At 70.4% G+C, this 55,621-nt stretch carries 56 protein-coding genes and 2 rRNA genes (1 of these 58 running past the window's edge); 37 read left to right on the top strand and 21 right to left on the bottom strand.

What is annotated here, in order from left to right:
* Nucleotides 1-101 precede the first annotated feature (101 nt).
* Entirely contained in the window at nt 102-872 is a 771-nt protein-coding gene (locus tag HC362_RS17860; RefSeq protein WP_243084922.1) for a response regulator transcription factor, read from the bottom strand.
* Between the two features lie 365 nt (nt 873-1,237).
* Here HC362_RS17860 and HC362_RS17855 point away from each other — a divergent pair, with 365 nt between their 5' ends.
* From HC362_RS17855 to HC362_RS17805, 11 genes are all read left to right on the top strand, one after another.
* Complete coding sequence (locus HC362_RS17855; RefSeq protein WP_243084921.1) at nt 1,238-2,242, top strand: alpha/beta fold hydrolase; 1,005 nt, start codon at nt 1,238-1,240, stop codon at nt 2,240-2,242.
* A 12-nt stretch (nt 2,243-2,254) separates the two neighbouring features.
* Nucleotides 2,255-2,521 carry a MoaD/ThiS family protein gene (locus tag HC362_RS17850; protein WP_209266776.1) on the top strand — a complete coding sequence of 89 codons (267 nt, stop codon included), beginning with the start codon at nt 2,255-2,257 and terminating at the stop codon, nt 2,519-2,521.
* Nucleotides 2,518-3,813 (top strand): hypothetical protein, encoded by a 1,296-nt coding sequence (locus HC362_RS17845; RefSeq protein WP_243084920.1) that lies wholly within the window; start codon nt 2,518-2,520, stop codon nt 3,811-3,813. Before HC362_RS17850 ends, HC362_RS17845 begins: the two co-directional genes overlap by 4 nt.
* A gap of 134 nt (nt 3,814-3,947) precedes the next feature.
* Nucleotides 3,948-4,664, top strand: a complete 717-nt coding sequence (locus HC362_RS17840; RefSeq protein WP_243084919.1) for a DUF2993 domain-containing protein — start codon at nt 3,948-3,950, stop codon at nt 4,662-4,664.
* Nucleotides 4,665-5,268: 604 nt separating this feature from the next.
* Nucleotides 5,269-6,105, top strand: a complete 837-nt coding sequence (locus HC362_RS17835) for a sulfurtransferase (RefSeq protein WP_243084918.1) — start codon at nt 5,269-5,271, stop codon at nt 6,103-6,105.
* A gap of 50 nt (nt 6,106-6,155) precedes the next feature.
* Entirely contained in the window at nt 6,156-6,443 is a 288-nt protein-coding gene (locus tag HC362_RS17830) for a DUF1416 domain-containing protein (RefSeq protein WP_209266780.1), read from the top strand.
* A 77-nt stretch (nt 6,444-6,520) separates the two neighbouring features.
* Nucleotides 6,521-6,889 carry a DsrE family protein gene (locus tag HC362_RS17825; RefSeq protein ID WP_243084917.1) on the top strand — a complete coding sequence of 123 codons (369 nt, stop codon included), beginning with the start codon at nt 6,521-6,523 and terminating at the stop codon, nt 6,887-6,889.
* A gap of 293 nt (nt 6,890-7,182) precedes the next feature.
* Nucleotides 7,183-7,758: an FABP family protein gene (locus HC362_RS17820; RefSeq protein ID WP_243084916.1), complete on the top strand. Its 576-nt coding sequence runs from the start codon at nt 7,183-7,185 to the stop codon at nt 7,756-7,758.
* A gap of 388 nt (nt 7,759-8,146) precedes the next feature.
* Nucleotides 8,147-9,001 carry an LAETG motif-containing sortase-dependent surface protein gene (locus HC362_RS17815; protein WP_243084915.1) on the top strand — a complete coding sequence of 285 codons (855 nt, stop codon included), beginning with the start codon at nt 8,147-8,149 and terminating at the stop codon, nt 8,999-9,001.
* A 76-nt stretch (nt 9,002-9,077) separates the two neighbouring features.
* Nucleotides 9,078-9,614 (top strand): transcriptional repressor, encoded by a 537-nt coding sequence (locus tag HC362_RS17810; RefSeq protein ID WP_243084914.1) that lies wholly within the window; start codon nt 9,078-9,080, stop codon nt 9,612-9,614.
* Nucleotides 9,615-9,633: 19 nt separating this feature from the next.
* Nucleotides 9,634-10,647 carry a glycine cleavage T C-terminal barrel domain-containing protein gene (locus tag HC362_RS17805; protein WP_243084913.1) on the top strand — a complete coding sequence of 338 codons (1,014 nt, stop codon included), beginning with the start codon at nt 9,634-9,636 and terminating at the stop codon, nt 10,645-10,647.
* A gap of 34 nt (nt 10,648-10,681) precedes the next feature.
* Here HC362_RS17805 and dtd read toward each other — a convergent pair whose 3' ends face one another.
* Entirely contained in the window at nt 10,682-11,107 is a 426-nt protein-coding gene (gene dtd / locus HC362_RS17800; RefSeq protein ID WP_243084912.1) for a D-aminoacyl-tRNA deacylase, read from the bottom strand.
* Nucleotides 11,108-11,259: 152 nt separating this feature from the next.
* Between dtd and HC362_RS17795 the strand changes: the two genes are divergently transcribed.
* From HC362_RS17795 to HC362_RS17785, 3 genes are all read left to right on the top strand, one after another.
* Nucleotides 11,260-11,811, top strand: a complete 552-nt coding sequence (locus HC362_RS17795) for an ABC transporter substrate-binding protein (protein WP_243084911.1) — start codon at nt 11,260-11,262, stop codon at nt 11,809-11,811.
* 183 nt (nt 11,812-11,994) lie between these two features.
* Complete coding sequence (locus HC362_RS17790) at nt 11,995-12,945, top strand: asparaginase (RefSeq protein WP_243084910.1); 951 nt, start codon at nt 11,995-11,997, stop codon at nt 12,943-12,945.
* Nucleotides 12,946-13,008: 63 nt separating this feature from the next.
* Complete coding sequence (locus HC362_RS17785) at nt 13,009-14,280, top strand: GNAT family N-acetyltransferase (protein WP_243084909.1); 1,272 nt, start codon at nt 13,009-13,011, stop codon at nt 14,278-14,280.
* A gap of 138 nt (nt 14,281-14,418) precedes the next feature.
* Here HC362_RS17785 and HC362_RS17780 read toward each other — a convergent pair whose 3' ends face one another.
* Nucleotides 14,419-14,601: a hypothetical protein gene (locus HC362_RS17780; RefSeq protein ID WP_209266790.1), complete on the bottom strand. Its 183-nt coding sequence runs from the start codon at nt 14,599-14,601 to the stop codon at nt 14,419-14,421.
* Nucleotides 14,602-14,846: 245 nt separating this feature from the next.
* Between HC362_RS17780 and HC362_RS17775 the strand changes: the two genes are divergently transcribed.
* The 4 genes from HC362_RS17775 (at nt 14,847) to HC362_RS17760 (ending at nt 18,339) form a co-directional block, all read left to right on the top strand.
* On the top strand, nt 14,847-15,713 hold the full coding sequence (locus HC362_RS17775; RefSeq protein ID WP_243084908.1) for a winged helix-turn-helix domain-containing protein: 867 nt from the start codon (nt 14,847-14,849) through the stop codon (nt 15,711-15,713).
* Between the two features lie 131 nt (nt 15,714-15,844).
* Entirely contained in the window at nt 15,845-17,020 is a 1,176-nt protein-coding gene (locus HC362_RS17770) for an aminoglycoside phosphotransferase family protein (protein ID WP_243084907.1), read from the top strand.
* Nucleotides 17,021-17,134: 114 nt separating this feature from the next.
* Complete coding sequence (locus tag HC362_RS17765; protein ID WP_243084906.1) at nt 17,135-17,860, top strand: HAD-IA family hydrolase; 726 nt, start codon at nt 17,135-17,137, stop codon at nt 17,858-17,860.
* A gap of 59 nt (nt 17,861-17,919) precedes the next feature.
* Nucleotides 17,920-18,339 (top strand): ankyrin repeat domain-containing protein, encoded by a 420-nt coding sequence (locus HC362_RS17760; protein WP_279240116.1) that lies wholly within the window; start codon nt 17,920-17,922, stop codon nt 18,337-18,339.
* Nucleotides 18,340-18,384: 45 nt separating this feature from the next.
* Here the strand turns inward: HC362_RS17760 and HC362_RS17750 are convergent, their stop codons facing one another.
* From HC362_RS17750 to abc-f, 3 genes are all read right to left on the bottom strand, one after another.
* Nucleotides 18,385-19,143: a class I SAM-dependent methyltransferase gene (locus HC362_RS17750; protein WP_243084905.1), complete on the bottom strand. Its 759-nt coding sequence runs from the start codon at nt 19,141-19,143 to the stop codon at nt 18,385-18,387.
* A gap of 79 nt (nt 19,144-19,222) precedes the next feature.
* The gene (locus HC362_RS17745) at nt 19,223-20,107 is read right to left on the bottom strand and encodes a virginiamycin B lyase (protein ID WP_243088675.1); all 885 of its coding nucleotides are present in this window, start codon (nt 20,105-20,107) and stop codon (nt 19,223-19,225) included.
* 107 nt (nt 20,108-20,214) lie between these two features.
* The gene (abc-f, locus tag HC362_RS17740) at nt 20,215-21,876 is read right to left on the bottom strand and encodes a ribosomal protection-like ABC-F family protein (protein ID WP_243084904.1); all 1,662 of its coding nucleotides are present in this window, start codon (nt 21,874-21,876) and stop codon (nt 20,215-20,217) included.
* A gap of 241 nt (nt 21,877-22,117) precedes the next feature.
* On the opposite strand from abc-f, the gene HC362_RS17735 reads away from it, so the two are divergent.
* Nucleotides 22,118-22,900 (top strand): TetR/AcrR family transcriptional regulator, encoded by a 783-nt coding sequence (locus HC362_RS17735; RefSeq protein ID WP_243084903.1) that lies wholly within the window; start codon nt 22,118-22,120, stop codon nt 22,898-22,900.
* A gap of 23 nt (nt 22,901-22,923) precedes the next feature.
* On the opposite strand, the gene HC362_RS17730 is transcribed toward HC362_RS17735, so the two are convergent.
* From HC362_RS17730 to HC362_RS17720, 3 genes are all read right to left on the bottom strand, one after another.
* On the bottom strand, nt 22,924-23,688 hold the full coding sequence (locus HC362_RS17730) for a glucose 1-dehydrogenase (RefSeq protein ID WP_243084902.1): 765 nt from the start codon (nt 23,686-23,688) through the stop codon (nt 22,924-22,926).
* Between the two features lie 120 nt (nt 23,689-23,808).
* Nucleotides 23,809-24,705, bottom strand: a complete 897-nt coding sequence (locus tag HC362_RS17725) for a helix-turn-helix transcriptional regulator (protein WP_243084901.1) — start codon at nt 24,703-24,705, stop codon at nt 23,809-23,811.
* A 9-nt stretch (nt 24,706-24,714) separates the two neighbouring features.
* Nucleotides 24,715-25,836, bottom strand: a complete 1,122-nt coding sequence (locus HC362_RS17720) for an alkene reductase (protein ID WP_243084900.1) — start codon at nt 25,834-25,836, stop codon at nt 24,715-24,717.
* Nucleotides 25,837-25,938: 102 nt separating this feature from the next.
* Here HC362_RS17720 and HC362_RS17715 point away from each other — a divergent pair, with 102 nt between their 5' ends.
* A complete protein-coding gene (locus tag HC362_RS17715) occupies nt 25,939-26,313 on the top strand; it encodes a MerR family transcriptional regulator (protein WP_243084899.1) in 375 nt (124 codons plus the stop codon).
* 76 nt (nt 26,314-26,389) lie between these two features.
* Here the strand turns inward: HC362_RS17715 and HC362_RS17710 are convergent, their stop codons facing one another.
* Nucleotides 26,390-27,328 carry an NAD(P)-binding domain-containing protein gene (locus HC362_RS17710; protein WP_279240115.1) on the bottom strand — a complete coding sequence of 313 codons (939 nt, stop codon included), beginning with the start codon at nt 27,326-27,328 and terminating at the stop codon, nt 26,390-26,392.
* Nucleotides 27,329-27,398: 70 nt separating this feature from the next.
* Here HC362_RS17710 and HC362_RS17705 point away from each other — a divergent pair, with 70 nt between their 5' ends.
* From HC362_RS17705 to HC362_RS17690, 4 genes are all read left to right on the top strand, one after another.
* Entirely contained in the window at nt 27,399-27,761 is a 363-nt protein-coding gene (locus tag HC362_RS17705; RefSeq protein WP_243084898.1) for a helix-turn-helix domain-containing protein, read from the top strand.
* Nucleotides 27,762-27,968: 207 nt separating this feature from the next.
* Nucleotides 27,969-28,397: a helix-turn-helix transcriptional regulator gene (locus HC362_RS17700; protein ID WP_243084897.1), complete on the top strand. Its 429-nt coding sequence runs from the start codon at nt 27,969-27,971 to the stop codon at nt 28,395-28,397.
* 123 nt (nt 28,398-28,520) lie between these two features.
* On the top strand, nt 28,521-29,174 hold the full coding sequence (locus tag HC362_RS17695) for a hypothetical protein (RefSeq protein ID WP_243084896.1): 654 nt from the start codon (nt 28,521-28,523) through the stop codon (nt 29,172-29,174).
* A 277-nt stretch (nt 29,175-29,451) separates the two neighbouring features.
* Nucleotides 29,452-29,799: a DUF2516 family protein gene (locus HC362_RS17690; RefSeq protein ID WP_243088671.1), complete on the top strand. Its 348-nt coding sequence runs from the start codon at nt 29,452-29,454 to the stop codon at nt 29,797-29,799.
* Nucleotides 29,800-29,841: 42 nt separating this feature from the next.
* On the opposite strand, the gene HC362_RS17685 is transcribed toward HC362_RS17690, so the two are convergent.
* Nucleotides 29,842-31,431 carry a SpoIIE family protein phosphatase gene (locus tag HC362_RS17685; protein ID WP_243084895.1) on the bottom strand — a complete coding sequence of 530 codons (1,590 nt, stop codon included), beginning with the start codon at nt 31,429-31,431 and terminating at the stop codon, nt 29,842-29,844.
* 397 nt (nt 31,432-31,828) lie between these two features.
* Nucleotides 31,829-32,995, bottom strand: a complete 1,167-nt coding sequence (locus tag HC362_RS17680; protein ID WP_243084894.1) for a C40 family peptidase — start codon at nt 32,993-32,995, stop codon at nt 31,829-31,831.
* Between the two features lie 375 nt (nt 32,996-33,370).
* Here HC362_RS17680 and pstS point away from each other — a divergent pair, with 375 nt between their 5' ends.
* The 4 genes from pstS to pstB all read left to right on the top strand — a co-directional run bounded on the left by pstS (nt 33,371) and on the right by pstB (nt 37,576).
* A complete protein-coding gene (gene pstS / locus HC362_RS17675) occupies nt 33,371-34,495 on the top strand; it encodes a phosphate ABC transporter substrate-binding protein PstS (protein WP_243084893.1) in 1,125 nt (374 codons plus the stop codon).
* A 225-nt stretch (nt 34,496-34,720) separates the two neighbouring features.
* Entirely contained in the window at nt 34,721-35,716 is a 996-nt protein-coding gene (pstC, locus tag HC362_RS17670) for a phosphate ABC transporter permease subunit PstC (RefSeq protein ID WP_209266805.1), read from the top strand.
* Entirely contained in the window at nt 35,713-36,786 is a 1,074-nt protein-coding gene (gene pstA / locus HC362_RS17665) for a phosphate ABC transporter permease PstA (RefSeq protein ID WP_243084892.1), read from the top strand. Before pstC ends, pstA begins: the two co-directional genes overlap by 4 nt.
* Before the next feature lie 13 nt (nt 36,787-36,799).
* Nucleotides 36,800-37,576, top strand: coding sequence for a phosphate ABC transporter ATP-binding protein PstB (gene pstB, locus HC362_RS17660; protein WP_209266807.1), 777 nt, complete (start codon nt 36,800-36,802; stop codon nt 37,574-37,576).
* 208 nt (nt 37,577-37,784) lie between these two features.
* On the opposite strand, the gene HC362_RS17655 is transcribed toward pstB, so the two are convergent.
* Together HC362_RS17655 and HC362_RS17650 are read right to left on the bottom strand one after the other, a co-directional pair.
* Complete coding sequence (locus HC362_RS17655; protein ID WP_243084891.1) at nt 37,785-38,780, bottom strand: inorganic phosphate transporter; 996 nt, start codon at nt 38,778-38,780, stop codon at nt 37,785-37,787.
* Between the two features lie 6 nt (nt 38,781-38,786).
* Nucleotides 38,787-39,407 carry a DUF47 family protein gene (locus HC362_RS17650; protein WP_026004259.1) on the bottom strand — a complete coding sequence of 207 codons (621 nt, stop codon included), beginning with the start codon at nt 39,405-39,407 and terminating at the stop codon, nt 38,787-38,789.
* A 208-nt stretch (nt 39,408-39,615) separates the two neighbouring features.
* On the opposite strand from HC362_RS17650, the gene HC362_RS17645 reads away from it, so the two are divergent.
* The gene (locus HC362_RS17645) at nt 39,616-39,984 is read left to right on the top strand and encodes a metal-sensitive transcriptional regulator (protein WP_243084890.1); all 369 of its coding nucleotides are present in this window, start codon (nt 39,616-39,618) and stop codon (nt 39,982-39,984) included.
* Between the two features lie 42 nt (nt 39,985-40,026).
* On the opposite strand, the gene HC362_RS17640 is transcribed toward HC362_RS17645, so the two are convergent.
* Together HC362_RS17640 and HC362_RS17635 are read right to left on the bottom strand one after the other, a co-directional pair.
* Nucleotides 40,027-40,185, bottom strand: coding sequence for a hypothetical protein (locus HC362_RS17640; RefSeq protein ID WP_243084889.1), 159 nt, complete (start codon nt 40,183-40,185; stop codon nt 40,027-40,029).
* A 232-nt stretch (nt 40,186-40,417) separates the two neighbouring features.
* A complete protein-coding gene (locus HC362_RS17635; protein WP_347568454.1) occupies nt 40,418-41,254 on the bottom strand; it encodes a hypothetical protein in 837 nt (278 codons plus the stop codon).
* 241 nt (nt 41,255-41,495) lie between these two features.
* On the opposite strand from HC362_RS17635, the gene HC362_RS17630 reads away from it, so the two are divergent.
* Nucleotides 41,496-41,666, top strand: coding sequence for a hypothetical protein (locus tag HC362_RS17630; RefSeq protein WP_243084887.1), 171 nt, complete (start codon nt 41,496-41,498; stop codon nt 41,664-41,666).
* A 147-nt stretch (nt 41,667-41,813) separates the two neighbouring features.
* Here HC362_RS17630 and HC362_RS17625 read toward each other — a convergent pair whose 3' ends face one another.
* Entirely contained in the window at nt 41,814-42,533 is a 720-nt protein-coding gene (locus HC362_RS17625) for a phosphatase PAP2 family protein (protein ID WP_243084886.1), read from the bottom strand.
* A gap of 242 nt (nt 42,534-42,775) precedes the next feature.
* The gene (locus HC362_RS17620) at nt 42,776-43,756 is read right to left on the bottom strand and encodes a bifunctional lytic transglycosylase/C40 family peptidase (protein ID WP_279240114.1); all 981 of its coding nucleotides are present in this window, start codon (nt 43,754-43,756) and stop codon (nt 42,776-42,778) included.
* A gap of 376 nt (nt 43,757-44,132) precedes the next feature.
* On the opposite strand from HC362_RS17620, the gene HC362_RS17615 reads away from it, so the two are divergent.
* Nucleotides 44,133-44,441 carry a hypothetical protein gene (locus HC362_RS17615; RefSeq protein WP_016472248.1) on the top strand — a complete coding sequence of 103 codons (309 nt, stop codon included), beginning with the start codon at nt 44,133-44,135 and terminating at the stop codon, nt 44,439-44,441.
* 106 nt (nt 44,442-44,547) lie between these two features.
* Nucleotides 44,548-45,198, top strand: a complete 651-nt coding sequence (locus HC362_RS17610; RefSeq protein WP_243084884.1) for a class I SAM-dependent methyltransferase — start codon at nt 44,548-44,550, stop codon at nt 45,196-45,198.
* Between the two features lie 540 nt (nt 45,199-45,738).
* Here the strand turns inward: HC362_RS17610 and HC362_RS17605 are convergent.
* Nucleotides 45,739-46,038, bottom strand: a complete 300-nt coding sequence (locus HC362_RS17605) for a YiaA/YiaB family inner membrane protein (RefSeq protein WP_243084883.1) — start codon at nt 46,036-46,038, stop codon at nt 45,739-45,741.
* A gap of 455 nt (nt 46,039-46,493) precedes the next feature.
* Here HC362_RS17605 and HC362_RS17600 point away from each other — a divergent pair, with 455 nt between their 5' ends.
* The 5 genes from HC362_RS17600 (at nt 46,494) to HC362_RS17580 (ending at nt 53,268) form a co-directional block, all read left to right on the top strand.
* Nucleotides 46,494-47,216: a hypothetical protein gene (locus HC362_RS17600; RefSeq protein ID WP_243084882.1), complete on the top strand. Its 723-nt coding sequence runs from the start codon at nt 46,494-46,496 to the stop codon at nt 47,214-47,216.
* On the top strand, nt 47,206-48,552 hold the full coding sequence (locus tag HC362_RS17595) for a hypothetical protein (protein WP_243084881.1): 1,347 nt from the start codon (nt 47,206-47,208) through the stop codon (nt 48,550-48,552). Before HC362_RS17600 ends, HC362_RS17595 begins: the two co-directional genes overlap by 11 nt.
* Entirely contained in the window at nt 48,549-50,114 is a 1,566-nt protein-coding gene (locus tag HC362_RS17590; protein WP_243084880.1) for an SCO6880 family protein, read from the top strand. The genes HC362_RS17595 and HC362_RS17590 overlap by 4 nt, the downstream gene beginning before the upstream one ends.
* A gap of 84 nt (nt 50,115-50,198) precedes the next feature.
* Complete coding sequence (locus HC362_RS17585; protein ID WP_243084879.1) at nt 50,199-51,653, top strand: ATP-binding protein; 1,455 nt, start codon at nt 50,199-50,201, stop codon at nt 51,651-51,653.
* A gap of 52 nt (nt 51,654-51,705) precedes the next feature.
* Nucleotides 51,706-53,268, top strand: coding sequence for a hypothetical protein (locus HC362_RS17580; RefSeq protein WP_243084878.1), 1,563 nt, complete (start codon nt 51,706-51,708; stop codon nt 53,266-53,268).
* A 110-nt stretch (nt 53,269-53,378) separates the two neighbouring features.
* On the opposite strand, the gene rrf is transcribed toward HC362_RS17580, so the two are convergent.
* Nucleotides 53,379-53,495 (bottom strand): 5S ribosomal RNA (gene rrf, locus HC362_RS17575).
* Nucleotides 53,496-53,555: 60 nt separating this feature from the next.
* Nucleotides 53,556-55,621: ribosomal RNA gene (locus tag HC362_RS17570) — 23S ribosomal RNA — on the bottom strand (it continues 1,055 nt past the right edge of the window).

Raw genomic sequence — 55,621 nt, 5'->3', positions numbered from 1 at the left:
TTCCCCGCCGCGACGGCGATCAGCCGAAGCGTACGTACCCGGCGGTGCCGAACCCACCCGCAGTGCGGGTCGCTCGGCACCGCCGGACAGGTACGCCGTGGTCAGTCGCCGTTGCGGCGGGAAGTCCCGGCGGCCTCTCGCGTGACACGCTCCGCCTCATCCGCGACGGACTCGGCCGAGCCCTCGCTCTTCTCGGCCGCCTTCTCGGGAGCGACGAAGCGGTAGCCCACATTGCGGACGGTCCCGATCAGCGCCTCGTGCTCGGGCCCGAGCTTCGCGCGCAGCCGCCGCACATGGACATCCACGGTGCGGGTGCCGCCGAAGTAGTCGTACCCCCACACCTCCTGGAGGAGCTGGGCGCGGGTGAAGACCCGCCCCGGATGCTGCGCGAGGAACTTCAGCAGCTCGAACTCCTTGAAGGTCAGATCCAGGATGCGGCCCTTCAGCTTGGCGCTGTAGGTCGCCTCGTCGACCGAGAGATCACCGTTGCGGATCTCCATCGGGCTGTCGTCCGCGGCGATCTGCTGGCGGCCGGTGGCCAGCCGCAGCCGGGCCTCCACCTCGGCAGGCCCCGCGGTCTCCAGCAGGACGTCGTCCACGCCCCACTCCGCCGTGACGGCGGCGAGCCCGCCCTCCGTGACGATCAGCATCAGCGGACAGCCGGGCCCGGTCGAGCGCAGCAGCTGGCACAGCGACCTGACCTGCGGCAGGTCGCGGCGCCCGTCGACGAGGATCACATCGGCGGACGGCGCGTCCACCAGCGCGGGCCCCTCGGCGGGGGCGACCCGCACGTTGTGCAGGAGCAGCCCCAGCGCGGGCAGCACCTCGGAGGAGGGCTGGAGTGCGTTGGTGAGAAGAAGCAGTGAACTCATGCGATGACACCCCTCTGCGCGGGGGCCCACGTGCCACGTGGTTGGTGCGCTTTCGAACGGCCTCGGTTCCGGTCTCGGTTCTGCACGGTTCGCTTGCCCATGACGTCGAGTTCCCTCCTGGCGCCCCGCGTCCCGGGCGCCACCCGGGACGTGGCCCGGGGGAATATGGCGGCACTGCTTCGTACGGCACTGCCCGAGGGCCGGGCCGCGGCCTGTCCCACCGGCCCCGACCCCCAGAAAGCACAAAAGGACCCGGGGGCGACGCTGCCCGGATCCTGCTTGCAGAGCAGAATACCCGGACGAGGGACCGAGCGGCATGTGATGTCGCTCGCGATCACCAGCAGACCGTTACGGAGAGTTTCCCTATGGGTGCGGTTCGCACCGTGTTGCGGGCGGCGGACGGGGTCCGCATCGAGGCCGAGTACGAGCCGTACGCGGGCGGGGCCGGCGGAGCCACCGGCGCCGACGCGGCCGGGGACCCGGGCGTGATCGTGGTGGCGCACGGCTTCACCGGCTCCCTCGACCGGCCCGCGCTGCGCCGCGCGGCCACCGCCTTCACCCGGTACGCGGCCGTCGTGACCTTCTCCTTCCGGGGCCACGGCCGCTCGGGCGGGCGCTCGACCGTGGGTGACCGGGAGGTGCTGGACCTGGCGGCCGCCGTGGCGTGGGCCCGTACGTTCGGACACCGCCGGGTGGCGACCGTCGGCTTCTCGATGGGCGGCTCCGTCGTGCTGCGGCACGGGGCGCTGCACCGCGCCGAGCCCGGCGCCGAGCGCGGCACCGGGCACTCAGCCGGTCACCCAGCGTCAACCTCCGATCCGGTGATGCACAGGGGGCGCACAGTCGCGCGCACGCCCGCCCGGGGCGGCGCACGGGAGGGAGGAGACGCGCGGAGTGACGCGTACGCCGACGCCGTGGTCGCCGTCAGCGCACCCGCGCGCTGGTACTACCGGGGCACGGCGCCGATGCGGCGGCTGCACTGGGCCATCCAGCACCCCCTCGGACGCCTGGTCTCGCGCTACGGGCTCCGCACCCGCGTCCACCACCGGGACTGGGACCCGGTCCCCCTCTCCCCCGTGGCCGCGGCCCCGCTGATCGCCCCCGTACCGCTGCTGGTCGTACACGGCGACCAGGACCCCTACTTCCCGGTCGACCATCCCCTCGCGCTCGCCGAGGCGGCGGACCCGGAAGCGTCCGAGCTGTGGCTGCTGCCCGGTTTCGGCCACGCGGAGAACTCCGCCGACGCCGAACTGCTGGACCGGATCGGCGACTGGGCGGCGACCCGGCTACAAGCACCGGCCGCGAGGGCCCATCATGTAAGCCGCACACCGGATCACCTACAGGACGCCACCGAGGGCACGGACGGCTGAGAGGGACCCACCATGGCCAGCGGCACGATCCGCTACTGGGCGGCGGCGAAGGCCGCGGCAGGCACCGCCGAGGAGCCGTACGACGCCGGCACCCTCGCGGACGCGCTACGGCGCGCCCGCGAGCGGCACGCCGAGCGGCCCGAGTTCGCACGCGTACTGCTGCGCTGCTCCTTCCTGGTGGACGGCGACCCGGTCGGCACCCGCACCCACGAGACCGTTCAGCTCAGCGAGGGCGGCACCGTCGAGGTCCTCCCCCCGTTCGCCGGAGGGGCCCGATGAACGACGGCCGGCACGAGGAGCCCTACGGGGCGCACCGGGGCGCGTATGACGGCTCCTACGCGTATGACGGCTCTTACCCGGCGGGCCAGGACGGGACGTATGACGCGTCGTACGACGCGGTGTACGACGCGGCGTACAACGCCTCGTATGACCCGGTGTCCCCGGCGTACGACGTCACCTATGAAGTGACCCGGGCCGACGCGCCTCCGCCGCCCCACCTCCCGCAGCCGCCGCAGCTGTCGCAGGGGGCCTCCTGGGACGGCGTACTGCCGCACGAGGCGCCACCGGCGCACCAGCCGCTGCCCGAACCCACCGGCTCGCCCTGGCCCGGGGCGCCCGGACCCCTCCCACCGGAAGACCGCTCGGAACCACTGCCGATGCCTCAGCCCCAAGCCCAGCCACAGCCGCAACCGCAGCCGCAACCGGGGCCCCAGCCTCAGCCGCAGCCCTACGGTGTGCAGGCGCCCGCCCCGGCCCCGGCCCCGGCCCCGCAGCCGCAGCCCGGCCCCGGCCCGGAGGCCGTCGGTGTGCCCTCGGCGCCGTCGGGGGCGCGGCAGCGCACCGGGTCGCCGATCATCGCACCGGGGTTCCAGCCCGCAGCCGTCACCACGGTGCTGGCGGCGCTGCTCGCGGTCACCGCGCCGCTGGGGCAGGGCGCGCTCGCCGGCGCCCTCGTACTGCTCCAGGCGCTGACGGCGGCGGGCTGGTACCGGCTCAACGGAATGTGGCCGGCCCGGCAGGGCATCGCGCTGGCGTTCGTGGCGGGGCTCTCGGCCGACGCCGGGCTGCTGCTGACCGACGGCTCGGCGAACGCGCCCACGGTGCTGCTCGGCGCGGCAGGGGTCTGGTGCGTGCTCTCGCTCGTGCTGCAGTTGCGCAACAACTCCAGCCCCGACGAGCGCCTGTACGCGCTCACCGCGGGCTTCGCCGCCATCGGTCTGACCGTGCTGGCCGCCGGTCTGCTCCCCACCGAGCCCGACGCCGTGACGGTGGGCGCCGCGGCCGTCGCGGTGGGAACGCTCGCACGCGTCGTTCCGCTGCCCGGCCCGGTCTCGGTGCTGTTCGCGCTCGCCGCGGCGGCGGGGGCCGGAGCCGCGACGGGCCAGCTCACAGGGGTGGACACGGTGACGGGCGTGCTGACCGGCCTGGGCGCGGGCGTCTGCGCGCTGCTGGGGCTGCGGGTGGCCAGTTACGACTGGCCCTCCCGGTTCGTGCACATGACGGCGGGCGTCGCGCTCCCCCTCACCCTGGCCACTCCGGCGCTGTATCTGCTGGGCCGCACCCTGCTGTAACAACGCCCCACCGGCCTCGTCCGTCACACCAGCCCCTGGCCTGATACCGCTCCTTGCGGGTTACGCTCGCAGCTAGCCGGCCGACTTGGCCGACCGGCTCGTGGCCAGCCGACTCCTGGGGGGATACGGACGCGATGCGCGCACTTCGCATACTGCTTGTGATCCTGGTGGTACTCGCCGGGCTCTTCGTGGCGGCCGACCGCGTCGCGGTGAACCTCGCGGAGGACGAGGTGGCGAAGAAGCTGAAGGGCCAACTCGGTTCCGCCTCGTCCGGCGAACCGTCCGTGTCCATCGAGGGCTTCCCCTTCCTGACCCAGGTGCTCGCCAAGGACCTGGACAAGGTGAAGGTCGAGGTCGAGGGCGTCACCGCCACCACCAGCGACCGCCAGGTGCGGCTGAGCAAGGTGAGCATGGAGGCCCGGGACGTGAAGCTGTCGAACAACTTCGGCTCCGCGGTCGCCGAGCGGGCCACCGGCACCGTGCATCTGTCCTACGCCGATCTGACCAAGGCGGCGGACGACGGCGTGCGGGTCAGCTACGGCGGTAAGAGCACTTCCGGCAAGGACCAGGTGAAGGTCAGCGCCGCTGTGGCCCTGCCGATGGTGGGCCGCACCCTGGAGCGGAGCGTCTACAGCACCGTCAGTGTGACGGGCGGCAACACGGTGCGGCTGCACGCCGACGAGGTTCCCGGCTCGAAGATCCCCGGCGTCGAGGAAGCGATCCGCAAGAAGATCGACTTCGACCGCACGATCGACCGGCTGCCCGAGGGGCTGAAGCTGGAGAAGGTCGAGACCACGAAGGACGGGGTGGACGTCTCCATGTCCGGCACGGATGTCCATCTGGCCGGCTGAGCAGAGGCTGCCCCTCGCTGCGCGTCGCAGGCTGCGGGTACGTCGTGGCTGGTCGCGCAGTTCCCCGCGCCCCTGACGGGGCGCGTGCCGCCCTCCCCTGCGCTGGCAAGCGCAGCCCACGTCGCCGGGTACGCAGGCGCGAGACCTTGCGTCCGGTATCCGAGACGAACGGCGACCGAGGCGCGTCACCCCGGCCCCTCTCCCCGCGATCACTCCCACATAGCGGACGAACCCGTCTCACATCGCGGATCGGCGGTGACACAGGCCCGCCCTCGTCCTTACGATCGACCGCATGAAGCGACAGGCGGACCTCACGAAGCGCCGGGCAGTGGACCTGTGCCGCATCGCCGCCATGCTCTGTCGCGGCTCCCGCTGACCCGCTGACCGTCCGCGCGTTCCGCCGACGCACAGCGCCTCCGGCGCCGCCCCCGCAGCGCGCCGCAGAGCAGTTCCGCATACGACTCCGCGCGCACCGCCGCGCGCACGGCGCACGGCCGCACAAATCGTGCACCCGGCCCACAACGGCGCCGCCCGCGCCGCCGCGTACGCGTACCCCTGTTCGCCCGCCTCCGCCGCATCCACCCACCTCACGAGGAGAGACAGCATGAGCCGCAGCGACGTTCTGGTCGACGCCGACTGGGTCGAGGCCCACATCGACGACCCGAAGGTGGTGATCGTCGAGGTCGACGAGGACACCTCGGCCTACGACAAGAACCACATCAAGAACGCGATCCGCATCGACTGGAAGCAGGACCTCCAGGACCCGGTGCGCCGCGACTTCGTGGATCAGGAAGGCTTCGAGAAGCTGCTGTCCGCCAAGGGCATCGCAGGCGACGACACCGTCGTGCTCTACGGCGGCAACAACAACTGGTTCGCCGCCTACGCCTACTGGTACTTCAAGCTCTACGGCCACCAGGACGTCAAGCTCCTCGACGGCGGCCGCAAGAAGTGGGAGCTGGACTCCCGCGACCTGGTCGCCGAGGTGCCCGAGCGCCCGGCCACCACGTACAAGGCCAAGCCGCAGGACACCTCCATCCGCGCCTTCCGCGACGAGGTCGTCGACGCGATCGGCAGCAAGAACCTGGTGGACGTGCGCTCTCCCGACGAGTTCAGCGGCAAGCTGCTGGCCCCGGCCCACCTGCCGCAGGAGCAGTCGCAGCGCCCGGGCCACGTGCCCAGCGCCCGCAACATCCCCTGGTCGAAGTCGGCCAACGACGACGGCACCTTCAAGTCCGACGACGACCTCAAGGAGCTGTACCAGGCCGAGGGCGTCGACCTGGGCAAGGACACCATCGCCTACTGCCGCATCGGTGAGCGCTCCGCGCACACCTGGTTCGTGCTCCACGAGCTGCTGGGCCAGGAGAACGTCAAGAACTACGACGGTTCCTGGACCGAGTACGGCTCGCTCGTCGGCGTCCCCGTCGAGCTCGGCTCCAACTGACCCTCGCGGCCACCGCGGGCCCTCCCCTCCCTCCCGAAAGGACCCCTCTCATGTGCGGAGCACAGACCGGCGGCCCCGACGCCTCCACCATCAAGCCCGGTGAGACCACCATCCAGGGCAGTGTGACCCGTGACGGGGAGCCCGTCACCGGTTACGTGCGGCTGCTGGACTCGACCGGTGAGTTCACCGCGGAGGTTCCGACCTCCGCCACCGGCCAGTTCCGCTTCTACGCGGCCGAGGGCACCTGGACGGTCCGCGCGCTGGTGCCCGGCGGCACCGCCGACCGGACCGTTGTGGCCCAGGACGGCGGGCTCGCCGAGGTCACCATCGCGGTCTGACCCGGCTCTTCCCCGGGGGCTCCGTCCCTGGGTCCCGGCGGCGGGGCCCACGGGCGGAGCCCCCATATGCTTGACGTATGACATCCCGGAACAAGCTCGTCATCAAGGTCACCGCGGGCGCGGACGCGCCCGAGAGGTGTTCGCAGGCCTTCACGGTGGCCTCCGTCGCGGCGGCCAGCGGCACCGAGGTGAGCCTGTGGCTGACCGGCGAGTCCGCCTGGTTCGCCCTCCCGGGGCGCGCCGCGGAGTTCGAGCTGCCGCACGCGGCGCCGCTGCCCGATCTGATGGCAGCGGTCCAGGCGGGCGGCCGTATCACCTTGTGCACCCAGTGCGCGGCCCGCAGGGGCATCGAGGAGAAGGACGTCATCGAAGGGGTCCGTATCGCGGGCGCTCAGCTGTTCGTGAGCGAGATCATGCCCGAGGGCGTGCAGGCCCTCGTCTACTGACGTGCAGGCCCTCGTCTGCCGAGTCGTCTGCCGGGGCGTCCGCTGAGGCCGCGGGCCGAGGGCTCCGCCGAGAGACCCCTCACAGGCGTTCCCGGCGACCACGACTAGACTCGGTCGCGTCACCGAACACCGCGCAAGGAGACCCACCCCGTGCTTGAGGCATTCTTCACCGCCCTGATGGTCCTGGTCTGCGTCGGCACCGTGGCCTTCGCGGGGCTGACCTTCAAGAAGCTCTACCAGGGCCAGCGCTGAGCGCTCGCCACCCCCGCCACAGCTAGGGATCGACCAGCTCCATGATCGAGATTCCGTCCGACCTCCACCCGGACCTCGTCCCCCTCGCCTTCCTCCTCGGCAACTGGACCGGGGCCGGCGTGGCCGCGCTCGACGACCAGCAGGGTGAGGAGAGCAAGTGCAATTTCGGGCAGGAGCTCACCTTCACCCACGACGGACGTGACTTCCTGGAGTACATCTCGCACTCCTGGGAGCTGGACGCTGAGGGGAAGAAGGTCCGACCCCTGGAGACGGAGACGGGCTACTGGCGGATCGACAAGGACCGCAAGATCGAGGTCGTGATGATCCGCGATCAGGGCATCGCGGAGGTCTGGTACGGCGAGCTGGCCGAGAAGAAGCCCCAGATCGATCTGGCGACCGACGCGGTGGCCCGCACCGCCGCAGCGGGCGAGTACAGCGGTGGCAAGCGGCTGTACGGCTATGTGAACGGCGACCTGATGTGGGTGGGCGAGAAGGCCACGCCCCAGGTGCCGCTGCGGCCTTATATGTCGGCGCATCTGAAGAAGGTCGTCGACCCCAAGGAATGGGCCAAGGACGTCGTGGATCTTCCCGACGACGGAATCGCCTTTTTCCGCTGACCTTTTCCGGGCCTGCCGTCGGCGAACCGCTGCCCGGCTCGTTGATTGTTGTTTGCTGAACTTCCGCCCACCGACGGGGAAACTGACAAGTCGTCGGACGTCTCGGCGGTGTCACGATTGTGAAAGCTGTGAAATAGCACCTCGTTCACGGCGGGGTTCGGGAACTCTCTTTCGACCCCGCGCGCGTGGCACAACCCCAGGTCACAGCCTATGCGAATACGTAGGGTCGATTGCCGGTCGCCCTGCGTCGACGAGCTAATGCGTTCCTCCGAGTGATAAGAATGGCGTTAATCCATTCACCGGCGCGAGTGCCGGCGAGGCCGAGCCGCGCGTTTCCCGCGCCCGCTCGCCGCTGCGCTCGGCTGCCCAACGGGGAAAAGGCACTTCTGTGAATCGTTCTCGCATTACTTCCGCCGCCGCCACCGCTGCGCTGCTCGGCGGACTCGGTGTCGCCCAACTGGCCACCGCAGCAGGCGCGTTCGCGTACGACAGCGGCGCCGACCTCCACTCCGGTGCCGCGACCGGCTTCCTCTACAACCGGAGCACCGGCGAGGTCAAGGACGGCTTCTCGATCACGGTGGGCAACACCGGCCCCGAAGCCACCCGGGCCACCCTCACCGTCACGGGGGTCAAGAACGTCCACTTCGACACCCGTAAGAACGGCAACAAGCCGTCCTTCAAGCGTGACCTCGAAGGGGGCAAGGCGTACAACCACAACCTCACCGTCAAGTCCCTCAGCGACAAGCAGGTCGTCGTCTCGTTCGACCTGAAGGCGGACAACGACGAGGCCGAGGTCGTCAACATCCCGGGCTTCATCTCCGGTGAGAAGCAGACGCTGCGCACCAGCATCAAGGGCGACAAGCCGGACCCGGACACCAGCAACAACACCAAGACCATGAACTACTCGGTCAACGCTCCGGACTGGAACCCCGACAAGCCCAAGCCGACCGAGAAGCCCACCCAGAAGCCGACCGAGAAGCCCTCCGACAAGCCGTCGAAGCCCTCGGAGCCCACGCAGAAGCCCACCAGCAAGCCGTCCAAGCCCAGTGACGACGCCTCCGACGCCAACACCCCGGCGCCGGCGGGCGGCTCGGACAAGGGCGACAGCGGCAAGGGCGGCGACCTCGCCGAGACCGGCAGCAGCTCCAACACGCCGCTGCTCGTCGGCGGTGCCGGTGCGCTCGTCGTGATCGGTGGCCTGGCCGTCTTCGCCGCCAAGCGGAAGAAGGCCGGTCAGAACTGACCCCTTCTTCTTCCAGTAGCGCGGGTCCGGGTGCCACGGGGGCACCCGGACCCGCGCCGCTTCTACACTGGACCCCGTGGCTACCACCGACTGGCAGAGCGACCTCAGGGCGCGCGGGTACCGGCTCACTCCGCAGCGCCAGCTCGTGCTGGAGGCCGTGGACAAGCTGGAGCACTCGACCCCCGACGACATCCTCGCCGAGGTCCGCCGCACGGCCGGCAGCGTCAACATCTCGACGGTCTACCGCACGCTGGAGCTCCTGGAGGAGCTGGGCCTGGTCTCCCACGCGCACCTCGGGCACGGCGCGCCCACCTACCACCTGGCCGACCGGCATCACCATATGCACCTGGTCTGCCGGGACTGCACCGACGTCATCGAGGCCGATCTGTCCGTCGCCGAGCCCTTCACCAGGGCCCTGCGGGAACGCTTCGGCTTCGAGACGGACATGAAGCACTTCGCGATCTTCGGGCAGTGCGAGAAGTGCGGCGCGGAGTCCGGCGGGGCCGCCCATGACGACCGGGCAGCCGGTGCCGACCGGGCAGCCGGTGCCGAGGGGGATGGCGAAGGCGGCGGGAGCGGACCGGCCGCCGGCAAGCCACGGGGTGCCACGTAGCCCGTCGTAGGCTGGGCGTATGTCCTCCAGCAGTTCGAGCAACAGCGCCCCCGCTCCCGCCCCCAGCCCGCTGCTGACCCTGCCCGGCGCGGTGGCGGCCGAAGCCCCCGACGCGGGCGTGGCGGCCCACTACGGCGACCTGTTCAAGGAGCAGCGCGCCCTCGCCGACGGGACCGGATTCGTGGACCTGTCACACCGCGGCGTGGTCACCGTCTCCGGCGAGGACCGGCTCTCCTGGCTGCACCTGCTGCTGACCCAGCACGTGGAACAGCTCCCGCCCGGGCAGGCCACCGACGCGCTGATCCTCTCCGCGAACGGGCACATCGAACAGGCGCTGCAACTCGTCGATGACGGGACGACGGTGTGGATGCACACCGAACCCGGCAAGCAGGGCGAGCTGATCGCCTACCTGGAGAGCATGCGGTTCTTCTACCGCGTCGAGATCGCCGACCGGACACCGGACGTGGCCGTCGTCCACCTGCCCGCAGGCTCCATCGCCGAGGTGCCGGAAAGCGCCCTGGCCGTACGGGAGACCTCGTTCGGGCGGGACCTGTTCCTGCCGCGCGGCGAGCTGACCGGCTTCGCCGCCGCTCACGGGCCGGCCGTCGGGGTACTCGCCTACGAGGCGCTGCGCGTCGAGGCGCGGCGGCCCCGGCTGGGCATGGAGACCGACCACCGGACCATCCCCCACGAGGTGGGCTGGATCGGCTCGGCCGTGCACCTGGAGAAGGGCTGCTACCGCGGCCAGGAGACGGTGGCGCGCGTCCACAACCTGGGGAAACCGCCCCGGCGGCTGGTCTTTCTGCACCTGGACGGGAGCGAGGTGCGCCTCCCGGTGCACGGCGACGCCGTACGGCTCGCTGCCCAGGGTCTGGAAGGGCGGCAGATCGGGTTCGTCACCACCTCGGCCCGCCACCACGAGCTGGGGCCGATCGCGCTGGCGCTGGTGAAGCGGAACGTCGATCCGGACGCCGAGCTGATCGTCGGCCCGGACGCCACCGCCGCCGCGCAGGAAGTGGTCGTCGCTCCCTGAGACGCGCTGAGGCCCCTTGACCACGTGGCGGCCCTCACACCTCCAGCAGCACGGTGAAGGGGCCGTCGTTCGTCAGGGACACCTTCATATCGGCGCCGAAGACGCCCGTCGCCACGGTGGCGCCCAGCGCCCGCAGCTGCGCGACCACCTCGTCGACCATGGGCTCGGCGACATCACCGGGCGCGGCACCGTTCCAGGTGGGCCGCCGCCCCTTGCGCGCGTCACCGTAGAGAGTGAACTGGCTGATCACCAGCAGCGGCGCTCCGATGTCCGAACACGACTTCTCCTCGTGCAGAATCCGCACGGACCACAGCTTGCGCGCGAGCTGCGCCGCCTTCTCCTTCGTGTCGTCGTGCGTGACTCCGACCAGCACGCACAGGCCTTCGCCGACTATCTGACCAACGGTCTCGCCGTCCACGGTGACGTGCGCGCCGTCCACTCTCTGCACCACTGCTCGCATGACCGCCATGATGCCGTGCCGCCGTTCGGCGGGCGCACGGCCACCGTCCGGCGGGTGAGGAGCGGTGCGCGCAAGGGGCACAGAGTGGCACGATGCGCACACGCGGTGCGTTCAGCAAGTACCGCGCAATGGGGATGAGGGGACACAAGCCCATGAGCACAACCGGAGCGGGCCGGTCCCGGACGCCGCGACAGTCCGGGGCCCTGGAGGCCCTGCGTGAGCCGGAGCAGCCGGATCTGCACGCGCTGTGCCTGCGCGAACTGCGGGTCCTGCGGCGCTCGGCTCAGCAGGACGAGGCGGATCTGAGCTATGTACGCAGACTGCTCCAGGGGCGTATCGACATCCTCCGTGCCGAACTGGCCCGGCGCAGTTCGCCGGGGTCACCGCTGCTCGACCTGCTGCCGCAGATCCTCGCCGACGACCCGCCCAGCCACCGCTCCTCGGCGCGGCATGTGACACTCGCCGCACCGCGCAGCGAGGAGTACCGCACGCTGGCCGAGGAGATGCTGGCCGAGGTGGAGCTGAGCGACCTCGAGGCCCGTACGGACGGCGAGCTGCACGACGCGATGGCCCGGCTCGTCCGCTACGAGCAACAGGTCTCGCGCCGCCGCCAGTCCCTCCAGCACACGGCCGACGAGTGCAGCTCGGAGATCGCCCGCCGGTACCGGGAGGGAGAGGCACAGGTGGACGACCTGCTGCCGTAGGCCGGGGGCCCAGGGGGCAGGCACAGCGGATGCGTGAACGGTCGGGGCGGTTCGGTGAGGGGTGTCCGTACGGTTCCGGGAGGGGTGTCCGTTCTGCGCCGTCGCGAGTCCGGTTACGGTGAAGGGTCACATCCGTCTGCCCCGTACGCCGCACCCCGGCGTTCACCACTGGAAGGTCCCGAGATGCCCGAGATACTCCCCGTGCTCGCCGAGGTCGTCAGGTCCGGCTTCACCGAGGGGCAGCACCGGGGCTCGCTGGTGGCGCTGGCGGCCGACGGAAGCGTCATCTGCGCGCTGGGCGACCCGGAGGCGCCGGTCTTCCCCCGCTCGGCGAACAAGCCGTTCCAGGCGTCGGCCGTGCTGCGCTCGGGGCTGGAGCTGGCCGGCGAACGGCTGGCGCTGGCCGCCGCGAGCCACTCCGGGGAGGGCTTCCAGCTCGACCTGGTGCGCACGATGCTCGCCGAGCACGGGCTGGCCGAGTCCCATCTGAAGTGCCCGGCCTCCCTCCCGCTGGACGAGGAGGAGGCGGAGGCGTTCCTGGCGGCGGGCTCCACCCGCACCCCGCTGGCCATGGACTGCTCCGGCAAGCACGCCGCGATGCTCGCCGCCTGCCGGGCCAACGGCTGGCCCGTGGACAGCTATCTCGACCCCGACCACCCGCTGCAGAAGCTGGTCCGCGAGACGCTGGAGGAGAACACCGGCGACCCCGTGGCGCACACGGGTGTGGACGGCTGCGGCGCCCCGCTGATGGCCGTCTCGCTGACCGGCCTCGCACGCGGCTACCGTGCGCTGGCCCTGGCCTCGCCGCAGACCCCCGAGGGACGGGTCGCCGAGGCGATGCGCGCCCACCCCGAGTACGTGGGCGGCACCCGCCGGCACGACAGCCGACTGATGCGGGAACTGCCCGGCGCGGTCAGCAAGATGGGTGCCGAGGCGGTGCAGGGGTTCGCGCTGCCGGACGGGCGCGCCCTCGCGTTCAAGGTCGAGGACGGCGCCGGCCGGGCGCTGGGCCCCGTGCTGGCCCGGGCGCTCTCCGTCCATCTGGGGGTGAGCTCGCCGGTGCTGGAGCGGATCGGGACGGTTCCGATCCTGGGCGGCGGCGTGCGGGTCGGCGAGGTCCGCGCGGCGTTCTGACGGCACCCGCGGGGCCGGGAAAATCCGGGTGCGGCCCGCCCGGCGTACGCCTAGCGTGATCGCATGGTGAACCGTGTCGAGATCCGCACTCTGGCTGGTCCCGAGGAGTACCCCGAGTGGCTGCGCGCCGTCTCGACCGGGTTCTTCCGCGGGCCGGTCGTCACCGACGAGGAAGCGCAGGTCCGTGCGCTGGGCACCGACCTGGCCCGTGTCCAGGGCGCCTTCGACGGCGGCCGGTGCGTGGCCACCTTCCGGACGATGCCGCAGTCGATGACCGTTCCCGGCGGGGCGACGCCGGCCGCGTGCGCGGTCACCGCCGTCACCGTCTCGCCCACCCACCGGCGGCGCGGGCTGCTGACCGGGATGATGGCGAACGCGCTGAGCGCGGCCAAGGAGCGCGGGGACGCGTGCGCCAGCCTGATCGCGGCCGAGTACCCGATCTACGGGCGGTACGGCTTCGGCCCGGCGGCCTGGACCACCGAGTGGGAGGTGCTGATCTCCCGTACGGGCCTGGACCGGCGCTATGCGGGCCCGGCCGACCTGGGGGACGGCGGACGAGTCGAGCTGGTGGACGCCGCCGAGTTCCGCAAGCTGCTGCCCGCCGTCCACGAGCGGTTCCGCACCGGGGCGCAGCGGCAGGGCGCCGTCGACCGCGACGAGAAGTGGTGGCGGCTGGCCACCGGCGACCTGCGCTTCCCGGACGACGGCTTCACCCCCGCCTTCCACGCCGTCTACCGCGACGCCGACGGGCAGCCCCAGGGCGGGGTGACCTACACCTCAGACAACGTATGGCAGGCCAAGCAGCCCGAGCAGACCGTGACGGTGCGGGACCTGTTCGCCACCACGGCCGCCGGGGAGGCCGCGCTGTGGCGGTTCGTCCTGGCGATGGACTGGGTGCAGCGGGTGCGGACAGGTCTGCGCGCCCCGGACGACATCCTGCCGCTGCTGCTGCCGGACCCGCGCGCCGCGCGCACCGTCACCCACGCCGACTGGCTGTGGATCCGGCCGCTGGACGTACCGCGGATGCTGACCGCCCGCAGCTACCCCGTCGCGGGCACGCTGGTGCTCCAGGTGCGGGACAAGGACGGCTACGCGGGCGGGCGCTTCAAGCTGGAGACGGACGGACCGGGTGGCGGGGCGCGGTGTGCGGCCACGACGGAAGACCCGGAACTCTCGCTGGACGTCTCCGAACTGGGTGCGCTGTTCCTGGGGGACGAATCGCCCATGCGGCTGGCGGCGCTGGGCCGGCTGGCCGAGCACCGCGAGGGTGCCGCACAGCGCGCGGAGGTCCTCTTCCACACGGCCCGACGGCCGTGGTGCCCGGACGTGTTCTGAGGCTGCGCCCCCTCATCGGCACAGCGGAGGGGGCGAACAAGCGTGCCGTCGTCAAGCCGCCTTCCCCGTGGCGTGGGTTGATGGGAGGGGAAGGCGGCATGACAGCGGCCCCGTGGTCGGGGCGAGCGCCCCGTGCGGTCAGGGATGGAGCAGCAAGGTGGCTATCACCAGGGCTCCGGCGGTGCTGCATCCGGTGTGCCGGGCTTTGATGCCGATGCTCAGCAGCAGAAAGCCCACGAGGCCGAGGACCCCGTAGCGCACCTGGAGAAGCTGTTCGAAGGCGACGACGGCGACGGCTACGGCGAGCGCGAGGAGTGGCATGGCGGTCCCTCCTTCTCAGGCACGAGAGGAACGGCTGTGCTGGGAATGCGGAGTTCGCCCATGCGTCATCGGACGGGCGGATGGCTCAGGGCCGACCAAGGAGCAGAACGGGACTGGTTGGCACACCTGGCTGCCAGGTTCAGAAGTTGGCGACCAACTCGATTACTACATGCCCACTTGTCCACCATTCGAAAACATCTCCCTGACAACTAACGCCTGATGACCGGAAGTTGTATGGTCATCGCGTGACCAGGAAGCCGACCTCCGCAAGCGGCCGCCGCCCGCGCGACGTGGTCGCCGACACTCTCCGTGAGCGCATCCGGACCGGAAATCTCCAGCCCGGTACCCGTCTGCCCACCCAGCGGGAGCTGGAGGCCGAGTTCTCCGTAGGCCGCAGCGCCGTACGCGAGGCCCTCTCCGCGCTCGCCCAGGAGGGCCTCCTGGAACATGTGGGCCGGGGCGCCTCACCGACCGTGGCCGAACCCACCCACCACGCGGACGCCCCCCGCAGCGCCGGTGTGGAGCTGACGGACCGCCTCCACGAGGCATTTCAGGCCGAGAACGTCGTCATCGACGCCTTCTCGCTCACCACCGAGACCCTCAACAACGCCCTGGCCTGGCCCGTACGGCAGGTCATGGACCGCCAGCTCACCCCCCGCTCGGTCACGGCCCGGGTCCTGATCCCCAGCCTCGGGGCGCGGCTGGCCCTGCCCCGTCTGATCGACGACCCGGAAGACCCCAAGCCCAGGGAGCGGCTGCACCAGATACAGACCACCTACGTCAATGCCCTCAGCAACTCCCTCAGCTCCCTCTCCCAGTTCGGCACCGACGTCTCGCTGACCGTCCGCGCGGTGCCCCTCACCCCCACCCACAAGCTCTACCTGCTCAACGGCGACGAGGCCCTCATCGGCTACTACCAGGTGGTCAAGAACGAGGACGCCGCCTTCGAGGGCGAGCAACTCGCCCTCTATGACGTCCTCGGGCTGACCGCCAAGCTCTTCCGCTCCGTCCGGGGCCCCGAGGCACGGGACGAACAGGAGGCGAGCTTCGTCGAGGAGTCGCAGGAGTTCTTCGACTCGCTCTGGACCACCATCGCCGTTCCCTTCGGGTGACAGGCCTTCGGGTGACAGGCCTTCGGGTGATCGGATAGGGAGCCGCGAGAGGCGGACGGGGGGCAGCCGGTACAGTTCCCGCACCCCGGTGATCTCCGTGGCCCAGCCCACCCGCCCCGAGGACAGCGCCGATGACCTCACCCGCCCTGCGACAGGCCACAGCCGTCGGCGCCGTGGACGGGCCGCTGGCCGGCTACCACCGCGAGTGGTACGTCGTCAGGCCCGAGGGCGAGCTGACCCGGCTGGGGCGGGTGAAGATCGGCGAACCCCGGCAGGGAGCCCTCTGGTTCGACCGGCGGTACTTCGCCTCCGAGGACGAGCTGCTGCTGGAGCTCGCCCGGCTCGGCGTACCGCGCGTCCCGCCCGTCCACCGGGTCCACTCGACCGGGACCGTCTTCCACGGGTTCATCGAGGGCCGCACCCTTGCGTCGCTCTCCCCCTGTGGCCGGCCCGTCGCACCCGTCCATCTGCGGCAGATCATGGAACGGTTCGCCTCGCTGTGCCGGCTGCGCCCCGGCGACGTACGGGCCCGTCGGCTCACGGCGGGCGAGAGCGACGGCGAAAGCGATGGCGAGAGCAACGGCGAGAGCGACAGCGCCGGGTTTCCGCGTGTGCTGCTCGACTTCACGCGCGAGCGCGCCTACCGCGCACGCCTCCCGCGCTTCGGCCCGCTCTTCGCACGCCTCGGCATCCCGCCCGACGCGCTGGGGCCCGGCTCGCGACTGGCGGCAGAGGCAGCGCGGATGGGCGCCCGTCCCGTCTGCCTTCTCCACGGTGACCTGCACCGGGCCAACTTCATCGTCGATCACGCCGACGCACTGTGGACCATCGACTGGGAGCTGGCCTCCTTCGGGGACCCGCTCTACGACCTGGCGACGCACCTGTATCTGATGGACTACCCCGCCTCCCAGCAGGCCCGAGTGGTCGAGGAGTGGCAGCGGACCGTCGCCCCGCTGCTGCCCGGAGCCGACGCGCGGCTGGCCGAGGACCTGCCGCGCTACCTCGACTACAAGCGGGCCCAGTCCGTCTTCACCGACGTGGTGCGGCAGGCCGTCGCGGTCGCCGACGCCGTCGGCTCGCCCGCCTTCGCCGGTCAACTGGGGCAGGCGGCCAAGCTGGTGCACGACGTCCTGGTACGCGCCGCCGAGCCGCTGGAGCTGAGCGACGTACCGAGCCCGGGCGCCGTCGAACTGGCGTACGCGGATTTCTGCACCGGGTCGCAACTCCGCGCATCGTCGGAACTCCACGCCGGGTCGCAACTCCGCGCCGCGCCGACGGACCGTCGATCGGGGCCCGACAGCCGCTGACCGCGCGCGGCCGAGCCTGCGACAATCACTGCCTGCCTGACCGAAGGCACTGGGCCGGTACGGGCGCGTACGCCCACCGGCCAACCAACGGGGACACAGAGGATGGTGGCGGCAGTGGAGCGTCAGATCAGCTCGGCACAGTGCGTGATATTCGACTTCGACGGACCGCTGTGCCACCTCTTCGCCAGGCGCACCGCCGCCTCGGTCGCCGGCCGGCTCCGCGCCGCGTACGCGGCCGGTTCCGACGGCTCCGCCGGGTCCTGGCCCGAGACCACCGACCCCCTGCGGCTGCTGACCGCCGCCTTCGACGACCCGACGCTGCTGGAGCCGCAGAGCGCACAGCGGATGGAACGGTCCCTGACGCTGGAAGAGGTCGCCGCCGCCGAGGTGGCCTTCCCCACCGGATACGCCGACACGCTCGTACGCACCCTGTGCGCCACGGGACGTACGGTCGCCGTCGCCACCGACAACTCCGGCGAGGCCGTCGAGTGCTACCTCGCCGGGCGCTCGCTGCTGGAGGCCTTCTCCCCCGCTCGGCGGCCGGGAAGTGCCCCCAGCCGGGTGTGCGGCCGGGTCTGCGACGGAGCGGCGCCCAAGCTGAAGCCCGACCCGGACTGTGTGCTGCGGGCCCTGGACGCGGCGGGCACCGATGCCGCCGAAGCGGTGATGATCGGGGACTCCGAGCGGGATGTCGCGGCGGCGCGGGCCGCCGGAGTCGGCTTCGTGGGCTACGCACGCAACGAACGCAAGGAGCGGGAGCTGCGCCGCGCCGGCGCCGAGTGGGTGGTGGCCTCGCTGCGCGACATACTGCTCACGGTCGACCCGCTGGCCCACGTGTGAGCCCTACCGGGCACCGGCCAAAGCAGCCTTCGGCCGTCCTCCCTCCGTACGCTGGCCCCATGAGTGACGCACCCACCCCCGCGAGCGACGAACCCGCACACGACCCCGAGGTCCTGGAACTGGCCCAGAAGGTGTTCGACCTGACCCGGCACGGCGACACGGACACCGTCGCCGCCTACGTCAAGGCGGGCGTCCCGGCGAACCTGAGCAACGACAAGGGCGACACCCTCCTGATGTTGGCCGCCTACCACGGCCACCCGGAGACCGTCCGCGCCCTCCTCGCCCAGGGCGCCGACCCCGACCGCGTCAACGACCGGGGCCAGTCCCCGCTCGCCGGCGCGGTCTTCAAGGGCGAGGACGAGGTGGTGCGGATCCTGGTCGACGCGGGCGCCGACCCGCAGGCGGGGACGCCCTCCGCCGTGGAGACGGCCCGGATGTTCGAGAAGCGGGAGCTGCTGGAGCTCTTCGGCGCAGAGTGAGCCACGGACCTGCGCGGGAACGAACGCGGCCGGGTCGGCACCGGATCAAGCCGGCTTGCGCGCCTCGATGAGGAAGCGCGCCGAGTGGGCCACGAACGGGCCCTCGGTCCCGATCCGGTCGTGCAGCTCCCGCAGGCGGTCGCGGTAGCGCTCCACGGTGAAGCCCGGGACCATCCACACCACCTTGCGCAGGAAGTAGACCACCGCGCCGATGTCGAAGAACTCCATACGGAGCCGCTCGGACCGCAGGTCCACCACCTCCAGCCCAGCGGCCTCGGCGGCCGCCCGCTCGTCCTCGGGCCGCCGCCGCTCCCGCGCCTCGGGCTGCGGACCGAGGAAGAACTCCACCAGCTCGAACACCGACGCCGGGCCCACGTGCTGGGCCAGATAGCTGCCGCCCGGCTCCAGCACCCTCGCGACCTCCGACCACCAGGTCCGTACCGGATGGCGGCTGAGCACCAGGTCGAACGCGCCGTCGGCGAACGGCAGCGGCGGTTCGTCGGTGTCCGCGACGACGACCACCCCACGGGGGCGCAGCCGCGCGGTCGCCTTGGTGAGGTTCGGCGGCCAGGACTCGGTAGCGGCCATCACGGGCGGCAGCTTCTCCGCCTCCGCGAGCACCTCACCGCCCCCGGTCTGGAGGTCCAGCGCGGCGGAGGCGGTGGCCAGCCGGGCGCTGCTGTGCCGCTGGTAGCCCCATGAGGGGCGCTCCTCGGTCGCCCGCCCCTCCAGCCAGGAGAAGTCCCATCCGTCCACCGAGACGGAAGCCGCCTCCGCCACCAGATCCGCGAACGAGCGTGTCATCCCTCCACCCTGGCGAACCCGCCTCGGCCGGGCCAGCCGATTTCCGCCGGCCCGGTGACGGCCCTCGCCCCGGAGCCCGCTACGGAGTCCCCGTACCGATCCGGACCACCTCCCCCAGCTCCAGGGCGACATGGAGCGCCCCGTCCGGCCCTACGGTGAGGCCGTGCGGCTCCGATCCCGGTACGGGCAGCGGGTGCTCCGAGATATGGCCGGACGGGTCACGGCGGGCGACCCGGTTCCCGGCCCACTCGGTGATCCAGCAGGTGCCGTCCGGCGCCACGGCCACCGCGTGCGGTCTGGACTCGCGGTCGGGCAGCGGGAATTCGTCGATACGGCCGTCCGGGGTGATCCGGCCCAGTTGCCCCGCGCCGATCTCCACGAACCACAGCTCCCGCTCGCCACAGGCGATCCCCACCGGGGCAGCGCCCTTGGTGGGCAGGCGATGCAGGGTGACGCTGCCGTCGAGCGCCACCCGGGCGACCGCGTCGGCCTGGTTCAGCGTGCACCACAGTGCGCCGTCGGGCCCCGCCACCAGGGCGGAGGGGAAGCACTCGCCGACCGGCAGCGGAAACTCGGTGACCTCCCCTTCGGTGGTGATACGGCCGACTCGATGAGCGCTGGTCTCGGTGAACCAGAGCGCACCGTCCGCACCCGCCGCGATCCCGAACGGGCCGCACTCCGGCGTCGGCAGCGCGAAGGACTCGGCCCGGCCGTCCACCGTGATCCGGCCGATACGGTGATCCTTGGTGCGGGTGAACCACAGGGCGCCGTCCGGCCCCGGTGTGATCACCGTCGGACCGCAGCCGGGGTCGTCCAGCGCACAGGTCGTCGTCCTGCCGTCCGGGGCGACGCGGGCGATGGCGCCCGCCGCCACGAGCGTCACCCACAGCGCGCCGTCCGGTCCGGTGACGACGTCGTAGGGGCCCGCTTCGGAGCCGAAGGCGGCCACCGTGGTCACAGCCACTTCCGGCGCCGCCGTCGGCGCTTCCCCCGGTCCCTCCGGCGCTGCTTCACCCGACGCCTCCCGCGCGGGCGCGGCTGTGGACGTCGCGGGGTCGTGTCGGTTCGGGCTCACAAACGGCTCCTCTCCTGGGCCGTCCCCTCGGTGTCGGGGAGCGACGCTTCCGGTTCCTCCAGGGCGAGCTGCGCGCCTCGCCAGCGCTGCCGCAGCCTGCGGTCGTGGCTGACGACGACCAACGCGCCGTCGTATGCCTCCAAAGCCGCCTCCAACTCCTCGACCAGGGCGGGCGAGAGGTGGTTGGTCGGCTCGTCCAGCAGCAGGACATCGGCCGGTTCGGTCACCAGCCGGGCCAGCGCGAGGCGCTGCCGCTGGCCCGTGGAGAGCCGCGAGACCGGCACGGCCAGCCGCTCGGCGGCGAACAGCCCCAGAGACAGCAGCCGTTGGGCGTGCTCCTCCAGCGGGCCGGAGCGGCCGTGCGCGTACGCCTCCAGCAGCGTCGCCCCGGCCTCGTCGACCTCGGCGGCGAACCCGGGCTCCTGGGGGAGGTATCCGATACGTCCCCTGCGTGAGACCCGGCCGGTGTCGGGTGCCAGCTCTCCGGCCAGGACGCCCAGCAGGGTGCTCTTGCCCGCCCCGTTCGGCCCCGTCACCAGCAGTCGCTCGCCGGCCGCGACGGTCAGCCCCGTACGGGGCAGCCTGCCCCGGACCCCGATCCCCTCGGCGTCCAGCACCGTGCCGCGCAGCCCGGCACCGCGCAGGGGCGGGGCGAAGCGCAGTGGTTCGGGCGGGGGCGGCACAGGCTCGGCCAGCATGCGGCGCAGCCGCTCCTCGGCGTTGCGCACCCGGCTGGCGAGGGACTGCTGGACGCGTCCGGCCGCCCGGTCGTACGCCATCTTGTTGCCGTCCTTCATCGCCCTGCCGGGCGCCACTCGCCGCGCCGTGGTGGCCGCGGTCTCGCGCAGCCGCTCCGTCTCGGCCCGCCAGCGCTCGTACGCCTCGGCCCAGCGCCGGCGCGCCGCGGCCTTCTCTGCCAGATAGCCCGCGTACCCGTTGCCGTAGCGGACGACCTGGCGGCGGTCGGCGTCCACCTCCAGCAGCGTCGTCGTCACGCGCTCAAGGAAGGTGCGGTCGTGCGAGACGGCGATCGTGGTGCCGCGGCGGGAGCGCAGATGCTCTTCGAGCCAGCGCAGTGCCGCGCCGTCGAGATGGTTGGTCGGCTCGTCCAGCAGCAGGACCTCCGGGCTCGCGGCCAGCAGTGCGGCCAGCCGGAGCCGCACCCGTTCACCGCCGGAGAGGCCGCCCACCGTCCGCCCACGGGGAAGCAGGCCCAGCCCGAGGCCGTGCAGGGCGCGCTCGACACGGGCCTCAGCGTCGTATCCCCCGCGCAGTTCGAAGGCGGTCAGCAGCTCGCCGTACTCCCGCAGAGCCGAGGTGTCGCCTTCCGCCATCGCCGCTTCCAGCGCGCGGAGGCGCTGTTCCATGGCGCGCAGCGCGCTCATCGCACCGTCGATGACCTGCTGGACGGTCAGCTCGGGAGACAGCGTCTCTTCCTGGGGGAGGTAGCCGACACCGCCCTCGGCGTGCAGGACGATCTCTCCGCTGTCCGGCTTCTCGTGCCCGGCGAACAGTCGCAACAGCGTCGTCTTGCCGGAGCCGTTCTCTCCGACGATCCCGGCCCGCTCACCCGCGGAGAGCGCGCAGCTCACCCCGTCCAGAACCGTCCGGCCTTCGTACGACTTCGTGACGGCCGAGGCCGTGATCTGGGTAGGCACAGGTGCTCTCCAAAGCGATCGAGGGTGAGGCGGTCAGTGACCGCAGGACCGGGTGAACGCTCTGGTTGAGCATCGGCAGTTCCTCTTCCACGTCGGTGCGACTTCTCTGCTGGCCGCGACCGGCGACCTTTACAGCGACGCCTGTCGCGTTAAGATAGTGGCACAGCGCCGCCGCCACGGCAAGGGGTTTCGAGGACAGGCGGACGAGGCGGGGCGGACCGGCGGCGGAGAGGACGGGAAAGTGACTGCGGTGAAGTCCGGGAACAGCGGAGACAGGAACGGCAGCGACAGCAGCGACAGCAGCGACGACAAAGGCGGCAGCGACAGCAGGGGACACAGCCACGACGAGGCGACAGGGTCTCCGCAGCCGAGGCCACAGCCGGGACCGGAGCCGGAGCCGGGGTCGGGGCCGGAGCCCCCGCCACCCGGCTCCCGGCGGCCCGGCGGCCGTACGGCACGCGTCCGCGAACAGGTGCTCGAGGCCGTCGGCCCGCTGCTGGTTGAGCACGGGTACGACGGCCTGACCGTCGATGCCGTCGCCGCCCGCTCGGGCGTGCACCGCGCGACGGTCTACCGCCGCTGGCGGGACGTGGGCGGGCTGCTCGCCGACGTACTCGACGCGGCGGGCGACGACGACTGGCGCCCGGCCGACACCGGCTCCCTGGAGGGCGACCTGCGGGCGCTCAACGACGAGGTGCAGCAGGCGCTGACGGAGGAGCCGTCCCTCGCGCTCGCCCTGATCGCGGCCTCCTTCCGCTCGGAGGAGGCCGCGCGGGCGCTGCGCCGCTTCTGGGAGGAGCGGTACGCGCGCTGCGAGGTGGTCGTGGACCGGGCGGTGCGGCGCGGCGAGCTGAGCCCTCCGGTAGACGCGCGGAAGCTGGTGGTGAGTTCGACGGCGCCCGTCTACCACCATCGGGTGCTGCTGCACGCCGAGCCCGACCCGGAACTGCCCGCCGAGGCGGCCCGCGCGGCCGCGCTCGCCGCACGGGCCGGAGCGTTCTCCGTCGCCCGAACCGAGCCGTAGCCCGGTCGGCGGACCACGGGCCGTCAGGCTCCCGAGGGGACCGAGCCGACGAGGCCGCCGTCCACGATCAGGTCCTGACCGGTGATGTACGCGGCGTCGTCGGAGGCGAGGAAGGCGACGGCCGCCGCCACGTCGTCCGGGTGGCCGAGCGTGCCCAGCGCCACCTCGGCCGAGTTGCGGGCCTCTGCGTCCGGGTCGGCGGAGTTGGCCTCCCGCCACATGGGGGTGTCGATGTAGCCGGGGCTGACGGAGTTGACGCGGATGCCACGCGGGGCCAGATCGGAGCCCAGGGTCCGGGCCAGGTTGTGGACCGCGGCCTTGCTGGCCGAGTAGGCGGCCGCGACGGGCAGCCCGCGGTGCAGGGTCCAGGAGGCGTTGATGACGACGGCGCCGCCCTGCGGCATCAGCCGGAGCGCCTTCTGCACGGTGAAGAAGACGCCCTTGAAGTTGACGTCCACGGTCCGGTCGAAGTCGTCCTCGGTGATCTCGGTGGCCGGCTTGAAGACACCGATCCCCGCGTTCGCGAAGACCGCGTCCAGGGTGCCGCGCCAGGTCTCGACACGGCGCATCAGCGCGTCGGTGTCGCTGAGCGAGGCGGCGTCGGCCGGTACGGCGAGAACCCTGCCCTCCGCCGCGCCGAGCCGCTCGACCGCCGCGTCCAGGCGCGCCTCGTCGCGTCCGGTGAGGACGACATAGGCGCCCTCGTCGAGCAGTCGTCGTGCCGCGGCGAACCCCATGCCGCTGGTGCCGCCGGTGATCAGGACTGTCTTGTTCGTGAATCGCTGCATGCCGACGATCCTCGACCGGCGCGCGCGTTCGCAGCAGTGCCGGCTGAACCTGGGTCCGACACCACCACCCTCGCCGTCGGGCACGGCGCTGGGCCGTGCCGGAGACCTCGGCCGCGCCGCCTACGGCACCGGCTCGGGCTCCGATTCGGGCTCCGATTCGGGCTCCGGTTCATCCCGTGCCCCGGCCAGCAGCGCGGCCACCCGCTCCTGCGTCGGCGTCCCTTCTGCGGGGGTGTACAGCAGCAGCCGCGCACCGGGCAGATCGGCGACAGGCAGCATCGTGTAGTCGAACGTCAGCTCCCCCGCCGCAGGGTGCACCAGGGACTTGACGCCCTCGGTCGCGCTCCCCACCGGGTGCTCGGCCCAGACGGTGGCGAAGGTGGGACTGACGGCGCACATGTCCTCGGCGATCCGGCCGAACTCGGGGTCGTCGGGGTAGCGCGCCGCGTCGGCGCGGAAGAGGCCGACGATCTGCCGTGCGGCGTCCTCCCAGCCGCAGACGGAGGCACGGAACTGGGCGTTGGTGAAGAAGCTGACCAGGCAGCTGTGGTCGCGCTCCCCGTAGCCGAACACCAGCCCGGCCGCCCGGTTGACGGCCACCAGCTTCCAGTGCCGGTCGATGACGTAGGCGGGGCGCGGCAGCCAGCCGTCGATGACCCGGCGGATTCCGACCGGGACCGAACGGTCGGCGGGCGGCGCCGTCGGCGGATTCAGCCCGGCCAGCAGATACAGATGCTCGCGCTCGGCGGCGTCCAGCCGCAGCACCCGCGCGACCGCGTCCAGCACCTCGGCCGAGACGTTGATGTCCCGCCCCTGCTCCAACCACGTGTACCAGGAGACCCCGACCCCGGCGAGGACCGCGACCTCCTCGCGCCGCAGGCCGGGCGTGCGCCGCCCGCTCCCGGGCGCCATTCCCACGTCCGCGGGCGTCAGACGCGCCCGCCGCGACCGCAGGAACGCCCGTATCTCCGCACTGCGCCGCTCCCGCGCCTCCGCGGACAGCTTCGAGATCTCCATCCGTCCATGCTAGGAGTCCCGCCGGAATCCTCCCGGCGCCGGCGACAGGGTGGGGTAGTCGGTGTACCCCTTCTCACCGCCGACGTACATCAGGTAGCGGTCGCGGACAGGGTTCACGGGGGCACCGCGGCGGAGCCGGTCGACCAGGTCGGGGTTGGCGAGGATCGGGCGGCCCAGGGCTATCAGGTCGGCACCTGCGGTCAACAGACGTTCGCCCGCGGCGCGTCCGCCGTCGGCCGGGATCGCGTCCCGGGGCAGCGCGGGGTTGGCGATCAGGGTGCCGGACCAGGCGTCGCGGAGCTGCTGGAAGAGCGGGAGGCCGGCGTCGGTACGTACGAGGTGCAGGTAGGCGAGGCCGCGGTCCGCCAGGGCGGCGACGAGCGCAGGGTAGAGCGTTTCGGTGTCGCTCTCGTGCATGCCGTTGCCGGTGAAGTACGGCGAGATACGGACGCCGACCCGCTCCGGTCCGACGGCGTCGGCCACCGCCTCCACGACCTCGCGGACGAAGCGGATCCGGCCGGTAACCGTGCCGCCGTACTGGTCATGACGGCGGTTGGTGTTGCTGCTCAGGAACTGGTGCAGCAGGTAGCCGTTGGCGGCGTGCACCTCGACTCCGGCGAAACCCGCCTCCAGGGCGTTGCGCGCGGCCGCGGCGAAGTCGGCCACGGTGGAGCGGATGTCGGCGACGCTCATCTCCCGCGGAACGACCGCTTTCTGGTGCCCCTTGGGAGTGAAGACCGTGTCAGGGAGCGGAACGGGCGAGGGCGCCAACGGGATGTGTCCACTGTTGTCGGGGTGGCCGACGCGGCCACCGTGCTGGATCTGGAGGAACATCCGGCCGCCGGCCGCGTGCACCGCGTCGGTCACCTGCCGCCAGCCGGCAACGTGTGCGGGCCGGTGGATGGCGGCGATATCGGGGTAGGTCTGGCCGACGGCGTTCGGGGTGGACGCCTCGGCGATCAGCAGCCCGACGGTGGCGCGTTGTGCGTAGTACGTCGCCATCAGCGGGGTCGGGGTGCCGTCTGCGGCGGCCCGGTTCCTGGTCATGGGGGCCATGACCAGCCGGTTGGGGAGGTCCAGTCCGAGAGAGGGAAGCCGGGCCGGGGCGAGCAAGGGGGTTTCGTTCGACATGCCCGCACGGTAAAACTTGACACCGGCGTCAGGTTCAACCCTTGCATCGGATCCGACCAGTGGCGCCAGGTCGAACCGTGGCCGGGAGAGGAGCGGTAACGGATGCGGATCGGTGAACTGGCCCAGCGCACCGGCGTCAGCGAGCGTTCGCTGCGCTACTACGAGCGGGAAGGGCTGCTCACCTCCGAGCGCACCCCAGGCGGCCACCGCCAGTATGGGGAACGCGCGGTCGACCGCGTCATCCGTATCCAGGAGCTGTACGCCGCCGGCCTCAGCAGCAAGAAGATCGCCGAGCTGCTGCCGTGCATACGGGACGAGGACGGCGGCCCATCGGCGCGGGCCACCCCGCAGCTGGTGGCCCGGCTGACGGAGGAACGGGCGCGGATCGACCGCACGATCAACGATCTGCTGAGATCGCGGGACGTGCTGGACGAGGTGATCGACGCGGCAGCCGGGACGACGGCCGCGTCGAGGTGAACAGGCCCTCCTGAAGCGCTCAGCTCTTCTTGAGACGCTCAGGTCCTCGACGCGGAGCGTCATCTCCACCGCGCCGTCAGTGACGCCCCAGCACCTCCGCGATCCGGATGAACCCTTCCGCGCCGTGCCCCAGCCCGATGGTGCGCCGTGCCCAGCCCTCGACCGCGCGCATCACCCCGGCGTCGATGCCGTGCTCCTCGGAGGCGTGCACGATGTGCGCCATGGAAGAGGCCCCCGAGGTGAGCGGGTTGATCCGGCCCGAGAAGGTGCCGTCGTCCGCGTCGCCCGCCCACTCCTCGAAGAGCGGCGGGAGAATGGCGGCGATCCCCTGCGCGAACGGCGCCAGTTCGCGCGCCCCGATGCCTTCCGCGCGGGCCAGCGCGACGGCGTGCGCGTAGCCGGCCATCGCCGTCCAGAAGATGTCGAGCAGGGCGATGTCGAAGGCCGCCGCACGATTGATCTCCGAACCGACGTGGGTGTGGGTTCCACCCAGCGACTCGAGCACGTGCAGGTGCCGCTCGTACAGCTCGCGCGGGCCGCTGTGCAGGAAGACAGCGTCGGGGGTGCCGATGGACGGGGCCGGGGTCATGATCGCGCCGTCCAGGTACCGGACGCCGTGCCGGTCCGCCCACTCCGCGGTGTCCCGGGCACGCGCCGGGGTGTCGGCGCTCAGGTTCACCACCGTCCGGCCCTTGAGCGCGTCGGTGACGGCGTCGCGCCGCAGAATGGCGTCGGACGCGTCGTAGTTGACCACGCAGACGACGGTCAGCTCCGAGGCGGCGACGGCTTCCTCGGCCGACGCCGCCCTCACAGCGCCCCGTTCGACCAGTTCCTTCTCCTTGCCCGGGGTCCGGTTCCAGACGGTCGTCCGGACTCCGGCTGCCAGGAACGCACCGGCCAGCTCCTGCCCCATCGGGCCGAGCCCGAGCACGGTGACGGCGCTCGGTTCCGTCTCCGGCCCGCCGTCGGAAGACAGCCGCGCGGTGGAGTGTTCGTGTTCGGTGGACGTGGACATGCCTCAACTCCCGTGTGAAGACGATGAACAGCAAAATGAAGCGACAATCACTGACAAAAGGGGGACGACGATGACGCGCAGCCGTGCACAGGACACAAACGTGTGCGGAGTGACCGCCGCGATCGCCGTGATCGACGGAAAGTGGAAGACCGCCCTGCTCTGGCAGTTGGAGTCAGGCCCCCGCCGCCCCGGCGAACTCCGCAGAAACCTGCCGGGGCTCACCGAGAAGGTGCTGACTCAGGCCCTCCGCGAGATGGAGACGGACGGCCTCGTACATCGCGAGGTGTACGACGTGCTGCCGCTGAAGACCGAGTACTCGCTGACCCCGTTCGGCCGCGACCTCGCCGAGACACTGGGCCCGCTGTCCGACTGGGGCCACCGCCGCCTGGAGCAACTGACCGGGGCGACAGCGCCGCAGGCACCACTCTCCTGACCTCGCGCCACCCCTGCCCCCTCACTCTTCTCTCGTTACCGCATGGCCACCGGTCTCCCGGCCGACCACCACCAGACTCACCCGGCCACCCGCCACTGCCAAGTACCCACAAAAAAGTGGCTGTCGCCCCCGCCCGCACGCGCCCGGTGGGACACAGTTGCAAGCGGGTTGCTTGCAATAGTTAGCAATCGGGTGCACTCTGGAGGCATGGCCTCGCTCAATGTCGGGAACCTCGGCGAGTTCCTGCGGGAACAACGGCGGACCGCGAAGCTGTCGCTGCGGCAGCTCGCGGAGGCCGCCGGTGTCTCGAACCCGTATCTGAGCCAGATCGAGCGCGGCCTGCGCAAGCCGAGCGCGGAGATCCTGCAGCAGCTGGCAAGGGCGCTGCGGATCTCGGCGGAGACGCTCTATGTGCAGGCCGGGATTCTCGACGAGCGGGACCGGCAGGACCTGCTGCAGGTCCCCGCCGCGATCCTGGCGGACTCCTCGATCAACGAGCAGCAGAAGCAGGCGCTGCTCCAGATCTACGAGTCGTTCCGCAAGGAGAACAACGCTCAGCGGGCGACCGACCACGACGCGGCGGACCCGCCGGCCGAGGACTCCCGGGCGGCGGAGCAAGGACGACAAGCGGAGTAAGGACACCAGGGGCCGCGGCGGTCCACGCCACCGGCACCGCGTCGCCGCACCGCGCCGGATGTGCCCGGCGCGCCGCGACAGGCGGCCCCGACAGGCGAGTTGAGCCACGAAAGGCGAACCCTCATGCCCATCGCGAACGACCTGCGCAAGACCCTCACCGACCCCAAGCCCCTCTACGTCGCGGCGGGCGTCGTCGACAAGATCCGCGAAGAGGCGCCGCAGGCCCTCGCAGCGGTCCGGGAGGCGGACCCCAAGGAGGTCCAGTCGAGGCTCACCCAGCAGGCCAAGGAGACCCAGGCCAAGGTGAGCGAGACCCTGACCGGGCTGGACACCGACATCAAGAAGCTCCGCGAGCAGGCGCAGCACCTGGCGCTGCAGAGCGTCGGCGTCGCGGCGGAGTACGCGATCAAGGCCCGGGAAGCGTACGACGAGCTGGCGGTGCGCGGCCGCGAGGCGGTCAAGAACTGGCGCGGCGAGAGCGACGAGGACTCCCCCGAGGTGACCGTCGAGCGCGAGCCCGCCCAGCCGGTGAAGATCGCCGAGCCGCCGGCCGAGGAGACCGGCAAGGCCGACACCGGCGCAGCCGGCAAGAGCGGCGCCGGCAAGACCGCCGGTACCACCAAGAGCGCCGGCGGCAACGGCACCAAGGCCACTTCCCGTACCTCCTCCAGCGCCTCCGGCACCACCGGTGCCAAGAAGACGGCCGCCACGCGGAAGTCGACCAGCACCTCCTCCACCTCCTCCACCCGGAAGTCCGCTCCCAAGACCGACTCCTGATCCGCGTGCGACACCACGGGGGACGCCCCGGGGGACGCCCCGGGGGACGCCCCGGGGGACGCCCCGGGGGACGCCCCGGGGGACGCCCCGGGGGAGGGCGTGGGGGCAGAGCGGGGAACGGGCCGGGCACCCTTCGCGGGCCCGGCCCGTTCCCCTGGTGCTGCGGTACGGTTGCGGCAAAGCCCCTACCAGACCGCGTCACCCGACGAGGCGACACCCGAGGCGCCAACCGAGGCGCCCGAGCCACGGACCGACACCGACCGGGAGTGTGAGCACCATGCTGTTCGCGGGCTTTCAGGCCACAGTCATCGGGCTGATCACCGTTGTGCTGCTCGCCCTGGCCCTGTTCGCCTTCGTGGACGCCGCCCTGCGGCGGGAGGACGCCTACCGGGCCACCGACAAGCAGAACAAGCAGTTCTGGTTGATCATCCTCGGAATCACCGTACTGGTGAACCTGCTGGTGCCGATGTTCCTGCTGAAGATCATCGGGCTGATCGCCACGATCGTCTACATCGTGGACGTCCGCCCGGCGCTCAAGGAGATCATGGGCAACGGCCGCGGCGGCCGCCGTCCGCGCGGCGGGAGCAGCAGCGACGGTCCGTACGGGCCGTTCAACGGTCGGTGACGGCTTCTTCCCAGGCTCGCCCGTGTGCCCCCTGGGCCCGCTTCACCGGTCCAGGTCCCCGTCCAGACCCCGGTCCAGCAGCAGGACCGCCACGTCGTCGGTCAGCTCGCCTCCGTTGAGGCGGCGCACCTCGTCCATCGTCTCGTCCAGCAGCCGCTCGCCCTGAGCACCCTCGGCCATCCGGGCGGCGACGATGTCGAGCATGCCCTGCTGCCCGAGCCGCTCCCGGCCCGGCCTACGGCTCTTCTCCGCGGGGGCCTCGCCCACGCGGCCCTCGTCCACGCGGCCCTCGATCAACCCGTCCGTGTACATCAGCAGGCTCCAGGACGGCCCCAGCGTGACCTGGCGGCGCGGCCAGCGTGCGTGCGGCAGCAGGCCCAGCGCGGGGCCGCTCTCGTCCTCGGGCAGCAGCCGGGGCTCGGCCCCCGTACCGTCGCCCGCGAACAGCGGGGAGGGGTGACCGGCCAGACAGACGCCCGCGCTACGGCCGTCGGCGGCGATGTCGACGGTGCACAGGGTCGCGAAGATCTCCTCGCTGGCCCGCTCGTTCTCCAGCACTTTCTGCAGCGTGCTCAGCAGCGCGTCGCCGCTCAGCCCCGCGAAGGTCAGGGCGCGCCAGGCGATGCGCAGCTCCACGCCGAGGGCCGCCTCGTCGGGGCCGTGGCCGCACACGTCGCCGATCATGGCGTGGACCACACCGTCCGAGGTGCGGACGGTGTCGTAGAAGTCCCCGCCCAGCAGGGCGCGGGAGCGGCCGGGCCGGTACCGCGCGGCGAACCGCAGCTCGCTGCCCTCCAGCAGGGGCCGGGGCAGCAGTCCGCGCTCCAGCCGGGCGTTCTCCTGGGCGCGCAGCCGGGTCTCGGTGAGCTGGCGCTGGGCCAGGTCGGCGCGTTTTCGCTCGACGGCGTACCGGATGGCACGCATCAGCAGCCTGCCGTCCAGTTCGTCGCGGAACAGATAGTCCTGTGCTCCGACGCGTACGGCTTCCGCGGCGCGCTCGGCGTCGCTGCCGTCGGTGAGCGCCAGTACGGCGTGCCGGGGCGCCATCCGCAGGACGCGGCGCAGGATCTGCAGCTCGTCGGAGCCGGGCGCGGGGACGGCCGCGGCCGCGGCGTCCGACACCGAGCCGGCACCGGAGCCCGAGCCCGACCCGAAACCGGAGCTGGAGACGGAACCGGAACCAGACCCGGACCCCGAACCCGTACCGGCGAGGTCGCGGGAGCCCGGCTGGGGCACGGCGCCAGCGGTGGGAGCGGCAGGGGCCGCGGTGCCCGGGACGCCACCGATCCCGGGTATCGCACCCGGGGGCGCGGCCTCCGGCAGCTCCGCGGGGAACCCCTCGGACGGCGCCTCCTCGGTCTCCCCGCGCACCTCGTACGGCAGTGCGAGGTCCAGCAGGATGCAGTGGACATCGTCCGTGAGCAGCCGTGCGGCCTCGGTGAGGTTGCGGGCCGTACGGACCCGCACCGGCCTGCCGTACGCGTCGAGCATGCGGGGCACGCTCAGCGCACCGGCCGGATCGTCCTCGATGACCAGCAGGGTCAGGCTGCTGCCGGGTCCCTGCGCGGCCTGCCGGGCCGGCGCGTCGGCGGACTGTGCCGCCGCCCCGGCCAGGGGCGCGCTTACGGGCATGCTGAAACCTCTCCCTCCCCCGAGGGCGGGCGTGGTGTCCGCGCCGAGCGGCGGCCACCATGGCTGAGCCCGGAACGGCGCGCGGTGGTCGGGCGCTCGTCATCCCGGGCTTTCGGACAAGGACCTTAGCGCCCCTGTGCGGATGGACGGAATGGCCGAGGATAATCCGCCCCTGTCATATGCCCACGCCAGAACGGGAATTCACGGCGTTATACGGCCCTTTTCTCCGGCCTTCACATGACCAAGCTCACGCGCGGGAAACCGTAGAAGCGCGCACGCGGGACGAAATCCGCCCGAGATTCCACCGATCGCCCCCGATCGCCCTCGCGCGCCCCTCCCATCGGCCTCGCGCGCCCTCACCCGCCCCCTCGGGCGTGCCGTTATACGGCGATCCGCCCTACTTGTCCGGGCGTACGACCCCCAGAATCGGCATCGTTCCCGCACCCTCGACCGTGATCTGCCGACCGGTGCGCGGCGCGTGCAGCAGCGCGCCGTCCCCGATGTAGATCCCCACGTGGCTGGCGTCCTTCTTGTAAATGATCAGGTCACCCGGGCGCATCTTCTCGACCGGCACATGCGGCAGCCGTTTCCACTGCTCCTGCGAGGTGCGCGGAATGTGGTATCCGGCCGCCTCCCAGGCGCGCATCGTCAGCCCCGAGCAGTCGAAGGTGTCGGGGCCCTCGGCGCCCCACACGTAATCCTTGCCGAGCTGCTTGGTGGCCCATTCGATGGCACGGCGGCCGGCGGGGGACGCCTTGCCCTTGAGCCCCTTCAGCACGCCGGATTCGAGCCATTTGGCCTGCCGCGCCTTCGCCGCCTGCTCCTGGAGTTCGCGCAGCCGCTCCCGCTCCTCCGCCTTGAGACCGGATTCGATCTTCTTGGCCTGCTTCAGCTGCGCGGTGATCTTCTTCTTCGCCGCGGCCTTCTTCTTGCGGGTCTTCTCCAGCTTCTTCCACTCCGCGGTGGCGTCCTTGGCGTAGCCCCGAAGCTCGGCACGGGTCCTGGTGAGGGAACCGATCAAGCCACGGGTGGCATGCTGCCCCTTCCGTACCAGCGAGACGCCGTGCAGGAACTTCTCCGGGTCGTCACCGAGCATCAGCTTGGCCGCGTCCGGCATGCCGCCGCTGCGGTACTGCGCACGGGCCATGGCACCGGCCGAGTTGTTGAGCGCGTCCAGCTTGTCCTGGGTGGTGTCGATGCGCTTGGCGAGCTTGACGATGTGCTTCTGCTGCTTTTTGACGGCGTCCTCGGCCGCGTTGTAGGCGTCCGTCGCCGAACCTGCCCGGTCGTGCAGCCGCTCGATCTGCTTGCGGATCTGCTCGAGGCTGGGCTTGTCGGTCCCGGAGCTCTCGTCGGTTCCGGAGCTCTCGTCGGTTCCGGAGCTCTCGTCGGTTCCGGAGCTCTCGTCGGTTCCGGAACTGGTGCCGCCCGGGTCCGGCCTCCCCGGCTCGACGGCGTACGCCGTACCCAGCGCCGGCCCCGCGAGCAGCGCCATGGCGCAGACCATCACGAGCGTGCCGCGCCTGCCGGACGGGAGAGTCGAGCTGCTCTGCGGCCGTCTCACCCGGGCCACCCCCCTGGTTATGGTCAACTTTGGCCGACGCAGCGGATAGTGCCATGCCTGACCGCAAGACAACAGAGGGACGTACTCACGAGTATCAACGGCGCCCACCCGGAAGCCTCCCCCGGGCACTCCCCCCGGGGAACGCCGGACACTCCCCCGCGGGGAGCACCGGCCACCCCCTCCGGGGAGCACCGGGCTGACGGCCGAGGTTCACTCCGCGTTCACCCAGCTCCGTCGGCCGCTTCACCTGATCTGTCTAATTTCGGCCTTACGAAGAGCGCGGCACCCCCCGAGACAGGGACTGCGCCCCATACGCCAGAGAATCCGACGACCGGCCGGTCGTCGCTCCCGGGCCCAGGAAGGAACTGAACGAAAGTGAAGCTTCAGCGCACGATCCGGCTCCGCACCGCAGCTGTGGGCGCTCTCACGATCTGCGGCGCCCTGGCCCTGAGCGCCTGCGGCTCGGACGACAACTCCGGCGGTTCGGGCAGCGACACGACCAAGGCGGCCAGCAAGATCAAGTGTGAGGGCGAGGGGAACCTGCTCGCCTCCGGCTCCAGCGCCCAGAAGAACGCCATGGACATCTGGACGCAGACCTACCAGTCCGCCTGTGGCAGCACGAAGATCAACTACAAGCCCACCGGCTCGGGCGCGGGCATCCAGGAGTTCCTCCAGGGCAAGACGGCCTTCGCCGGCTCCGACTCGGCGCTCAAGCCCGAAGAGGTCGCCAAGTCCAAGAAGGTGTGCAAGGGCGGTCAGGGCATCGACCTGCCGATGGTCGGCGGCCCGATCGCCGTCACCTACAACCTCGAGGGCGTCGACGACCTGGTGCTGGACGCCGACACGCTGGCCAAGATCTTCGACTCGAAGATCACCAAGTGGAACGACCCGGCCATCAAGAAGCTCAACCCGGACGCGAAGCTCCCGGCCAAGAAGATCCAGGCGTTCCACCGCTCCGACGAGTCGGGCACCACGGACAACTTCACCAAGTACCTCAACTCCGCCGCGCCCTCCTCCTGGAAGCACGAGCCGGAGAAGGCCTGGGCGGGCAAGGGCGGCCAGGGCGCCGACGGCTCCTCCGGCATCGCCACGAACGTCAAGCAGAACGACGGCTCCATTGGTTACGCCGAGCTCTCCTACGCCACCGGCAACGACCTGAACACGGTCAAGCTGGACACCGGCGCCAAGGAGCCGGTCGAGGCCACCGCTGACAACGCCTCCAAGGCGATCGCGGACGCCAAGGTCGTCGGCCAGGGCAAGGACCTCTCCCTGGAGCTGAACTACAAGACCAAGTCCGAGGGTGCCTACCCGATCGTCCTGGTCACCTACGAGATCGCCTGCGACAAGGGCAACAAGAAGGAGTCGCTGGACGCGACGAAGTCCTTCCTGAAGTTCACCGCGAGCGAGGACGGCCAGAAGGCCCTCAAGGAGAAGGGCTACGCCCCGATCCCCGACGAGATCATCACCAAGGTCCGCTCCACCATCGACGGCCTGAGCTGACCTTCTCGCCGCCGCGGCAGGCAGACGATGCCGGCCGCGGCGGCGAACATCCGGACGGCGTGGGCCGGCGGTGCCGAGCGCACCGCCACCCGCCCCCATCTGTAAACGGCGCCCCCGGACTTCCCTGAACGAGGGGCCGCCAGAACCTTCCGGTGCACCGCCAAAGGGCCGCCCGCGCACCGACGCCGAGCGCGCGGCGACCCGCACCGTCAGACCGGAGAAACCATGGCTATCGAAACCCCGTCCGCGACAGCGGGCCCCACCGGGCCCCCGGCCTCCCCGGCCTCCGCGAAGGGCGCCACTCGCAAGGGTGACCGAATATTCCTGGGCCTCTCCAGGGGTTCCGGGATCACCCTGCTGGTGATCATGGCGGCCATCGCCGTCTTCCTCACCTGGCGAGCAGCGCTCGCCATCAGCGCCGACGAGGCCAGCTTCCTCACCAGCTTCGAGTGGGACGCCAACGCGACCCCGCCCCGCTTCGGCATCGCGGTCCTCGCCTTCGGCACCGTCGTCAGCTCCATCATCGCGATGGTGCTCGCGGTGCCGGTCGCCGTCGGTATCGCGCTGTTCATCTCGCACTACGCGCCGCGCAAGCTGGCGACCCCGCTCGGCTACGTCATCGACCTGCTGGCCGCCGTCCCCTCCATCGTGTACGGCCTGTGGGGTGCGCTCTTCCTCGTCCCGCACCTGACCGGGCTCTACACCTGGCTGGACGAATACCTCGGCTGGACGCACATCTTCAGGTACGAGGGCGGCGCCGCTCGCTCCCTGTTCACAGTCGGCATCCTGCTCGCGATCATGATTCTGCCGATCGTCACCAACGTCTCCCGCGAGGTCTTCCGGCAGTCGCCGAAGATGCAGGAGGAGGCGGCCCTCGCACTGGGCGCGACCCGGTGGGAGGTCATCCGCATGTCGGTGCTGCCCTTCGGCCGCTCCGGCGTCATCAGCGCCTCCATGCTGGGCCTGGGCCGCGCGCTGGGCGAGACGATGGCCGTCGCCACGGTCCTCTCCCCCAGCTTCCTGATCAAGGCCAGCCTGCTGCAGCCGGGCGGCGGCACGTTCGCGCAGAACATCGCCGCGGGCTTCAAGGAGGCCGGGGGCATGGGCCGGGACGCGCTGATCGCCTCCGGCCTGGTCCTCTTCGTCATCACCCTGCTGGTCAACGGCGCGGCCCGGCTGATCATCGCGCGCCGCAAGGAGTACTCGGGAGCGAACGCATGAGCCAGACAGCTGTGGCCGACGCCCCCGTCGAGGGCGCGGCGCCGCCCCTTCCGTCGCTGAAGCAGCCCCGGCTGCCGCGCTGGGCCCCGTTCGTCCTGGCCCTCGTCTCCGCCGCGCTGGGCAGCGGGATCGGTGTGGTGGCCGGACTGGACAGCCGTATCCAGTGGGGCCTGATCGCCGCCGTGCTCTACCTCGGCATCACCGCGGTCCTCGCCGGTTCCGTCGAGGGCACCAGGCAGGCCAAGGACCGGCTGGCGACCAGCGCCATCTGGGTCTGCTTCCTGCTGGCCGTCGTACCGCTGGCCTCCCTGCTGTGGGAGACGGTCGCGCGCGGGGTCAAGGTCCTCGACGGCTACTTCCTCACCCACTCCATGAGCGGCGTGATCACCATGGAGCCGGGCGGCGGTATCTACCACGCCCTGATCGGCACCCTGGAGCAGGTCGGCCTGGCCACCCTGATCGCGGCTCCCATCGGCCTGCTGACGGCGATCTACCTGGTCGAGTACGGCAGGGGCCGGCTCGCCAAGGCCGTCACCTTCTTCGTGGACGTGATGACCGGCATCCCCTCGATCGTCGCCGGTCTGTTCATCCTCTCGTTCTGGATCATCATTCTGGGCTTCGGCTACTCCGGATTCGCGGGCGCCATGGCGCTGGCGATCCTGATGATGCCGATCGTCGTACGCTCGACGGAGGAGATGCTCAAGCTCGTCCCCAACGAGCTGCGGGAAGCGTCGCTGGCGCTGGGCGTGCCGAAGTGGAAGACGATCCTCAAGGTCGTCCTGCCGACCGCGGTCGGCGGTATCACCACCGGCATCATGCTCGCCGTCGCCCGTATCGCCGGTGAGTCGGCGCCCATCCTGCTGCTGGTCTTCGGCTCGGCCGAGATCAACAACAACCCCTTCGAAGGCGCGCAGTCCTCGCTGCCGTACTACATCTACGAGCAGTGGGCCCTCGGCAACGAGCCGTCCTACGACCGCGCCTGGGCAGCGGCCCTCGTACTGATCGCCTTCGTCATGATCCTCAACCTGGTCGCCCGCGGCATCGCCCGCTGGAAGGCCCCCAAGCACTAAGGGAGTGATTCCCATGGCCAAGCGGATCGACGTCAGCGGCCTGACCGCCTACTACGGCAACTTCCGCGCCATCGACGACATATCCATGACCGTCGAGCCCCGCTCCGTGACCGCCTTCATCGGCCCCTCCGGCTGCGGCAAGTCCACCTTCCTGCGCACCCTCAACCGGATGCACGAGGTGACCGCGGGCGGGCGCGTCGAGGGCAAGGTGATGCTGGACGACGAGGACCTGTACGGACCCGGTGTCGACCCCGTCTCCGTACGCCGCACCATCGGCATGGTCTTCCAGCGGCCCAACCCCTTCCCGACCATGTCGATCTACGACAACGTCGCGGCGGGGCTGCGGCTGAACGGCGAGCACCGCAAGAAGGACCTCGACGAGGTCGTCGAGCGCTCCCTCAAGGGCGCCAACCTGTGGAACGAGGTCAAGGACCGGCTGAACAGGCCCGGTTCCGGCCTCTCCGGCGGTCAGCAGCAGCGGCTGTGCATCGCCCGGGCCATCGCCGTCGAGCCCCAGGTGCTGCTGATGGACGAGCCCTGCTCGGCGCTCGACCCGATCTCCACCCTCGCCATCGAGGACCTGATCGGCGAGCTGAAGTCGCGCTTCACCATTGTGATCGTGACGCACAACATGCAGCAGGCGGCGCGGGTTTCCGACCGCACCGCGTTCTTCAACCTCGCCGAGGTGGGTGCCCCCGGGAAGCTCGTCGAGATCGACGACACCGAGCGCATCTTCTCCAACCCGTCGGTCCAGGCCACCGAGGACTACATCTCGGGCCGCTTCGGCTGAGCCCTTGGGCCGGGCCGGCCTGGGTCGCTCACCCCTTGACCGCCCACCCATTGACCGCCCGCGGTGCTGCATGGCGGTGCCACCGCGGGCATTTTCCTTGCCCCCTCCCTGGGTTCCTTCCGGGGAGGGGGTGCCGCTTGCTGTGGTTTGCGGACTGCGAGTCGTGCCCGGCTGGTCGCGCAGTTCCCCGCGCCCCTGACGGGCGCGGTCAGCCGAAGACCAGCTTGATGATCCAGTACATCAGCGCCGCCGCAACGGCGGCAGCCGGCATGGTGATGAACCAGCCCAGGATGATGTTCTTGGCGACCCCCCACCGCACCGCGCTGACCCGCTTCGTCGCCCCGACACCCATGATCGCGGAGGTGATCACATGGGTGGTCGAGATGGGCGCGTGGAACATGAAGGACGCGGAGTACATCACGGACGCCGCGGTGGTCTCGGCGGCGAAGCCCTGCGGCGGGTCGAGTTCGATGATGCGCCGGCCCAGGGTACGCATGATGCGCCAGCCGCCCGCGTAGGTGCCCAGCGACAGCATGCCCGCGCTGGCGAACTTGACCCAGATGGGGATGTCGTTGTGCTGCTGCACATCGGCGATGGTCAGCGCCATGACGACGACACCCATGGTCTTCTGCGCGTCCTGGAGGCCGTGACCGAGCGCCATACCGGCTGCCGAGACGGTCTGCGCTATCCGGAAGCCCCGCTTGGCACGGTGCGGATTCGCCTTGCGGAAGATCCACATGATGACGCACATCACCAGATAGCCGAACAGCAGCCCGACCAGCGGCGAGAGGAACATCGGAATGACGATCTTCTCGAGCACTCCCCACCAGTGGACGGCGATGCTGCCGGCCAGCGCCGCGCCCACCAGGCCGCCGAACAGGGCGTGGCTGGAGGACGAGGGCAGTCCGTAGTACCAGGTGATGAGGTTCCAGACGATGGCTCCGACCAGCGCGGCGAACAGGATGGCCATGCCACTGTCGCCGTGCGGGGTCTCGATCAGCCCCTTGCTCACGGTCTTGGCGACGCCGCTGCCGAGGAACGCCCCGGCGAGGTTCATCACCGCGGCCATGGCCAGCGCCGCACGGGGGGTCAGCGCCCGGGTGGAGACCGACGTCGCGATGGCGTTCGCGGAGTCGTGGAAGCCGTTCGTATACGTGAAGAAGAGCGCGACACCGACGGTCACGATCAGCGCGAAGGTGTCCACGGAGCGTCAGGACTCCTTGACCGTGATGGTCTCGACGGTGTTGGCCACGTGCTCGAACGCGTCGGCGGCCTCCTCCAGCACGTCCACGACCTGCTTGAGCTTCATGACCTCGATGGCGTCGTACTTGCCGTTGAACAGGTGGGCCAGCAGCTTGCGGTGGATCTGGTCGGCCTGGTTCTCCAGCCGGTTGACCTCGATCCAGTACTCGGTGAGGTTGTCCATGGTCCGCAGGTTCGGCATGGCCTCGGCGGTCAGCTCGGCGGCCCGCGACAGCACCTCGATCTGCTGCTCCACTCCCTTGGGGAGTTCCTCGATCTGGTAGAGGACGACGAGGTCGACGGCCTCCTCCATGAAGTCCATGATGTCGTCGAGGGAGGACGCCAGGTTGTAGATGTCCTCGCGGTCGAACGGCGTGATGAAGGAGGAGTTGAGCTGGTGGAAGATCGCGTGCGTCGCGTCGTCCCCCGCGTGCTCGGCCGCGCGCATCCGTTCGGCGATCTCGGTCCGCGCGGAGGATTCGGCGCCGAGCAGTTCCATGAGGAGCTTCGAGCCGGTCACGATGTTGTCCGCGGAGGCCGCGAACATGTCGTAGAAGCTCGTCTCCCTGGGGGTCAGACGAAAGCGCACTGGGGGTCCTCGGGGTGCATCGATGACGGTCTCGTTGATGCTAGGCGCATCATCCGGCCACAGCGAACCGGCGTCCCCCAGTGTCACCCATGGAGACTCGCCTGCTGAAGCGGGCTCCGAGAAGTCCGGTATCATATACCCGTCAGGGGTATCAAAGGCCCGGTACCACCGCCCCGACCGCCCCTCACCACCCACCCGGGAGGACCGCATGACGTCGCCGCAGACCACACCGGACACGCCGGAAACCGTGGCCGAGGCCACTTCGGAGTGCTGTTCGGCACACGCGGCCACCGGCGAGCACGGCTACACCAAGAACAAGGACGCTCACGTCAAGCGACTGCGCCGGATCGAGGGCCAGATCCGCGGCCTCCAGCGGATGGTGGACGAGGACGTCTACTGCATCGACATACTCACCCAGGTCTCCGCCTCCACGAAGGCCCTCCAGTCCTTCGCGCTCCAGCTCCTGGAGGAGCATCTGCGGCACTGCGTGGCCCACGCCGCGCTGGACGGCGGCGCCGAGATGGACGCCAAGGTCGAGGAGGCCACCGCCGCCATCGCCCGCCTGCTGCGCACCTGACCCGGCCAAGAGCTCCTATCGGCGGACGGAGACCCGGGGAGATCAGCAGGCGGAGGACCGGGGAAGATCGTCCATTTCGTCCGCCGCGCGCCGCAGCACCTCGTCGATACGGGCCACGCTCAGCGGGCCCTCGGCGGCGGACGCGGCGATCATCAGCTCGCCGCACAGCTCGATCTCGGCGAGAGCGACGTGGTCCTGCATCAGCGAACGCCGCCGACAGCGACCCCCACGGCCGTCGCCCCTGCCGTCACGCTTCGGTACGGGCACACGTATCACCTCCCGTGCTGCACGGATCCACCGGGCGGAGCGCCGCGGCCGGGCCCTGGCCCAGCCTCCCAGCCTAAGGAGACCGCCGCCCGCGTGCATGGCACTTCCGAATCATTTACCGCACGACACGGCAGTCGAACGCCGTTGAGGGCTGCCGCGGAGGCCGCTACGGTGCGGCGATCTCCCCGGTCCAGATGTCGCCGGCCTCCGGCATGCTGATCCGCACCCGGGTACCGAAGGCATACAGCCGCGTCGTCGAGGAGACCGTGTAGTCGGCGTCGGGCGGGCTGTCCGGGTCGGCGGCGAAGGTGAAGCGGTGCTGGACCTTGCGCAGCCGCCCCTGCCCGTCGAGGTAGGCGTCGAACGGCACCGTGTGCCCGGAGAACCCTTTCTCCGCGGCCTCCAGCCGCCGCCTGGCCACCGGTGGGGCACCGGACGCAGCGCGCTCGATGTCCACCACGCCGCTGTAGTGCCACACCCGGCTGCCGTCCAGCTCGGTGACGCCCTCGTACGCCACCTGCCGCGCCCCGCGCAACAGTTGCGCAGCGGTGACCGGGTCGGTCGCGCCGCCCGTCACCAGATTTCCGTCCCGCAGCCCGGTGGTGTCCACCCGCACCCACTTGTCGGCCGGCACGCCCGCGCGGTTGCGCATGTACAGCGCGCCCGGCGTGACCAGCTCGCGTACCAGCCTGCGCTCCCCCGGAGGCGTCCCGTCGGCACCGGGCGGCAGTGTGACCCGCAGCCGCCCGGTGCCGGCCGCCAGATCGAAGGCCCCGCGGCCCTCGATGGTGACCCGCGTATGGCCGGTGACCATCTCCATGGCCGTACGCACCCGCGCGGTCCCGGCCCTGGCCAGTTCACCGGCCGCCGCGAGCACGGCAGCCCGGCCGGGGCCCGCGGACCCGGCGGGCGGCTGTGCGGTCACCACCGCGCTCTCGGCCGAGCACCCGGCCACCGACAGCAGCACCGCGCCGAGCGTCACCACCACGAGTGGGAAGGGCACCGTGCCGCCTCGGGACTGCCGCCGCACTGCCATCTCCAGCCGACCCCTCGCTGCCGGTCGCCGCCGGCCCGGTGAGCGGACCGGCGGCGGATTCGACGGTTCAACGAGGCCCCTGTGAACGCCGTCACGGCCCGAGTACGGTGGTCACGTGCGAGAGCGAGTTCCCGAACACCAGCCGGACCCGACGCACCCGACGCCCCATCCGTCCCAGGTAGCTCATGTGGCCCCGCACGGAACGTCGTTGACGGAACGGGGCTCCTTCTGCTCCGCGAGCTGCACCTGCGGCTGGCGCGGCCCGGCACGCCGCGCCCGCGACCGCGCCCGCGAGGACGCCCACGCCCATCACCAGCACGAGCACGGCGGCGGCCACACGGCGACGCCCCCGCCGGAGGGTGCGGCGGGGGCGCTGTAGCTCTCGGAACCGGCCGGCTCGACGGCGTACGACCGGCGTATGACCGGCGTACGATCGGCGACGACGGCGCCGAAGGCTTCACATGGCCGTCATGGCGGTCGCCCTGCCGGTCGCGATGCCGGTCATTGCTCGGCGGTCACGCGGTCGTCACGCGGCCAGGTCGCGGTCCCCGGTCCGGCGGCGCGTCCCGCCGTCGCGCCCGCTCCTCGCCCCGCCGCCCGCGGCGGCCGCACCGACGGCGGCCGCGGCAGCGCCCGCCCACAGCAGCGCCTCAAGGCGCGCGTTTCCGGCCACGGCCCGCACCAGCGGCGTCAGCGCCCACATCGCGACGGGGGCCAGCAGCAGCGCCACCGCGGTGCCCAGCGCCAGCCCGCCGACGACGTCGGTGGGGTAGTGCACCCCCATGTAGACACGGCAGAAGGCCTCCAGCACGGCCAGGCCGATGGCGATGAGCCCCGGCTTGCGCTGGACCATGAAGATGCCGACCGCGATGGCCATGGTGAGCGTGGCGTGGTCGCTGACGAAGGAGAAGTCCGTCTTGCCCGCGACGAGTACCTCCACACCCTTGTGCTCCAGGAACGGGCGCGGCCGCTCCACGAAGCCTCTGATGGGGATGTTGACGGCCAGTGCGATCAGCGCGGCCAGCGGGGCCCAGATCAGCCCGGCGAAACCGCTCAGCGCCTCGTCCCGGCTCTCCCGCTTACGGGTCACTCCCCACCAGGCCCACAGGGCCAGTACGACGAGCCCCACGGCGATGCCGTACTCCCCGATGTACTCCATGACCCGGTCGGCCCAGGTGGGTGCGTCCTTGGCCAGCCCGTTGATCTCGTAGAGCAGTTCGACATCAGGGTTGTCCCAGAGTGCCATCGCGGTGCGGCCCCTCACTTCGGCTGTGTGCTCATCGCTGGATCTGCGCTGACGACCCCCCGTGGTCGCGGTGCGGAAGTTCCATTCCGTGGAGAAAAACGCGCTGCGTCAGGTGAACCGTTCCGTTCTTACCGAACGATCACCAGGACGTTACCCAAGGGTGACCCGTAGCCGCAGCTCAGGGCCTACGCCTCACGGATTGTTGACGTAATCCCTGCGCTGCGCGCACAAGCTCACCCGGGTCACTTGGCAGACGGCCGAGTCGCCCCGAAGTAGTCAGGGCTGTCGATGGGGTCGTAGCGGATCTTCGCTCCCGTGTAGGGAGCGTTGATCATCTTGCCACCCCCGACATAGATGCCCACATGGTGGATGGTCCGCGAGTTGGTGAGGTCGTGGGCGAAGAACACCAGGTCCCCCGGCAGGAGTTCACCGCGCTTGGGATGCGGCCCGGTGTCGTACTGGTCGTTGGCCACCCGCGGCAGCTTGACGCCCACCTTCGCGTACGCCGCCTTCGTCAGACCCGAGCAGTCGAACCTGCCACCCTGCTCCGGCGTGCCGTTGCCACCCCACAGATACGGGGTGCCCAGCTTGCTCTGCGCGAAGGCGATGGCGCCCGCGCCCTGCTTGGTCGGGCTCAGCCGCCCGGTGGACGCGGCGAAGCTCTGCTCCATTCTGCGGATGGTGGCCACATAGTTCTTCGTCTCGCTGTAGGGCGGCACCCCGCCGTACTTGATGACCGCGTACGGGCCCGCGTTGTAGGCGGCGAGCATGTTGTCCGAGCGATCGCCGGGCACGCCCTTGACGTTCTTGGCCAGCTTGCAGTCGTAGCTCGCGGCGGACGGGATGGCGTCCTCCGGATCGTGCACGTTCCGCTTGCCGTCGCCGTTCGCGTCGATGCCGTGCGTCGCCCAGGTGGCGGGGATGAACTGCGCTATGCCCTGCGCCTTCGCGGGGCTCTGCGCCCGGGGGTTGAAGCCGCTCTCCTGCTTGAGCTGTGCGGCCAGCAGCGCGGGATTGAGCGCCGGGCACAGGTTGCCCCACTTCTTGATGAGGTTCGCGTAGGCCGCCGGCACCGCGCCCTTGGCGAGCGTGACAGCACCGCCGCCCCCGCCCAGCAGGCTGGCGGACGCCACATACGTGCCCACCACGAGCAGCGCGACGAACAAGGAGAAGGCTCCCAGCCCGCCGCCGATCGCCAGCAGCCACGCTCTTCTACGGCGCACTCCCCAACCCTCCCCCACAGGACACCAGTTCGGTCACGCCGACCACACGGCTCCATCATTCCAGGCCGCACCCCGGAGCGGAACGGCGGACAGCGGGCGCGGGGGTGAACGCCGCCTCGCCCCCTGCTCCGCACCAGGCTCACCAGGGGCGCACAGAGGTACGACCGAGCAACGGGTGCTCCGCGCTGCCGGCCTGCGGGCTGCTCGCCCGACTGCTCGCCCGGGGCCTCATCGCCCACAGCCTCATCACGCCCACCAACCCACCCTGACCGTCCACCGGCCGGGGCCACTTCGGACAAGCGGGACGCCCCCGTTGTCACCGGGCCGTGGCACAATCCGTCAGAGACAAACCTTGAAACTAGGCGGTGAGTTCACCATGTTCCTGGCGGCTGACAAAGGCGATATCACCACCATCATCGGCGGCATCGCGCCGGACTGGGGCCCGTTCGGCTCCCTCGGCCACGAGGCGAGAGTGATGATCGAGGTCATCATGGCCGTGGCCATCCTGCTCTGCCTCGGCATCGCCATCTGGGGCGCTGCCAAACAGCGGATCGGCGCGACGGCCCTCCGCGACACCTTCAGCGCCGAGCAGGGGAAAGGTTTGATCGTCGCCGGACTGACCGGCGTGTTCATCATCGGCTCGCTCGGCACCCTGTTCACCATCGTCTACGGCATGGCGGTCTGACGACCTGCAACGGCAGGCCGCACCACGGGCTGCCGCCCCGCCGTCGCCGTCGCCGTCGAGACACGGACGCAACCGCGCCCACCCGCGCCCGCTCACCTGGAGCTCCATGGACATCGTGAACCCCGCCCTCGACGACTATCTGCTGGCCCACTGCACGCCGGCCGACGAGATCCTCCGCGACCTCGTCGAGGAGACGCACGAGCGCGTGCCGGACTTCCCCACCATGCAGATCACGCACGACGAGGGCGAGTTCCTCACGATGCTGGTCCGACTGACGGGCGCCAGGACCGCGGTCGAGGTCGGCGTGTTCACCGGGTACTCCTCCATCTGCATCGCCCGCGGACTCCCCGCGGACGGACGGCTGATCGCCTGCGACGTCTCGGAGGAGTGGACGTCCATCGCCCGCCGCTACTGGCAGCGTGCCGGCCTCACCGACCGCATCGACCTCCGCCTCGCACCCGCCCTCACCACACTGGGCGAGCTGCCGCAGGAGGAGTTCGTGGACTTCGCGTTCATCGACGCGGACAAGGCCGGCTACCCGGCCTACTACGAAGCGCTGGTGCCCCGACTGCGGCCCGGCGGCCTGATCGTGCTGGACAATGTGCTGCGCAGCGGCCGCGTCGTGGACCCGGCCGCGCAGGACGAGGCGGACATCGCCATCCGCCAGATCAACGACACCATCACCGCGGACCCCCGCATGCAGTCCGTCATGCTCCCCCTCCGCGACGGCGTGACCCTGGCCCGCAAACGCGAATAGGCCCCGCCGGCACGGGCAACCGACGGCCTCCGTTCGAGGCGGGACGGTGGCGACGGCCTCCACCCGGTGCCGGAACGGTGGCGACGGCCTCCACCCGTGCCCGGGACGGGAACGATGGCCTCCACCGGGGACCGGGCCGGGAGCGGTGGGCTCCGCCCGGGGCTGTGGCGCCGTGACCTCCCCCAGGCCGGGGGCCAGAGCCCCGTCCGCGGCTCGGGAGGGGCCCGTACGAGGCCCAGGGAGCAGGGTCACCACCCGGAGCCCAAGAGCCCGCCGCAGACCCGCAGAAGCGCCCTGCGAGGCCCGTCGTGGGTACCCCGGCCGGGGGGCCGCCGGAAGAACCGCCAGAGCCACCACCGGCCAGCCCTGGGTCCCTGGGGCACCGAAAGGGCCGGACAGGCCCGTTTGGGGCCACCAGGCTCAGCATGGGCCGCTCGGGGCCCGCCAGAGGAGCGACGCCAGCCGGTCGTCAGCCGGCCGAGAGGCCGGTTCCGCGAAAGGGAGGCCGCCAGAGGGGCGACGGGCCCACCGGGCTCGTGCTCACGCCTTGCCCTGGCCGAACGGGTCGACCTCCGTCAGCAGCTTGTCGATCCGCGCCTTGTCCACCCGGTTCGTCACCTCCGACACCTCCTGCCGGTCCCGCACGCACTTGGCCAGCGTGAACGCGGAGGAGACCACGAAGACGAGCCCGAGCCCGATGTATCCGCGCTCCCACTGGCCCACCGGCAGTCGGGCGATCCCGACGAGCAGCGCGAGCAGCGACACCCCGAACGCAACCGCCGACTGCACGAAGAACGCCATGGTGGTAGGTCTCTGGACGGAAGGAGTCACATCAGTCATACCCGCAGCCTGCCGCGCCCCGGCCGCCCGCACATGGGTACGGATACTCAAATACGCGAACCTCCCCACGGGGAAGGGCAGAAGCACCGGGGGCGCACCAGTGCGCGGCAGCCGCCCACCTCGGCCGCGTAATCCAGCGCTGAGCGGCAAGAACACAGACGGCGCACCAGCGCGGTGTTCGAAATGCTGCCATTCACCTGGCTTGCACACGGCACATGCGCGGTGTGACACCGCTACCGTCATCTGAGGAGACAATGCAGTGACGGCAGTTGAGCGACAGAGGTCGAGGGGGCCAGACGGGCATGAACATCGGCGGCGGCGACGAGTACGACGCGCGTACTCGTACCAGCGAAGGCGTGCCCGGCGCCCAGGACGGCGCACGGACAACGACTCGAACACGGCTACCCGGTAGCGAGGGGAGCAACCGTCCGCCCACCCGGCCCGGCCGGAGCCTGGTGACCGTCGTCGCCGTGGTCGTCCTCCTCATCGCGGCCATCGCCTTCGCCAACCGCGGCGACGGTGATGGTGGCGGCGGCGGGGGTGGCGGCGCCGGCTCCTCCGACGGCAAGAACGATGCCGCCGCCCAGGCCCAGCCGACCGCCCCCACCGGTGAAAAACCCGTGAAGACCACCGGCGACACCCTCCCCTCCGGCTTCCCCCACACCAAACAGGGCGCCCAAAGCGCCGCAGCCAACTACGCCGTCGCACTGGTGTCCGCGGACATGATGAAGCCCGCTGCACGCCAGAAGATCGTGCGGCAGCTGTTCGCACCAGATCAGGTGGACTCGACCATCAAACGTCTGAAGAAGGCGTACTCGCCGAAGCTGCTCTCCAGCGTGGGACTCGACGAGGACGGCACCCCCCCGAAAGGCGCGACGTTCATCTCCCGCACCGTTCCCGTGGGAACCAATGTCCGCAAGTACGACGACAACACAGCGAAGCTCGACGTGTGGTGCACGGGCGTCTTCGGCAACGCCGGAGAGAAGTCCACCAACCCGGTCAGGAATGATTGGTTCACACTCACCCTCGACCTCACGTGGACCGACGGGGACTGGAAGGTGCAGGACTTCACGCAGAAGCAAGGCCCTGCTCCCGTGAACGGCGACAACAGGGCCTCGGGGGCCGAGGAAATCTCCGACGCCGTGAAAAAGTTCGGAGGCTTCACGTATGCCCGCTGACTCCAAGCGCCGTCTCCTTGCCATCGGTTCGCTCATGGCGACCCTGCAGACTGCCGCTGTCCTCTTCGCGAGCCAGGCGCTTGCCGAACCAAAGGACGAATGCAACAACGCTCCCGGCCCCTGGCAGGAGGACTGCGATCGGGGCGACGGCGGGTCTCCCTCCAACCCGTTGGACGACCCGACCGCCGCCACCGACCCCCTCTCCTCCCTGGCCAAAGGCTGTGCCGAGGCCGCGAGTTGGACGGTTTCGAAGTTGGCGAAGCTCGTGGATACGACCACGAAGGTGGACTTCACGAACCCCGAGTTCCTGCGGCAGTACGCTGTCGTGTTCGCCGCTTCGACGATTCTGACGCTCACTCTGTGGCTGCTGGCCGTGGCGAAGCGCGCCGTGCGCGGAGTGCCGTTCACGGAGGCGATCACCGAGGCGATCGGTTTCCTCTGGCTGACGGTGCTGGCGTCGGCCTTCACTCCGCTGATCCTCTACACGGTCGTCTCGGCGACCGACCAGGTCACGGAAGTCATCGCGTCGGGCACGTCCGACAAGACCGACGCGTTCTTCGGCACGTTCTCCAAGGCGCTGAAGAAGGGCGACGACATCGGCGGCGGACCGATCATGCTGATCGTCGTCTCGCTGGTGTCGATCATCGCAGCGGGCGTGCTCTACCTCGAACTGGTGGTACGTGCCGCGCTGCTGTACGTCGGCGCACTCCTCGGCACCGCCGTCTACGCGGGCCTGGTGGACAAGAATCTGTGGGGACACGTCCGCCGCTGGGCGGGCATCATGATCGCTGTGATCCTCGTGAAGCCCGTGATCGTGATCGTGCTGGGCCTCGCGGGCGCGCTCGCGGGCGGCGACGGTCCTGACTCCGTCTCGGCGGTCGTCTCCGGGCTGGCCATCATTCTGTTGGCGATCTTCGCCAGCGCAATGATCTACCGCTTCGTTCCGGGCTTCGGTGACGACATCGCCTCCCACCGCAACGCGGCCCGTACGGCCTCCCGCGGCGCCGCCGCCGTGGTCGCCTCGCCGGCGGCGCTCGTCCGCCAGGGCATCAACACCCACGGCGGCCGAGGCGGCGGCCAGGGCGGCGCCACCGCGACCGCCTCGTCCAGCGGCAGCGGCAAACCGGCCGGCTCGGCCGTGACCGGCGGCGTGGCGGCGCACAGCTCCCGCGCGGGCGGTGGCGGCGCCGACGAGGCGCCGCCACCCCGGCAGGCCGCACCGGCCGCGCCCGCCGCGACGACCCCCCATTCGGCCCGCCCGCCCCGCCAGAGCGGCGCGGGTTCGGGCCGGACCCAACCCCGTCAGCCCGGCAGTCCGGGAGGTGACCGCGGATGACGACCCCGTCCCACACGGCAGGGTCCTCGATGGGCTCGCCCCGCCGTACGTACATGATCGGCAAGGCCCGGCCCAACGCCATCGTCGGGAAGAACCGCGAGACGGGCGAGATCGCCCTGATCGTCGTGGGTGCCTTCCTCGGCATGGTGAGCGGCCTGCTCATCCCCGTCCTCTCGTTCCGTATCCCCGCCCTGGTCGGCTTCCCGGCGATCGCGCTGGCCGCCGTCTACGTGCCGTACAAGGGCCGGACGTTCTACAGGTGGTTCGAGATCAACCGCTCCTACAAGCGGCTGCTGCGCCGCGGTACGACATATCGTTCGGACGCCGTCGAGGCGGGCACCATGCTCGACGGCCGTGAGGTGGAGATCGGCCCGCCGCCCGGCGTGGGCCGTATCAACTGGCTGTCGGCACCGTTCGGTCCCGACGAGATCGCCGTGCTGCTGCACGCGGACCGCCGCACCGTGACCGCCGCCATCGAGATCGAGGGCCCAGGCGTCGGGCTGCGCGACAGCGAGGACCAGGAGGCCCTGGTCGAGCGCTTCGGCACCCTGTTGAAGCATGTGGCCAACGGCGACGGCTATGTGACGCGGCTGCAGATGCTGGCCCGTACGCTGCCCGCCGACCCGGACGCGCACGCCAAGGACGTCGCCCAGCGCGGCAACGAGCGGGCCGCCGGCTGGCTGCGCTCCTCCTACGACCAGCTGCTGTCGATGGTCTCCACCTCCAGCGAGCAGCACCGCGCCTATCTGATCGCCTGCATGCCCTACGGCCGCGAACTGGCCACCGAGGGAGCCACCATCGCCAAGGCGGCGCGGCGCACCGCGGGCCGCAAGCTGACCAGGGACGAGGGCCTGGCCATAGTGATGGCCCGCGAGCTGACGGACATCTGCGCCCGGCTCACCGAGGCCGACATCCGGGTGCGGCAGCCGCTCGGGCAGGCCCGGCTGGCCTCGCTCATCCACTCGATGTACGACCCGGACCACCCCATCGACCACATCCAGGCCATGTCCAAGCGCAACGCCTGGCCGGCCGAGCTGGACGCGGTCGAGCCGACGTATCTCCAGGCCAAGACCCGCGAGTCGACCACCCGCGAGCCCTGGTGCCACGCCACGGCGTGGGTCAAGGAGTGGCCGATGACGCCGGTGGGCGTCAACTTCCTGGCGCCACTGCTGGTGCACACCCCGGATGTGATCCGTACGGTCGCCGTGGTGATGGACCTGGAGCCGACCGAGCTGGCCATCGAGCGGATGCTGACCGAGAAGACGAACGACGAGGCCGAGGCCAGCCGTTCGGCGAAGATGAACCGTACCGTCGACCCGCGGGACATCGCCGCGCACGGCCGCGTCGACCAGCGCGGCGAGGACCTGGCCTCCGGCGCAGCGGGCGTCAACCTCGTCGGCTACCTCACCGTGTCGTCCCGCTCCCCAGAGGCGCTGGCCAGGGACAAGCGCACGATCCGCGCCTCGGCGGGCAAGAGCTATCTGAAGTTGGAGTGGTGCGACAGGGAGCACCACCGCGCCTTCGTGAACACGCTCCCCTTCGCCACCGGCATCCGGCGCTGAGGAGACCCCCATGACCCCCACCTGTTCCGTAGCCGTTCCGCCGCTCCACCCCCGCACCGCCGCTCCAGGCCGGAGGTAGCCAGCATGGCCGCGCTCGACCCCCTGTCCGCGATCACCGAAGCGTTCACCAGCTTCCTGTTCGGCAAGACGGAGACGACCCGCCTGCCCGTCCGTACGTCCACGGGCCAGGCGCAGGCCGTCTACCTGCCGACGGCCGCACCCGGGCTCGGCGACTCCGGCGTCATCATCGGCCGCGAGGTCTACAGCGGGAAGGGCTACATCTACGACCCCTTCCAGCTCTACGGGCAGCAGCTCCCCGCCCCGCACTGGCTGGTGCTCGGCGAGTCCGGGAACGGCAAGTCGGCGCTGGAGAAGACGTATGTGCTGCGCCAACTGCGCTTCCGGGACCGCCAGGTCGTGGTCCTGGACGCACAGGGCGAGGACGGCGTCGGCGAGTGGAACCTGATCGCGGAGGAGATGGGCATAACCCCGATCCGCCTCGACCCCACCGCCGCGCTCGACCAGGGCATCCGCCTCAACCCGCTGGACCCGGCCATCACCACCACCGGCCAGCTCGCGCTGCTGCGCACCATCATCGAGGTCGCGTTGGGCCACGGCCTCGACGAGCGCTCCGGCTTCGCCCTCAAGGTCGCGCACTCCTACGTCAACTCCACCATCACCGACCGCCAGCCGCAGCTCACCGACATCGTCGAGCAGCTCCGCCACCCCAAGCCGGAGTCGGCCGAGGCGATGAACGTCGCCCTGGACGACGTACGCGACTGGGGCCTGGACGTGGCTCTCGTGCTCGACCGGCTGGTCGACGGTGACCTGCGCGGCATGTTCGACGGCCCGACCACGGTCGGCATCGACCTGGACGCGCCGCTGATCGTCTTCGACCTCTCCCACATCGACCGCAACTCCATCGCCATGCCGATCCTGATGGCGATCGTCGGAGTCTGGCTCGAACACACCTGGATCCGCCCCGACCGGCGCAAGCGCATCTTCCTGGTGGAAGAGGCGTGGCACATCATCAACAGCCCCTTCGTCGCCCAGCTCTTCCAGCGGCTGCTGAAGTTCGGCCGCCGCCTCGGCCTCTCCTTCGTCGCCGTCGTCCACCACCTCTCCGACGTGGTCGACGGCGCCGCGGCCCGCGAGGCCGCAGCGATCCTCAAGATGGCGTCCACCAGAACGATCTACGCCCAGAAAGCGGACGAGGCCCGCGCGACGGGCAAGGTCCTGGGCCTGCCACGCTGGGCTGTGGAGATCATCCCCACCCTCTCCCCCGGCATCGCCGTGTGGGACGTCAACGGGAATGTGCAGGTCGTCAAACACCTGGTCACCGAGGCCGAACGGCCGCTCGTCTTCACCGACCGCGCCATGACGGAAAGCTCTACGGACGCCGATATGGTCGAGGCCGCGGAGGCGGCGTCGTTCGAGGCGGCGCTGGAGGCCGATCTGGAAGCCGAGACCGAAGCACGGGCCCTGGCGATGGAACGGGCCCCGTCCGGCCCCGCCTCGCCCGGCTCGGGCGTCGCCTGACCCGGAGGGGATCTTGCCGCAACTGCCCGGCGTCGGTTGAATACCGGTACCGATGCCATACGACGACAGCGAGCGCCACCGTCACCCGGGCCACCACCCGGAAAGTCATCCGGGCAGCCACCCCGGCCAAGAACCGCACCGGCAGGGCCGCGCCGCCGGTGGGGGCGGTGGCGGCATCCCCGACGGCCTGCTGGTGGGCGTGCTGGCCTTCCTGCTGGGCCTCACCGTCTTCGTCTGGACGGCGACGGGACTGGCCGGCCTCCTCACCCACGGTGCCTGGCCGGACGATGTCACCTTCGCCAAGACCCCGCTCGCCGTACGGGAACTGGTCACCGAACCCCACGACATCACCGGCGCCTGGCCCTCGACCCCGTCGGAACAGCTGCCCGGCTACGGCCTGTTCTGGGGCATCTTCGTCAGTCAGCTGATGGTGCTGATGGTGCTCACGGTCTTTGTGATGGGCACGATCGCCCGCGCCAGAGCCGTACGAAGGGCCAGGCGCATCCTGCGGGAACGGGAACGGGAACGGGACGGGAGCTGGGAGCGGGGCGAGGCGCTGCGGGAGCACACGGGTGCGGAGACCGGACGCCCGGAGCCGGAGGAGCGCGGGGAAGCCGGGGAGCGCCGGGAGCCGGAAGAGGCCCCCGCGCCGAGGGAACAGCTGCCAAGCAGCAGCCCTGGCAGCCCCAGCACGTCCAGTGGCACCTCCGACGGCCCCGACAGCCCCGACGGTCCCGCAAGTCCACTCAGTCCGCTGGCTCCCGGCCTTCTCGGCGCGGCCGGAGCAGCTGCCACGGCCGGCCACGGCAGCGGGAGGCGTGCCGACGAGACGACGACGCACGCCGGACGGCACGAACGGGCCGAGGACGGCGACCCGGTGACTCGCATCCTCGAGGCTCCCGGCGCCGCACTCGTCAGCGCGCCGACACCCGAGCTGTGGGCAGCCACCAAGACGGCCCGCGCCAAGCTCGGCCCCGTCCACCTCTTCGACCCGACGCATGCCTGCGACACCCCGGACCGGCTGCGCTGGTCCCCGCACCACGGCTGCGCCGACCGTGCCACGGCCGCGTCCCGCGCCGCGGCTCTGCTCGCGCCGCTGCGCTCGCCCCGTCCCATCGACGCCACCGTGCACACCACGGCCGAGACCGTACTCCGCTGCTGGCTGCACGCCGCCGCGCTGGAGAAGCGCCCGTTCCGCGAGGTCCACCGCTGGGCGCTCGCCACGACAGGCCAGACGGCGGACGCCGTACAGATCCTTCGCACGCACCCCAAGTCCAGCTCCGGCGCGGCCGGCGAGCTGGAGGCCGCACTCGCAGGGCATCCCCAAGTGCGGGCCGACGCCGTCGCCTTGATCCGCCGCGCGCTGGCGCCGCTCGGCCGGCTCCATGTGCGCAACGCGTGCTCGGCCGAACGAGCCGATCGCCTCGCGTTGGAATCCTTCATCGCCGAAGCGGGCACGCTGTATGTAGTGGGCGAGGAGCCGGATGTGCTGCCGCTCCTCAACGCGCTCACCCAGAGCGTGGTCGAGCACGGCCGCCGCATGGCCGCACGGTCATCTGACGGTCGGCTCGACCCACCACTGACGACGGTCCTCCACCTGCCGGCGAAGCTGTGAAGCTCCCTGACGACTCAGGGCCCCAGGTGTGAGTGGTTATCCGGGACGACCGATTTCGGGCATGAAAAAGGCCCTGTTGGCGTCAGCCAACAGGGCCTTCATCAAAACAAGTTCGGCGGTGTCCTACTCTCCCACACGCTCCCGCATGCAGTACCATCGGCGCTGAAAGGCTTAGCTTCCGGGTTCGGAATGTAACCGGGCGTTTCCCTCACGCTATGACCACCGAAACACGGCGAAACAACAACCAGGTTGTTGTCTCAGAACCAACACAGTGGACGCGAGCCTCTATGGACAAGCCCTCGGCCTATTAGTACCGGTCACCTCCACCCATTACTGGGCTTCCAGATCCGGCCTATCAACCCCGTCATCTCCAGGGAGCCTTAACCCCTCAAAGGGGGTGGGAGTCCTCATCTCGAAGCAGGCTTCCCGCTTAGATGCTTTCAGCGGTTATCCTTCCCGAACGTAGCCAACCAGCCATGCCCTTGGCAGAACAACTGGCACACCAGAGGTCCGTCCGTCCCGGTCCTCTCGTACTAGGGACAGCCCTTCTCAAGACTCCTACGCGCGCAGCGGATAGGGACCGAACTGTCTCACGACGTTCTAAACCCAGCTCGCGTACCGCTTTAATGGGCGAACAGCCCAACCCTTGGGACCGACTCCAGCCCCAGGATGCGACGAGCCGACATCGAGGTGCCAAACCATCCCGTCGATATGGACTCTTGGGGAAGATCAGCCTGTTATCCCCGGGGTACCTTTTATCCGTTGAGCGACGGCGCTTCCACAAGCCACCGCCGGATCACTAGTCCCGACTTTCGTCCCTGCTCGACCCGTCAGTCTCACAGTCAAGCTCCCTTGTGCACTTACACTCACCACCTGATGACCAACCAGGCTGAGGGAACCTTTGGGCGCCTCCGTTACCCTTTAGGAGGCAACCGCCCCAGTTAAACTACCCACCAGACACTGTCCCCGATCCGGATCACGGACCCAGGTTAGACATCCAGCACGACCAGAGTGGTATTTCAACAACGACTCCACGAACACTGGCGTGCCCGCTTCACAGTCTCCCACCTATCCTACACAAGCCGAACCGAACACCAATATCAAGCTGTAGTAAAGGTCCCGGGGTCTTTCCGTCCTGCTGCGCGAAACGAGCATCTTTACTCGTACTGCAATTTCACCGGGCCTATGGTTGAGACAGTCAAGAAGTCGTTACGCCATTCGTGCAGGTCGGAACTTACCCGACAAGGAATTTCGCTACCTTAGGATGGTTATAGTTACCACCGCCGTTTACTGGCGCTTAAGTTCTCAGCTTCACCAGGACGAATCCTGACTAACCGGTCCCCTTAACGTTCCAGCACCGGGCAGGCGTCAGTCCGTATACATCGCCTTACGGCTTCGCACGGACCTGTGTTTTTAGTAAACAGTCGCTTCTCGCTGGTCTCTGCGGCCACCCCCAGCTCACCAAGCATGTTGGATCACCAGGCGTGGCCCCCCTTCTCCCGAAGTTACGGGGGCATTTTGCCGAGTTCCTTAACCATAGTTCACCCGAACGCCTCGGTATTCTCTACCAGACCACCTGAGTCGGTTTAGGGTACGGGCCGCCACACAACTCGCTAGAGGCTTTTCTCGACAGCACAGGATCACCCACTTCACCACAAACGGCTCGGCATCAGGTCTCACCCCTATGCCAGGCGGATTTACCTACCTGACGGGCTACACCCTTACCCCGGGACAACCATCGCCCGGGCTGGACTACCTCACTGCGTCACCCCATCACTCACCTACTACAAGCTCGGACCGTCGGCTCCACCACACTCCCACTCCGAAGAGCAGAAGGGGCTTCACGGACTTAGCATCACCTGATTCGATGTTTGACGCTGCATAGCGGGTACCGGAATATCAACCGGTTCTCCATCGACTACGCCTGTCGGCCTCGCCTTAGGTCCCGACTTACCCTGGGCAGATCAGCTTGACCCAGGAACCCTTAGTCAATCGGCGCACACGTTTCTCACGCATGTATCGCTACTCATGCCTGCATTCTCACTCGTGAACCATCCACAACTCGCTTCCACGGCTGCTTCACCCGGCACACGACGCTCCCCTACCCACCCACACACCCGTTAGAGCTATTGTGTGAGTGACACGACTTCGGCGGTGTACTTGAGCCCCGCTACATTATCGGCGCGGAATCACTTGACCAGTGAGCTATTACGCACTCTTTCAAGGATGGCTGCTTCTAAGCCAACCTCCTGGTTGTCCCTGCGACTCCACATCCTTTCCCACTTAGCACACGCTTAGGGGCCTTAGTCGATGCTCTGGGCTGTTTCCCTCTCGACCATGGAGCTTATCCCCC

Origin of the sequence: Streptomyces sp. 891-h, assembly GCF_022760275.1 — a bacterium.
Taxonomy (GTDB): domain Bacteria; phylum Actinomycetota; class Actinomycetes; order Streptomycetales; family Streptomycetaceae; genus Streptomyces; species Streptomyces spirodelae.
The sequence above is the reverse complement of the archived record's forward strand: the minus strand, read 5'-3'. Positions and strand labels throughout refer to the sequence as shown.

What these genes read in the sequence shown, in the direction of transcription:
- HC362_RS17860 (WP_243084922.1), bottom strand. Translation starts at nt 872, where the DNA reads ATGAGTTCACTGCTTCTTCTCACCAACGCACTCCAGCCCTCCTCCGAG.
- HC362_RS17855 (WP_243084921.1), top strand. Translation starts at nt 1,238, where the DNA reads ATGGGTGCGGTTCGCACCGTGTTGCGGGCGGCGGACGGGGTCCGCATC.
- HC362_RS17850 (WP_209266776.1), top strand. Translation starts at nt 2,255, where the DNA reads ATGGCCAGCGGCACGATCCGCTACTGGGCGGCGGCGAAGGCCGCGGCA.
- HC362_RS17845 (WP_243084920.1), top strand. Translation starts at nt 2,518, where the DNA reads ATGAACGACGGCCGGCACGAGGAGCCCTACGGGGCGCACCGGGGCGCG.
- HC362_RS17840 (WP_243084919.1), top strand. Translation starts at nt 3,948, where the DNA reads ATGCGCGCACTTCGCATACTGCTTGTGATCCTGGTGGTACTCGCCGGG.
- HC362_RS17835 (WP_243084918.1), top strand. Translation starts at nt 5,269, where the DNA reads ATGAGCCGCAGCGACGTTCTGGTCGACGCCGACTGGGTCGAGGCCCAC.
- HC362_RS17830 (WP_209266780.1), top strand. Translation starts at nt 6,156, where the DNA reads ATGTGCGGAGCACAGACCGGCGGCCCCGACGCCTCCACCATCAAGCCC.
- HC362_RS17825 (WP_243084917.1), top strand. Translation starts at nt 6,521, where the DNA reads ATGACATCCCGGAACAAGCTCGTCATCAAGGTCACCGCGGGCGCGGAC.
- HC362_RS17820 (WP_243084916.1), top strand. Translation starts at nt 7,183, where the DNA reads ATGATCGAGATTCCGTCCGACCTCCACCCGGACCTCGTCCCCCTCGCC.
- HC362_RS17805 (WP_243084913.1), top strand. Translation starts at nt 9,634, where the DNA reads ATGTCCTCCAGCAGTTCGAGCAACAGCGCCCCCGCTCCCGCCCCCAGC.
- dtd (WP_243084912.1), bottom strand. Translation starts at nt 11,107, where the DNA reads ATGCGAGCAGTGGTGCAGAGAGTGGACGGCGCGCACGTCACCGTGGAC.
- HC362_RS17795 (WP_243084911.1), top strand. Translation starts at nt 11,260, where the DNA reads ATGAGCACAACCGGAGCGGGCCGGTCCCGGACGCCGCGACAGTCCGGG.
- HC362_RS17790 (WP_243084910.1), top strand. Translation starts at nt 11,995, where the DNA reads ATGCCCGAGATACTCCCCGTGCTCGCCGAGGTCGTCAGGTCCGGCTTC.
- HC362_RS17785 (WP_243084909.1), top strand. Translation starts at nt 13,009, where the DNA reads ATGGTGAACCGTGTCGAGATCCGCACTCTGGCTGGTCCCGAGGAGTAC.
- HC362_RS17780 (WP_209266790.1), bottom strand. Translation starts at nt 14,601, where the DNA reads ATGCCACTCCTCGCGCTCGCCGTAGCCGTCGCCGTCGTCGCCTTCGAA.
- HC362_RS17770 (WP_243084907.1), top strand. Translation starts at nt 15,845, where the DNA reads ATGACCTCACCCGCCCTGCGACAGGCCACAGCCGTCGGCGCCGTGGAC.
- HC362_RS17760 (WP_279240116.1), top strand. Translation starts at nt 17,920, where the DNA reads ATGAGTGACGCACCCACCCCCGCGAGCGACGAACCCGCACACGACCCC.
- HC362_RS17750 (WP_243084905.1), bottom strand. Translation starts at nt 19,143, where the DNA reads ATGACACGCTCGTTCGCGGATCTGGTGGCGGAGGCGGCTTCCGTCTCG.
- HC362_RS17730 (WP_243084902.1), bottom strand. Translation starts at nt 23,688, where the DNA reads ATGCAGCGATTCACGAACAAGACAGTCCTGATCACCGGCGGCACCAGC.
- HC362_RS17725 (WP_243084901.1), bottom strand. Translation starts at nt 24,705, where the DNA reads ATGGAGATCTCGAAGCTGTCCGCGGAGGCGCGGGAGCGGCGCAGTGCG.
- HC362_RS17720 (WP_243084900.1), bottom strand. Translation starts at nt 25,836, where the DNA reads ATGTCGAACGAAACCCCCTTGCTCGCCCCGGCCCGGCTTCCCTCTCTC.
- HC362_RS17715 (WP_243084899.1), top strand. Translation starts at nt 25,939, where the DNA reads ATGCGGATCGGTGAACTGGCCCAGCGCACCGGCGTCAGCGAGCGTTCG.
- HC362_RS17710 (WP_279240115.1), bottom strand. Translation starts at nt 27,328, where the DNA reads ATGTCCACGTCCACCGAACACGAACACTCCACCGCGCGGCTGTCTTCC.
- HC362_RS17705 (WP_243084898.1), top strand. Translation starts at nt 27,399, where the DNA reads ATGACGCGCAGCCGTGCACAGGACACAAACGTGTGCGGAGTGACCGCC.
- HC362_RS17700 (WP_243084897.1), top strand. Translation starts at nt 27,969, where the DNA reads ATGGCCTCGCTCAATGTCGGGAACCTCGGCGAGTTCCTGCGGGAACAA.
- HC362_RS17695 (WP_243084896.1), top strand. Translation starts at nt 28,521, where the DNA reads ATGCCCATCGCGAACGACCTGCGCAAGACCCTCACCGACCCCAAGCCC.
- HC362_RS17690 (WP_243088671.1), top strand. Translation starts at nt 29,452, where the DNA reads ATGCTGTTCGCGGGCTTTCAGGCCACAGTCATCGGGCTGATCACCGTT.
- HC362_RS17685 (WP_243084895.1), bottom strand. Translation starts at nt 31,431, where the DNA reads ATGCCCGTAAGCGCGCCCCTGGCCGGGGCGGCGGCACAGTCCGCCGAC.
- pstC (WP_209266805.1), top strand. Translation starts at nt 34,721, where the DNA reads ATGGCTATCGAAACCCCGTCCGCGACAGCGGGCCCCACCGGGCCCCCG.
- pstA (WP_243084892.1), top strand. Translation starts at nt 35,713, where the DNA reads ATGAGCCAGACAGCTGTGGCCGACGCCCCCGTCGAGGGCGCGGCGCCG.
- pstB (WP_209266807.1), top strand. Translation starts at nt 36,800, where the DNA reads ATGGCCAAGCGGATCGACGTCAGCGGCCTGACCGCCTACTACGGCAAC.
- HC362_RS17645 (WP_243084890.1), top strand. Translation starts at nt 39,616, where the DNA reads ATGACGTCGCCGCAGACCACACCGGACACGCCGGAAACCGTGGCCGAG.
- HC362_RS17640 (WP_243084889.1), bottom strand. Translation starts at nt 40,185, where the DNA reads ATGCAGGACCACGTCGCTCTCGCCGAGATCGAGCTGTGCGGCGAGCTG.
- HC362_RS17625 (WP_243084886.1), bottom strand. Translation starts at nt 42,533, where the DNA reads ATGGCACTCTGGGACAACCCTGATGTCGAACTGCTCTACGAGATCAAC.
- HC362_RS17615 (WP_016472248.1), top strand. Translation starts at nt 44,133, where the DNA reads ATGTTCCTGGCGGCTGACAAAGGCGATATCACCACCATCATCGGCGGC.
- HC362_RS17610 (WP_243084884.1), top strand. Translation starts at nt 44,548, where the DNA reads ATGGACATCGTGAACCCCGCCCTCGACGACTATCTGCTGGCCCACTGC.
- HC362_RS17605 (WP_243084883.1), bottom strand. Translation starts at nt 46,038, where the DNA reads ATGACTGATGTGACTCCTTCCGTCCAGAGACCTACCACCATGGCGTTC.
- HC362_RS17595 (WP_243084881.1), top strand. Translation starts at nt 47,206, where the DNA reads ATGCCCGCTGACTCCAAGCGCCGTCTCCTTGCCATCGGTTCGCTCATG.
- HC362_RS17590 (WP_243084880.1), top strand. Translation starts at nt 48,549, where the DNA reads ATGACGACCCCGTCCCACACGGCAGGGTCCTCGATGGGCTCGCCCCGC.
- HC362_RS17585 (WP_243084879.1), top strand. Translation starts at nt 50,199, where the DNA reads ATGGCCGCGCTCGACCCCCTGTCCGCGATCACCGAAGCGTTCACCAGC.
- HC362_RS17580 (WP_243084878.1), top strand. Translation starts at nt 51,706, where the DNA reads ATGCCATACGACGACAGCGAGCGCCACCGTCACCCGGGCCACCACCCG.